At 72.4% G+C, this 56,235-nt stretch carries 54 protein-coding genes and 3 pseudogenes (2 of these 57 running past the window's edge); 36 read left to right on the top strand and 21 right to left on the bottom strand.

Annotated features, from left to right (window positions below; genetic code table 11):
• Positions 1-653, bottom strand: the 5' end (the start) of a protein-coding gene (locus Drose_RS09995) for a serine hydrolase domain-containing protein (protein WP_260727890.1). It extends 679 nt beyond the left edge of the window; the window shows 653 of its 1,332 coding nt (coding positions 1-653); its start codon is at positions 651-653; the stop codon falls past the left edge of the window.
• A 219-nt stretch (positions 654-872) separates the two neighbouring features.
• Between Drose_RS09995 and Drose_RS10000 the strand changes: the two genes are divergently transcribed.
• From Drose_RS10000 to Drose_RS10015, 4 genes are read left to right on the top strand one after another with little or no spacing between them, the layout of a single operon-like run.
• Positions 873-1,307: an NfeD family protein gene (locus Drose_RS10000; protein ID WP_260727891.1), complete on the top strand. Its 435-nt coding sequence runs from the start codon at positions 873-875 to the stop codon at positions 1,305-1,307.
• Between the two features lie 6 nt (positions 1,308-1,313).
• Complete coding sequence (locus tag Drose_RS10005; protein WP_313900010.1) at positions 1,314-2,378, top strand: SPFH domain-containing protein; 1,065 nt, start codon at positions 1,314-1,316, stop codon at positions 2,376-2,378.
• A 54-nt stretch (positions 2,379-2,432) separates the two neighbouring features.
• A complete protein-coding gene (locus Drose_RS10010; RefSeq protein ID WP_260727892.1) occupies positions 2,433-3,242 on the top strand; it encodes a TrmH family RNA methyltransferase in 810 nt (269 codons plus the stop codon).
• Between the two features lie 11 nt (positions 3,243-3,253).
• Positions 3,254-4,795, top strand: a complete 1,542-nt coding sequence (locus Drose_RS10015; RefSeq protein ID WP_260727893.1) for a PucR family transcriptional regulator — start codon at positions 3,254-3,256, stop codon at positions 4,793-4,795.
• A gap of 251 nt (positions 4,796-5,046) precedes the next feature.
• On the opposite strand, the gene Drose_RS10020 is transcribed toward Drose_RS10015, so the two are convergent.
• Positions 5,047-6,051, bottom strand: coding sequence for a coiled-coil domain-containing protein (locus Drose_RS10020; protein WP_260727894.1), 1,005 nt, complete (start codon positions 6,049-6,051; stop codon positions 5,047-5,049).
• A 351-nt stretch (positions 6,052-6,402) separates the two neighbouring features.
• Here Drose_RS10020 and Drose_RS10025 point away from each other — a divergent pair.
• From Drose_RS10025 to Drose_RS10060, 8 genes and pseudogenes are all read left to right on the top strand, one after another.
• Positions 6,403-6,567: pseudogene (locus Drose_RS10025) on the top strand (aspartate aminotransferase family protein); the annotation flags it as partial.
• Positions 6,564-6,764 (top strand): annotated as a pseudogene (locus tag Drose_RS10030) (aspartate aminotransferase family protein); the annotation flags it as partial. The pseudogenes Drose_RS10025 and Drose_RS10030, both read left to right, overlap by 4 nt.
• A gap of 195 nt (positions 6,765-6,959) precedes the next feature.
• Positions 6,960-7,970 (top strand): MurR/RpiR family transcriptional regulator, encoded by a 1,011-nt coding sequence (locus Drose_RS10035; protein WP_260727896.1) that lies wholly within the window; start codon positions 6,960-6,962, stop codon positions 7,968-7,970.
• A 20-nt stretch (positions 7,971-7,990) separates the two neighbouring features.
• Positions 7,991-8,722, top strand: coding sequence for an SIS domain-containing protein (locus Drose_RS10040; protein WP_260727897.1), 732 nt, complete (start codon positions 7,991-7,993; stop codon positions 8,720-8,722).
• A gap of 21 nt (positions 8,723-8,743) precedes the next feature.
• Positions 8,744-10,186 carry an N-acetylglucosamine/diacetylchitobiose ABC transporter substrate-binding protein gene (gene ngcE, locus Drose_RS10045; RefSeq protein ID WP_260727898.1) on the top strand — a complete coding sequence of 481 codons (1,443 nt, stop codon included), beginning with the start codon at positions 8,744-8,746 and terminating at the stop codon, positions 10,184-10,186.
• Between the two features lie 40 nt (positions 10,187-10,226).
• Complete coding sequence (locus Drose_RS10050) at positions 10,227-11,108, top strand: carbohydrate ABC transporter permease (protein WP_313900011.1); 882 nt, start codon at positions 10,227-10,229, stop codon at positions 11,106-11,108.
• 11 nt (positions 11,109-11,119) lie between these two features.
• Positions 11,120-12,067 carry a carbohydrate ABC transporter permease gene (locus Drose_RS10055; protein ID WP_390891362.1) on the top strand — a complete coding sequence of 316 codons (948 nt, stop codon included), beginning with the start codon at positions 11,120-11,122 and terminating at the stop codon, positions 12,065-12,067.
• 172 nt (positions 12,068-12,239) lie between these two features.
• The gene (locus Drose_RS10060; protein WP_260727900.1) at positions 12,240-13,946 is read left to right on the top strand and encodes a bifunctional 3'-5' exonuclease/DNA polymerase; all 1,707 of its coding nucleotides are present in this window, start codon (positions 12,240-12,242) and stop codon (positions 13,944-13,946) included.
• Here the strand turns inward: Drose_RS10060 and Drose_RS10065 are convergent.
• Positions 13,928-14,425, bottom strand: a complete 498-nt coding sequence (locus Drose_RS10065; protein WP_260727901.1) for an NUDIX domain-containing protein — start codon at positions 14,423-14,425, stop codon at positions 13,928-13,930. The genes Drose_RS10060 and Drose_RS10065 overlap by 19 nt on opposite strands.
• 140 nt (positions 14,426-14,565) lie before the next feature.
• Between Drose_RS10065 and Drose_RS10070 the strand changes: the two genes are divergently transcribed.
• The 8 genes from Drose_RS10070 (at position 14,566) to Drose_RS10105 (ending at position 23,018) form a co-directional block, all read left to right on the top strand.
• Complete coding sequence (locus Drose_RS10070; protein WP_260727902.1) at positions 14,566-15,075, top strand: nucleotidyltransferase family protein; 510 nt, start codon at positions 14,566-14,568, stop codon at positions 15,073-15,075.
• Between the two features lie 58 nt (positions 15,076-15,133).
• Entirely contained in the window at positions 15,134-15,988 is an 855-nt protein-coding gene (locus tag Drose_RS10075; RefSeq protein ID WP_260727903.1) for an AAA family ATPase, read from the top strand.
• Positions 15,978-17,015 (top strand): vWA domain-containing protein, encoded by a 1,038-nt coding sequence (locus Drose_RS10080; RefSeq protein ID WP_260727904.1) that lies wholly within the window; start codon positions 15,978-15,980, stop codon positions 17,013-17,015. Before Drose_RS10075 ends, Drose_RS10080 begins: the two co-directional genes overlap by 11 nt.
• Positions 17,008-18,120: an XdhC family protein gene (locus Drose_RS10085; protein WP_260727905.1), complete on the top strand. Its 1,113-nt coding sequence runs from the start codon at positions 17,008-17,010 to the stop codon at positions 18,118-18,120. Before Drose_RS10080 ends, Drose_RS10085 begins: the two co-directional genes overlap by 8 nt.
• Before the next feature lie 212 nt (positions 18,121-18,332).
• A complete protein-coding gene (locus Drose_RS10090) occupies positions 18,333-18,863 on the top strand; it encodes a (2Fe-2S)-binding protein (protein ID WP_260727906.1) in 531 nt (176 codons plus the stop codon).
• Positions 18,860-21,232: a xanthine dehydrogenase family protein molybdopterin-binding subunit gene (locus tag Drose_RS10095; protein ID WP_260727907.1), complete on the top strand. Its 2,373-nt coding sequence runs from the start codon at positions 18,860-18,862 to the stop codon at positions 21,230-21,232. Before Drose_RS10090 ends, Drose_RS10095 begins: the two co-directional genes overlap by 4 nt.
• Entirely contained in the window at positions 21,229-22,083 is an 855-nt protein-coding gene (locus tag Drose_RS10100) for an FAD binding domain-containing protein (RefSeq protein ID WP_260727908.1), read from the top strand. The genes Drose_RS10095 and Drose_RS10100 overlap by 4 nt, the downstream gene beginning before the upstream one ends.
• Before the next feature lie 5 nt (positions 22,084-22,088).
• Positions 22,089-23,018, top strand: coding sequence for an SRPBCC family protein (locus tag Drose_RS10105; protein ID WP_260727909.1), 930 nt, complete (start codon positions 22,089-22,091; stop codon positions 23,016-23,018).
• A 193-nt stretch (positions 23,019-23,211) separates the two neighbouring features.
• Here the strand turns inward: Drose_RS10105 and Drose_RS10110 are convergent, their stop codons facing one another.
• Genes Drose_RS10110 through Drose_RS10125 form a run of 4 tightly spaced genes read right to left on the bottom strand, consistent with a single transcriptional unit; the run spans position 23,212 to position 25,125 of the window.
• Positions 23,212-23,604: a hypothetical protein gene (locus tag Drose_RS10110; RefSeq protein WP_260727910.1), complete on the bottom strand. Its 393-nt coding sequence runs from the start codon at positions 23,602-23,604 to the stop codon at positions 23,212-23,214.
• On the bottom strand, positions 23,601-23,852 hold the full coding sequence (locus tag Drose_RS10115; RefSeq protein ID WP_260727911.1) for a hypothetical protein: 252 nt from the start codon (positions 23,850-23,852) through the stop codon (positions 23,601-23,603). Before Drose_RS10115 ends, Drose_RS10110 begins: the two co-directional genes overlap by 4 nt.
• Positions 23,849-24,469, bottom strand: a complete 621-nt coding sequence (locus Drose_RS10120) for a TIGR04282 family arsenosugar biosynthesis glycosyltransferase (protein ID WP_260727912.1) — start codon at positions 24,467-24,469, stop codon at positions 23,849-23,851. Before Drose_RS10120 ends, Drose_RS10115 begins: the two co-directional genes overlap by 4 nt.
• Positions 24,466-25,125 carry a glycosyltransferase family 2 protein gene (locus Drose_RS10125; protein ID WP_260727913.1) on the bottom strand — a complete coding sequence of 220 codons (660 nt, stop codon included), beginning with the start codon at positions 25,123-25,125 and terminating at the stop codon, positions 24,466-24,468. Before Drose_RS10125 ends, Drose_RS10120 begins: the two co-directional genes overlap by 4 nt.
• Positions 25,126-25,239: 114 nt before the next feature.
• Here Drose_RS10125 and Drose_RS10130 point away from each other — a divergent pair, with 114 nt between their 5' ends.
• The gene (locus tag Drose_RS10130) at positions 25,240-26,268 is read left to right on the top strand and encodes an NAD-dependent epimerase/dehydratase family protein (RefSeq protein ID WP_260727914.1); all 1,029 of its coding nucleotides are present in this window, start codon (positions 25,240-25,242) and stop codon (positions 26,266-26,268) included.
• Positions 26,269-26,368: 100 nt separating this feature from the next.
• Here the strand turns inward: Drose_RS10130 and Drose_RS10135 are convergent, their stop codons facing one another.
• The 5 genes and pseudogenes from Drose_RS10135 to Drose_RS10155 all read right to left on the bottom strand — a co-directional run bounded on the left by Drose_RS10135 (position 26,369) and on the right by Drose_RS10155 (position 28,760).
• A complete protein-coding gene (locus Drose_RS10135) occupies positions 26,369-26,974 on the bottom strand; it encodes a hypothetical protein (RefSeq protein WP_260727915.1) in 606 nt (201 codons plus the stop codon).
• Positions 26,975-26,982: 8 nt separating this feature from the next.
• On the bottom strand, positions 26,983-27,111 hold the full coding sequence (locus tag Drose_RS10140) for a hypothetical protein (protein ID WP_260727916.1): 129 nt from the start codon (positions 27,109-27,111) through the stop codon (positions 26,983-26,985).
• A pseudogene (locus Drose_RS10145) lies at positions 27,108-27,746 on the bottom strand (metal-dependent hydrolase); the annotation flags it as partial. The pseudogene Drose_RS10145 and the gene Drose_RS10140, both read right to left, overlap by 4 nt.
• A complete protein-coding gene (locus tag Drose_RS10150; RefSeq protein ID WP_313900042.1) occupies positions 27,647-28,189 on the bottom strand; it encodes an SDR family NAD(P)-dependent oxidoreductase in 543 nt (180 codons plus the stop codon). The gene Drose_RS10150 and the pseudogene Drose_RS10145, both read right to left, overlap by 100 nt.
• Positions 28,190-28,268: 79 nt before the next feature.
• On the bottom strand, positions 28,269-28,760 hold the full coding sequence (locus Drose_RS10155; protein WP_260727917.1) for a DUF1707 SHOCT-like domain-containing protein: 492 nt from the start codon (positions 28,758-28,760) through the stop codon (positions 28,269-28,271).
• Between the two features lie 184 nt (positions 28,761-28,944).
• On the opposite strand from Drose_RS10155, the gene Drose_RS10160 reads away from it, so the two are divergent.
• Positions 28,945-30,252 (top strand): sensor histidine kinase, encoded by a 1,308-nt coding sequence (locus Drose_RS10160; RefSeq protein ID WP_260727918.1) that lies wholly within the window; start codon positions 28,945-28,947, stop codon positions 30,250-30,252.
• Positions 30,249-30,914, top strand: a complete 666-nt coding sequence (locus Drose_RS10165; protein WP_260727919.1) for a response regulator — start codon at positions 30,249-30,251, stop codon at positions 30,912-30,914. Before Drose_RS10160 ends, Drose_RS10165 begins: the two co-directional genes overlap by 4 nt.
• Positions 30,915-31,067: 153 nt before the next feature.
• Here the strand turns inward: Drose_RS10165 and Drose_RS10170 are convergent, their stop codons facing one another.
• Together Drose_RS10170 and Drose_RS10175 are read right to left on the bottom strand one after the other, a co-directional pair.
• The gene (locus tag Drose_RS10170; RefSeq protein WP_260727920.1) at positions 31,068-32,501 is read right to left on the bottom strand and encodes a GH1 family beta-glucosidase; all 1,434 of its coding nucleotides are present in this window, start codon (positions 32,499-32,501) and stop codon (positions 31,068-31,070) included.
• 114 nt (positions 32,502-32,615) lie between these two features.
• On the bottom strand, positions 32,616-32,822 hold the full coding sequence (locus tag Drose_RS10175; protein WP_259862442.1) for a hypothetical protein: 207 nt from the start codon (positions 32,820-32,822) through the stop codon (positions 32,616-32,618).
• Positions 32,823-33,082: 260 nt separating this feature from the next.
• Here Drose_RS10175 and Drose_RS10180 point away from each other — a divergent pair, with 260 nt between their 5' ends.
• Positions 33,083-33,904, top strand: a complete 822-nt coding sequence (locus Drose_RS10180; RefSeq protein WP_260727921.1) for an SDR family oxidoreductase — start codon at positions 33,083-33,085, stop codon at positions 33,902-33,904.
• Entirely contained in the window at positions 33,901-34,539 is a 639-nt protein-coding gene (locus Drose_RS10185; protein ID WP_260727922.1) for a nucleoside/nucleotide kinase family protein, read from the top strand. Before Drose_RS10180 ends, Drose_RS10185 begins: the two co-directional genes overlap by 4 nt.
• 67 nt (positions 34,540-34,606) lie before the next feature.
• On the opposite strand, the gene Drose_RS10190 is transcribed toward Drose_RS10185, so the two are convergent.
• The 5 genes from Drose_RS10190 to Drose_RS10210 form a co-directional block, all read right to left on the bottom strand.
• Complete coding sequence (locus Drose_RS10190) at positions 34,607-36,886, bottom strand: DUF3488 and transglutaminase-like domain-containing protein (RefSeq protein WP_260727923.1); 2,280 nt, start codon at positions 36,884-36,886, stop codon at positions 34,607-34,609.
• Positions 36,880-38,028: a DUF58 domain-containing protein gene (locus Drose_RS10195; protein WP_260727924.1), complete on the bottom strand. Its 1,149-nt coding sequence runs from the start codon at positions 38,026-38,028 to the stop codon at positions 36,880-36,882. The genes Drose_RS10190 and Drose_RS10195 overlap by 7 nt, the downstream gene beginning before the upstream one ends.
• 13 nt (positions 38,029-38,041) lie before the next feature.
• Positions 38,042-39,049: an AAA family ATPase gene (locus tag Drose_RS10200; RefSeq protein WP_260727925.1), complete on the bottom strand. Its 1,008-nt coding sequence runs from the start codon at positions 39,047-39,049 to the stop codon at positions 38,042-38,044.
• A gap of 9 nt (positions 39,050-39,058) precedes the next feature.
• Positions 39,059-41,662: a fibronectin type III domain-containing protein gene (locus tag Drose_RS10205; protein ID WP_425545099.1), complete on the bottom strand. Its 2,604-nt coding sequence runs from the start codon at positions 41,660-41,662 to the stop codon at positions 39,059-39,061.
• Positions 41,663-41,729: 67 nt separating this feature from the next.
• Positions 41,730-43,037, bottom strand: coding sequence for a fibronectin type III domain-containing protein (locus tag Drose_RS10210; RefSeq protein WP_260727927.1), 1,308 nt, complete (start codon positions 43,035-43,037; stop codon positions 41,730-41,732).
• Between the two features lie 85 nt (positions 43,038-43,122).
• On the opposite strand from Drose_RS10210, the gene Drose_RS10215 reads away from it, so the two are divergent.
• Positions 43,123-43,857, top strand: a complete 735-nt coding sequence (locus tag Drose_RS10215; RefSeq protein WP_260727928.1) for a TetR/AcrR family transcriptional regulator — start codon at positions 43,123-43,125, stop codon at positions 43,855-43,857.
• Positions 43,858-43,917: 60 nt separating this feature from the next.
• Here the strand turns inward: Drose_RS10215 and Drose_RS10220 are convergent, their stop codons facing one another.
• Both Drose_RS10220 and Drose_RS10225 read right to left on the bottom strand, forming a co-directional pair.
• Positions 43,918-44,841: an AraC family transcriptional regulator gene (locus Drose_RS10220; protein ID WP_260727929.1), complete on the bottom strand. Its 924-nt coding sequence runs from the start codon at positions 44,839-44,841 to the stop codon at positions 43,918-43,920.
• 55 nt (positions 44,842-44,896) lie between these two features.
• The gene (locus tag Drose_RS10225; protein ID WP_260727930.1) at positions 44,897-45,313 is read right to left on the bottom strand and encodes a hemerythrin domain-containing protein; all 417 of its coding nucleotides are present in this window, start codon (positions 45,311-45,313) and stop codon (positions 44,897-44,899) included.
• Between the two features lie 122 nt (positions 45,314-45,435).
• On the opposite strand from Drose_RS10225, the gene Drose_RS10230 reads away from it, so the two are divergent.
• The 10 genes from Drose_RS10230 to Drose_RS10275 all read left to right on the top strand — a co-directional run.
• Complete coding sequence (locus tag Drose_RS10230; protein ID WP_260727931.1) at positions 45,436-46,836, top strand: IS701 family transposase; 1,401 nt, start codon at positions 45,436-45,438, stop codon at positions 46,834-46,836.
• 191 nt (positions 46,837-47,027) lie between these two features.
• Positions 47,028-47,666, top strand: a complete 639-nt coding sequence (locus Drose_RS10235; protein ID WP_260727932.1) for an aldolase/citrate lyase family protein — start codon at positions 47,028-47,030, stop codon at positions 47,664-47,666.
• Positions 47,667-48,035: 369 nt separating this feature from the next.
• Positions 48,036-50,762, top strand: coding sequence for a sensor histidine kinase (locus Drose_RS10240; RefSeq protein WP_260727933.1), 2,727 nt, complete (start codon positions 48,036-48,038; stop codon positions 50,760-50,762).
• A 30-nt stretch (positions 50,763-50,792) separates the two neighbouring features.
• Positions 50,793-51,185 carry a roadblock/LC7 domain-containing protein gene (locus tag Drose_RS10245; protein WP_260727934.1) on the top strand — a complete coding sequence of 131 codons (393 nt, stop codon included), beginning with the start codon at positions 50,793-50,795 and terminating at the stop codon, positions 51,183-51,185.
• Positions 51,186-51,297: 112 nt separating this feature from the next.
• Entirely contained in the window at positions 51,298-51,876 is a 579-nt protein-coding gene (locus Drose_RS10250) for a GTP-binding protein (protein WP_260727935.1), read from the top strand.
• 28 nt (positions 51,877-51,904) lie between these two features.
• Entirely contained in the window at positions 51,905-53,110 is a 1,206-nt protein-coding gene (locus Drose_RS10255; protein ID WP_260727936.1) for an ABC transporter substrate-binding protein, read from the top strand.
• A gap of 5 nt (positions 53,111-53,115) precedes the next feature.
• Complete coding sequence (locus tag Drose_RS10260) at positions 53,116-53,982, top strand: branched-chain amino acid ABC transporter permease (RefSeq protein ID WP_260727937.1); 867 nt, start codon at positions 53,116-53,118, stop codon at positions 53,980-53,982.
• Entirely contained in the window at positions 53,979-54,905 is a 927-nt protein-coding gene (locus tag Drose_RS10265; RefSeq protein WP_260727938.1) for a branched-chain amino acid ABC transporter permease, read from the top strand. The genes Drose_RS10260 and Drose_RS10265 overlap by 4 nt, the downstream gene beginning before the upstream one ends.
• Entirely contained in the window at positions 54,902-55,621 is a 720-nt protein-coding gene (locus tag Drose_RS10270; RefSeq protein WP_260727939.1) for an ABC transporter ATP-binding protein, read from the top strand. Before Drose_RS10265 ends, Drose_RS10270 begins: the two co-directional genes overlap by 4 nt.
• Positions 55,618-56,235, top strand: the 5' portion of a protein-coding gene (locus Drose_RS10275) for an ABC transporter ATP-binding protein (RefSeq protein WP_260727940.1). The gene runs 84 nt beyond the window's last position; the window shows 618 of its 702 coding nt (coding positions 1-618); it begins with the start codon at positions 55,618-55,620; the stop codon falls past the right edge of the window. The genes Drose_RS10270 and Drose_RS10275 overlap by 4 nt, the downstream gene beginning before the upstream one ends.

Consider the following 56,235-nt stretch of genomic DNA (forward strand, 5'->3'; position numbering starts at 1 on the left):
GGTGCCATCGCGCCCGCGTCCAGGCGCGGCTCCTCACGCATGGTGTCCAGCCAGGGGTGCACGACGTAGCCACGGGCGAACGGCTCGGTGGCGTCGTAGGTCGTGCGGAGCAACTGGAGCGGGCCGAGGATGCGCTTGGTGAGCATCGACCGCCAGTCCTCGCCGCCGAGCCGGCTCACCACCGCGCCGAGCAGGCCGTAGGCCAGGTTGGAGTAGTGGAAGCCGTGCAGCGGCGGGTAGGCGACCTTGTCCGCGGTCAGCGTGGCCAGGAACGTGTCGACGTCCACGCCCGAGCTGCGCTCCCACCACTCGCCGTCCGGCTCGCGCTGCACCCCGCCGGCGTGGCCGAGCAACTGGCGCAGCGTCACCGCGCCGACCGGGGTGCCCGGCAGGTGGCGGTACAGCAGGTCGTCCAGCGCCAGCTTGCCCTCGTCGCGCAGCGCGAGGACCAGCGCGGCGGTCATCGTCTTGGTGATCGAGCCGATGCGGAACTGCTGGTCGGGCACGTAGTCGCCGGCGGCGGCGACGTGCGCGAGCTCGCCGTCGCGGACCACACCCGCGACGAGGAGCGGCACCCGGCCGCCGGCGTGGGCGCGGCAGACGAGTTCGTCGACGCGGGAGACGGTTTCGGGCAGGAGGGGTACGGAGGGCACGGGGTCGCCTTCTCTCGGGGGTCTCACCCGTTCAACGGCGCGCCGGCGGGTGAGAGGTGGGCAGGTCCGATGATTCCGCAGGGTGGGTGACCGTTCGCAGGATGATCTGTCATGGCGTGTGTCGAAGCGGGGCCGGGGCGAGACGGAGTCCGGGTGCCGGTTCCTACTTCGACACATGCCCTGCGAGCGCTACGTGCATCGGCGTGACACGATCGAAGGGTGGATGTCTGGCTGATCGTCTGGTTGATCGTCGGCGCCGCCCTCGTCGCGGCGGAGGTCTTCACGACCACGTTCATCTTGCTGATGTTCGCGATCGGAGCGTTCGCCGCCGCGGGTGCCGCCGCCGTCGGTGCCAACGAGCCGGTCCAAGCGCTCGTGTTCGCGGTGGTGAGCGCCCTGTCCTTCGTCGCGGTGCGCCCGACGCTACGCCGCTACATGCGCCGGGACGAGCGGGACACGCAGATGGGTGTCGAGGCCATCGAGGGTTCGATGGCGCTGGTACTGGAAGACGTCGACAATGACAGTGGCATGATCAAGATCGACGGGGAGCTGTGGCGGGCCCGTCCGTACGACGCGACGCAGTCGTTCGCCAAGGGGGAGCGGGTCCGGGTGATCGAGATCAAAGGTGCTACCGCAATGGTGTGGAAGGACTGAGGCCAAGTGGATCCAAGTGTGCTCGTGGCCGTGCTGGTGATCATCGCCGCGCTGATCGGCATCATCACCGTGGTCAAGTCGGTGAAGGTCGTGCCCCAGCAGGTCGAATACGTGGTGGAGCGGCTCGGGAAGTACAGTCGCACCCTCACGCCCGGCCTGAACATCCTGGTGCCGTTCATCGACTCGGTCCGCAACAAGGTCGACAAGCGTGAAGCCGTCGTGAACTTCCCGCCGCAGCCGGTGATCACGTCCGACAACCTGGTCGTCTCCATCGACACGGTGCTGTACTTCAAGGTCGTCGACTCGGTCCGCGCGACGTACGAGATCTTCTCCTATCTGCAGGCCATCGAACAGTTGACGGTCACCACGCTGCGGAACGTCATCGGCTCGCTCGACCTGGAGAAGGCGCTGACCAGCCGCGACGAGATCAACCGGCATCTCTCCGGGGTGCTGGACGAGACGACCGGCCGCTGGGGCATCAAGGTGACCCGGGTCGAGATCAAGGCGATCGAGCCGCCGCCCAGCATCCGTGACTCCATGGAGAAGCAGATGCGCGCCGAGCGGGACCGCCGTGCCGCCATCCTGCACGCCGAGGGCCTCAAGCAGTCGCAGATCCTGACCGCTGAAGGCGAGAAGCAGGCGGCGGTGCTGCGGGCCGAGGGCGAGCGGCAGTCGCGGATCCTGACGGCGGAGGGCCAGGCGAAGGCGATCCGCACGGTCGTCGACTCGATCCACCTGTCGAACCCCGACTCGAAGGTCATGGCGTACCAGTACCTCCAGGCGCTGCCGCAGATCGCCGCCGGCCAGTCCAACAAGATGTGGATCCTGCCGGTCGAGCTGACCAAGGCGCTCGAGGGCATCGGCGGCGCGCTGGGCGGCATGGCGGCGATGTCCGACGCCGAGCGCAGCCGGCACGTCGACCGCAACCGGGTCGAGGAGGAGGAGTCGGCGGAGGTGCAGGAGGCCCGGCAGGCCGCGGAGGAGGCGGCCGCCGTCGCGACCGCGGAGGCGCAGGCCGCCGCGGCCCAGGTCTCCGGCACGACGCAGAACCGTGAGCTCACCAACGGCTAGACCCGGCGGGCCCGGCCGTGAGCCGCGGCCGGGCTCACCGGCAGAATGCCCGTCGTGCCAGTTGTACCGATCACCGACCCGGAAGACGACCGCATCGCCGACTACCGGGCGCTGACCGACGTCGAGTTGCGCACGCGCTGGGAGCCGCCCAACGGGCTGTTCATCGCTGAGGGAGAGCTGGTCGTGCGGCGGGCACTGCGGGCCGGGTACCGGTTGCGGTCGCTCCTCATGGACAGCAAGCGCGTCGACCAGGTCGCCGACCTGGTCGACGCCACCACGCCGCTCTACGCCGGCGACCAGGCCGTGCTGGAGGCGGTCACCGGCTTCCACGTGCACCGCGGCGTGCTCGCCTCGTTCCACCGCCGGCCGCAGCCGAGTGCCGGGGAGGTGCTCGCCGGCGCCCGGCGCATCGCGGTGCTGGAGGGCATGAACAGCCACACGAACCTCGGCGCGGTCTTCCGGAGCGTCGCCGGGCTCGGCGTCGACGGCGTGCTGCTCTCGCCGACGTGCGCGGATCCGCTGTACCGCCGGAGCGTCCGCGTCAGCATGGGCGAGGTGTTCGCCGTCCCGTACGCGCGGCTGGAGCCGTGGCCGTCGGCGCTGGAGGCCGTGCGGGCGGCCGGGTTCACGCTGCTGGCGATGACACCCGCCGCCGACGCGGTTCCGTTGCAACGGCTCACGGCGGCGCAGCGCGCACGCCCCGCGCTCATGCTCGGCGCCGAGGGGCCGGGGCTCACGAGGCAGGCGTTCGAGGCGAGCGACCTGCGGGTCGTGATCCCGATGCGCCGCGGCGTCGACTCGCTCAACGTCGCGACCGCAGCCGCGGTCGCCTTCTGGGAGCTGTCGCGGGAGGACGGGTTGTAGCATCCGCGCTGATGTTCCCGACGGTCCGCGAGGTGCTCGCCCTCGACCCCGTGCGCAACGGCGCGCCGAAGGTCGTGGCGGGCGAACGCGGCCTCGACCAGGTGGTCCGCTGGGTGCACAGCTCCGAGGTGCCCGACATCGCGACCCTGCTGCGCGGCGGCGAACTGGTGCTCACGACCGGGATCGGCCTGCCGCCGGACGACGTGGGACTGCGCCGGTTCATCACGGACCTGGCCGAGGTCGGGGCGTGTGGCCTCGCCGTGGAGATGGGGCGGCGGTACTCGACGCGTCTGCCCGCCGCGATGGTCCGCGCCGCCGACGACCTCGGCCTGCCGCTCGTGGAGCTGCACCGGGGCACGCCGTTCGTCCTCATCACCGAGGCCGTCCACTCCATGATCATCGATGCCCAGCTCGCGGAGCTGCGCGCCGCCGAGGAGATCCACCAGCGGTTCACCGACCTCTCCGTCGAGGGCGCCGGCCCGGCGGAGGTGGTGGCCCAGGCCGCGGCCCTGGCCGGCGCGCCCGTCGTGCTGGAGAACCTGTCCCGGCAGGTCCTCGCGTACGACACGGCGGGCGGCTCGGCGGAGCTGCTGCTGGCCACCTGGGAAGCGCACTCGCGGCGGATCCGGCCGGCCGGGCGCACCGGGCACGACGCCGAGTCCGGATGGCTCGTCACCACCGTCGGCGCGCGGGGCCGGGACTGGGGGCGCCTGCTCATGCGGGTGTCGACGGCCGACCCGCGATACGTCATCCTCATCGAGCGGGCCGCCTCGACCCTCGCGCTCGGCCGGCTGATCCGCGGCGACGAGGAGGGGCAGGCCCATCGCACGCTGCTGGCGGCGCTGCTCGGCCACACCACACCCGTCGACGAGGTCGTGCTGCGGGCGAAGGCGCTGGGCGTACACCTCGATCGGCGGCATCTCGTGGGAGTGGTGATCCGGCCGGCGCTGGCCACGGAGGCGGCGCAGGCGTTGCGCGAGACGTCGCTGAAGGGACTGGTCGGCGCGCTGGACGAGGCGAGCGCCGGGGTCCTGCTGGCGCTGCGGTCGGCGGACGACGAACAGGACGCGCTCAACCGCTTCGCCGCGCGGCTGCGCGGCACCGTGCAGATCGACATGGTGATCGCGGCCGGCGAGGGCGTCGGGACCCCGCGCGAGGCGCGCCGCTCGCTGTTGGAGGCGGGCCAGGTCGCCCAGGCGGCGCGGCACGATCAGAGCTCCGGCGTGGTCCGGTCGACCGACGTGGGGCTGGCCGGCCTGCTGTACCTGCTGCGCGACGAGCCCCGGCTCCAGACGTTCGTGGAGCGTGAGCTGGGGAAGCTGCTGGCCTACGACGCGCGGCATCCCCGGGAGCAGTTGCTGGGCGTGCTGCGGATCTACCTGGAGCGCGGCCGGAACAAGTCCGCCGCGGCCGAGCACAGCCACCTGTCCCGCCCGGCCTTCTACGAGCGGCTGGCCAAGATCGGCAAAATCGTGGGCGCTGACCTGGACGACGTGTCAGCCTGCTTGTCGCTCCACGTGGCCCTGCTGGCTCTGGACGCTTTACGCCGCTAGCTGACCGCGCGCTGCGGGCTGTGCTCCGCGCGCCATGATGGTGGAGCATTTTGGCACCCAGGACTGCAAAAACGCTCCATGATCGCCGCTGGAGTCGCCCGGCACGGCGGCGGGGTTGCGCGGGAACGCGTGCCGGCCGGCGCCCTCGGCGGCGACGCCTCCGAGGTCAGCGCCCGAATTGTCGGCCTGGTCCGGGTTGGTAAGAGGCCGTTGGGCTTAACTTCGCGGCCTTGCACGATCAATGGTGGGAGCTACTGCATCGACAGGTGGACGTGGTTGTAGTGGTCGCCGGCGGGGGTGCCGTCGCCGCCGTAGGACTTCCAGCCGCTGCTGGGCTGCCAGATCCGCTTGTACCAGATCACGTACTTCACGCCGAGGTTCTTCGCGTTGGCCACGCACCAGGCCGCCAGGTTGTCGCCGTACGTCTTGTCGGCGCCGGTCGCTCTGGCGTTGACGAACGTCGTCGCGTTGGCCGAGAAGTCGCATGCCTTGCCCAGCGGATGGTCGCCACCGCCGCCGCCGCGGTAGCAGGACGTATAGTGCGTGTAGCCGGCCATTCGCGCCTCGTTGTAGGCGTTGCGCATCCGCGGCGACATGCAGCCGCTCGTCGTCGGGTCGTCGAGCGAGCAGCTCTCCGTCGGATACGAGCCGTCGGAGTTGCGCGCGACCGGCTTCGTGGTGACCTTGCCGCCGCCCGGCGCGCCGCTGGTGTCGCCGCCGCCGCCGGCCTTGCGCAGCGCGTCCTCGGCGGCCTTCTTGTTGGCCTCCATGATCTTCAACTGCGCCTGCTGGTTGGCCACCGCCGCGGCGATATCCTTCTGCTGCTGGTCGAGCTTGCGCCGGGTCTCGACCAGTTCGTGCAGTTGCGCGTCGTCGCGGGACAGCATGTACTCTACGGTGACCATGTTGTGCAGCATGGTGTCGGGATTGTCGGCGCCGATGATGACGTTGGCCATGCTGACGCGGCGCCCGCGATACGCGGCGTTGGCCACCACACCCGCCGTCGCCTCCAACTCGGTCAGATGCTGCTGCGTCTTGGCCATCTCGGCGTTGATCGCGGCCTGGTCGGCGATCGACTTATCGAGCCGGCCCTTCGCGTCGTTGTACTCCGCCAGCGCCTTGTCGAGAGCTTGACGCACAGTAAGGTTCTGGCCACCATCCTCGCCGGGCTCGGCGGCGACGGGGTCGACGATCCCGACCACCAGCAGCAGTGCGGCGGCCAGCAACGTCAGGACCCGAGTCGGTGCCGTCAACATCGCCGGACAGCATATCGAAGCGCCCCGAAAACACCAGCCGTCCTGGCTCCCCGCACACCCCGCTCTGCGCGGCCGGCTCCCCGCACACCCCGCTCCCCGTGCGGTCCGCTCCCCGTGCGGTCCGCTCCCGTGCGGTCCGCTCCCGTGCGGTCCGCTCCCGTGCACCCGCGATCTTGCACTTGTGGTTCCCGACTTTCTCTGACATTTCCGCATAAGTTGGGCACCACAGGTGCAAGATCGCGCCAAAGGGGCCGGGTGCGCCAGAGGGGCCGGGTGCGGGAGAGAGGCCGGGTGCGGGAGAGAGGCCGGGTGCGGGAGAGTCGGGTGCGCGGAGGGCGGGGAGGGGCGGGCATGGGCGAGTTACTCAACCGGCATCGCGGCGTCATGCCCTCATGGATGCCGATCTACTACGACCAACCGATCGAGATCGTCACCGGCAAGGGCTCACGCGTCACCGACGGTAACGGCAAGAGCTACCTTGACTTCTTCGCTGGGGTGCTCATCAACTCGTTGGGCTGATGATCGGCATCGAGCTCAGGTCGGTGGGGAAGACCGGCGTCGTGTTCGAGAGCTGCAAGCGCGACGGTCTGCTCGTCGGCAAGGGCGGCCTGTACGGCACGACGATCCGGATGGGCCCGCCGCTGAACCTCACTGCGGAAGAGGCCCGGGAAGGGCTGGAAATTCTCACCAACGCACTGCGCGAGCACGCCTGAGAACGGACCCGGGCCGAACCGATCCTCATGGGTCGGTTCGGCCTTTCTTGTGCAAAACGGCAGAAACTTCTTGATGTTCCGCTGGTAGCAAGTGACAACAGTTTGAAAACTTCACCCAACTCCTTGACAACAAGGGCCGCTTAGTAAGAACTTTTACCACTAACAGTTAAGTAACCTTGCTGAAAGGCGAACACGATGACCCCACGCGAGGAGCTCACGACGGCGGTCCAGGCCGCTGTCAGCACCTCGCCGGTTTCGTCGATTCCCGCGGACGGCCGGTACGCCGCGGACGCGGCGACCGGACCGGTGCCGGTGGCCGTCGCCGGGGAGAGTGTCCTGGCGCGGGTGCGCGCCGGGCTGCCCGAGTTCACCGGCGCCCTGCAGCGCGTGGCGGAGCTGATCCTGGCCGACCCGGCCGCGGCGGCCCGCTCGACGATCGTCGAGCTCGCCGAGCGCAGCGGCACCTCGCCGGCCACCGTGACCCGATTCTGCCGGGCGCTCGGCTTCGTCGGCTACGCCGACCTGCGGCTCGCCATCGCCGGTGAGACCGGCCGCGCCGCCCGTACCGGCGGCTGGACCATGGACATCGGCCGCGAGATCCAGCCGACCGACCCCTTGGAGCGTGTGCTCGGCCAGATCATGGCCGCCGACACCCAGGCGATGCACGACACCGCCTCGCTGCTGGACCTCGGCGAGGTCGAGCGTGCCGCGGAGGCCATCGCCCGCGCCGACCGGGTCGACATCTACGGCGCGAGCGGCAGCGCGCTGGTCGGCGGGGAGATGCAGTTCTGCCTGCACCGCATCGGCATCGCCGCCTGGGCCTGGACCGACGTGCACAACGGGCTGGCCGCCGCGGCCCTGCTGCAGGCCGGCGACGTAGCCCTCGGCATCTCACACAGCGGCCAGACCCGCGAGACGATCGAGATGATCGCCGAGGCGAGCAGCCGGGGAGCGACGACGATCGCGCTCACCAGTTTCCCGCGGTCGCCACTGGCCGAGGTCGCCGACATCGTCCTGCTCACCGCGACGCAGGCCACGACCTTCCGGCCCGACGCGCTCTCGGCCCGGCACCCGCAGCTCGTGGTGCTGGACCTGCTGTACATCGCGGTTGCCCAGCGCACCCACGAGCGTGCGCACGCGGCGTTCTCCGTTACGGCGCAAGCGGTCGCCGGTCACCGGTCGTCCGCGGGAAAGGACGCGTCGTGAACCTCGTCCAAGGAGCGCGCATGGCCGTCACGGCACTCGGGTACGTCTCCGCGATCCGGTCGGTCATCGACCGGATCGATGCCACCCAGGTCGGCAACGTCAACCGGGCGGCCGAGCACATCGTCACCGCGCTCCAGGCCGGTGGCATCCTCCAGGCGTTCGGTACCGGGCACTCCGAGGCGGTGCCGGTGGACTTCGCCGGCCGTGCCGGCGGCCTCGTGCCGACGAACAAGATCCTCCTGCGGGACCTCGTCGTCTGCGGCGGTCAGGAACCGCGGATCCTCGAGAACGAGAAGCTGGAGCGCGATCCCCGGATCGCCGCGCCACCTCCCGAGGACGCGTTCGTGATGGCCGCACAGTCGGGGATCAACGGGGGGATCGTCGAGATGGCGCTGCTGATCGAGCAGCGCGGGCACAAACTGATCGCGATCACATCGGTCGAGCACACCGAGCGGGTGGCCCCCAGGCACCCCTCGGGCAGGCGGCTCGCCGATGTCGCCGACGTCGTGCTGGACAACGGCGCGCCGTACGGCGACGCACTGCTGTCGCTGGATAGCGGCGGCGCGGTCTGCCCGGTCTCGTCGGTCACCGGCGCGCTGATCGCGCAACGGGTAATCGCCGAGGTCGTGCGACGCATCGAGGCTGCGGGCGAGGTGGCTCCCGTCTACCTGTCCGCAAACGTCCCCGGCGGGGACGAGTACAACAACACGCTCGAGTCGCGGTACGCCGGGCGTGTCCGGCGGACCGCCTGACCCGAACCGAGGAGACAGATCATGTCCGTTACCCCCGAGTCCCCGTCGCAGCCGATCGGCCTCTCGCGGCGGACCATGCTCCAGCGCGCGGCCGTCGCCGGCCTGGTCGCCACGCCGGCCGCGGGCCTGCTCGCCGCGTGCGCCGACAGCGGCAGCGGCGACGAGGGCACCAGCAACTCCGGCACGGTCTCCGCGACCAACCCGCTCGGCATCCCCGAGGACAAGCCGATCAACGTCGTCATCTTCAACGGTGGCTACGGCGACAAGTACGCCACGGACGTCCACGAGCCGATGTACCAGAAGGCGTTCCCGAAGTCCGAGGTCAAGCACCAGTCCAGCCAGGCCATCTCGACGCTGGTCCAGCCGCTGATCGCGGGCGGCAACCCGCCGGAGTTCGTCAACAACTCCGGCGAGAAGATGATGGACTTCGGCGCCCTGGTCGCCGACGGTCAACTGCACGATCTGACGCCGCTGTTGGACGCGCCGTCGGTCGACGACCCGAACAAGAAGGTCCGCGACACCCTGATGCCCGGCACGATCGAGGCCGGTTCGTTCAACGGCAAGCCGTACGTGCTGTACTACGTCTCGACCGTCTACGGCATCTGGTACTCGGGCAAGCTGTTCACCGACAAGGGCTGGAAGCCCGCCACCACGTGGAGCGAGTTCACCGCGCTCTGCGAGGAGATCAAGAAGGCCGGCGTCGCGCCCTACGCGTACGCCGGCGCCAACGCCGCGTATTACCAGTGGAACATCATCCTCACCAGCGCGGCGAAGATCGGCGGCGCCGACATCCTCAAGAACATCGACAATCTTGAGGACGGTGCCTGGAAGGTCGACGCGGTGAAGCAGGCGGCGGAGGCGTGGGCCGAGATCGGCGCGAAGTACAACCTGCAGGGCGCCGAGGGCCTCAAGCACACCGATGTCCAGCTCAAGCAGAACCAGTACCAACTGGCGATGTACCCGTCGGGCGACTGGCTGGAGAACGAGCAGAAGAAGGACACGCCGGCCGACTTCAAGTACCAGCTCATGACCACGCCGAGCGTCACCACGTCGGACAAGCTCAAGTCGACGGCGCTGCGCGCGGCGGCCGGTGAGGGCTACGTCGTCCTGGCGAAGAGCAGGAACCCCAAGGGCGGCCTGGAGTACATGCGGCAGATGCTGTCGAAGGCCGGCGGCAAGGGCTTCACCGAGACGGTGAAGGCGCCTACCGTCGTCCAGGGCAGCACCCAGGGCCTGACCTTCACACCCGGCATCCAGTCCTCGCAGGACGCCCTCAAGGCGGCCGGCCAGGAAGTGTTCAACCTGTACTTCGACGGCTGGTACAAGGACCTCGACAAGGAGGCCCGGACCGCCACCAACGAGCTGATGTTCGGTCGCATCAAGGCTGACGCCTTCGTCGAGCGGATCCAGAAGAAGGCCGACGAGATCAAGAAGGACTCGTCCGTCACCAAGTTCAAGCGCTGATCGGAGCCTGATCATGCGGCATGGGAGATACCCCTTCATCATGGGGTTCCTGGCTACGCCGGTGCTGCTCTACGCGTACTTCGTTCTCTGGCCGTACGTGCAGACGATCAATCTGTCGTTCTACCAGTGGCGCGGATTCACCGCGAAACGGTGGGTCGGTCTGGAGAACTACGATCGGATGCTGCACGCCGAGCGGTTCTGGAAGGCGCTTGAGCATCACGCGGTCATCCTGGTCTTCCTGCCGCTGCTCACGATCGCGATCGCGTTGGTCTTCGCCTTCCTGCTCAACGTGGGCGGGAAAGGGTCCGGCGGCAAGACGGTGGGGGTCTGGGGATCGAGTTTCTACCGGGTGGTGTTCTTCCTCCCCCAGGTCCTCGCCGTGCCGGTCATCGCGGTGCTCTTCGCGACCGTGTACCGGCCCAACGAGTCCGGCCTGATCAACGGCGTCATGCTCAAGCTGGGCCTCGCCGAGCCGGTCGGCTTCCTCATCGAGAAGCACCTCGCACTGCCCTCGCTCATCGCCGTGCTGGTCTGGCAGATGGTCGGCTTCTACGTGGTGCTGTTCTCCGCCGGCATGGCGAACATCCCGGCGGAGATCTACGAGGCCGCCGAGCTCGACGGCGCCGACAAGCTGACGCTGTTCTTCCGGGTCACGCTCCCGCTGTTGTGGGACACGGTCCAGACGGCCTGGGTCTACCTCGGCATCCTCGCGTTCGACGCGTTCGCGATCGTGTCGGTCCTCGCCCAGGACAACGGCGGCCCCGACGGCGCCACCACCGTGCTCGGCCTCGAGATCTACAACAACATCCAGATGAACCGCTACGGCGACGCCGCCACCTACGGCGTCGCGCTGTGCCTGCTGTCGCTGCTGTTCGCGGGGGTCACGCTGCGGCTCACCCGTCGCGAGTCCTACGAGTACTGAGAGGCCGGGAAATGACCGCGATCATCGGCCACGACACGCCGGACCAGCGCAGCGACCGGCCGGGCCCCCGCGCGGTGCCGCCGGCGCCGCGCCCGCGGCGCAGGCTCAACATCGCCGGCGGGATCGGCCACGTCTTCCTGGCCGTCTGGGCTCTGATGATCATCGTGCCGCTCATCTGGGTGTTCCTCGCCTCGTTCAAGAACACCACCGAGATCTTCAGCGCGCCGTGGACCGTGCCGGACCACCTGCGCTGGGAGAACTGGGGCCGGGCCTGGAACAAGGCCAACGTCGGCCGCTACGTCCTCAACAGCGCGTTCGTCGTCACGGTCGCCACGGCCGGCACCATGCTGCTGAGCTCGATGGCCGCCTACGTCCTGGCCCGCTACAAGTTCGCCGGCAACCGGCTCATCTACTTCCTGTTCGTGGCCGGCATCGCCTTCCCCCCGTTCCTCGCCGTCGTCCCGCTGTTCTTCCAGGTGAAGCAGATCGGTGACCACGTGCCGGCCATCGGCCCGTACTTCGGCCTCAACAGCTACGGCGGCCTGATCGTCGTCTACATCGCCTACTCGCTGCCGTTCACGATCTTCTTCCTCACCGCGTTCTTCCGGTCCCTGCCGAACTCGGTGGCCGAGGCGGCGACGATCGACGGCGCCTCGCACACGCGGCTGTTCTTCTCGATCATGCTGCCGATGGCCAAGCCCGGCCTGATCAGCCTCACGATCTTCAACCTGATCGGGCAGTGGGGCCAGTACCTGCTGCCGCTGCTGCTGATGGCGGGCGCGAAGGACAAGTGGGTGCTCACCCAGGGCATCCAGGACATCTCGACCGCGGCCGGCTACGAGGCCGACTGGTCGGGCCTGTTCGCCGCCCTGTCCATCTCGATCCTGCCGATGATCGTGATGTACGTCATCTTCCAGCGCCAGATCCAGGCCGGTCTGACCGCAGGAGCGCTCAAGTAGCACCCGGACCCGCGCATCCCCGCACCCTTCAATGCGCCGATCTTGCAGTTGTGGTGCCGAGACGCTCCCGGCTTGTCCGGTTTGTCAGGCACCACAACTGCAAGATCAACACTGTCGTTGGGGTTGACGCGCGAGGATTCCCCCGACGGTTTCTGCAAAAACTGTCGGGGGTGTGCTGTGTAATGCGGTCGTGCTCGTCGCGGTGCTCCCCGAAGGCGCCGGTGGTCTGCTGAGACCACTGGCCGACGACGGCACCCCGGCCGACCCCGAGCGGCGGGTCGCCGACCTCGTCGAGGCCGTCCGCCGGATCGAGGCCACGGACCGGCCGCGCTGGCTCTGGGCGTCGACCGCGGACGTCTACCCGAGACTGGTCCGGGCCGGTGTGCGCATCGAGCGGTGCTATGACCTCGAGCTGGCCGAGGCCCTGGTGCTGGGCGCCGAAGGGCGGTGGGGCCAGCCGCGCTCGCTGGCCTCGGCGAGCGCACGGCTCGCCGGCCTGCCGGTGCCGCCCGACCCGCCGTCCCGGGCCGCGCTGCCGCCCGGCGAGTTCCAGGAGTCGCTGTTCGAGCTCGAGACGGCGTCCGGGTCGCCGGCCGAGCTGGTGGACGTCCACGCCGCCCAGCGCACCCGCGTCGCGGGCCTCGCCGAGCTGCCCTCGGCGCACAGTTTCCCGGCGCGGGCCGGCAGCATGCGCACGCTCATCGCCGCCGAGTCGGCCGGCGCGCTCGTCGCGGCCGAGATGGGCCTCGCCGGGCTGCCGTGGCGGGCCGACGTCCACGACGCCCTGCTGCGCGAGCTGCTCGGCGCACCGTCCCCGGTCGGCGGCCCGCCGGCCCGGCTGGTCGAGCTCAACACCCGCCTCAACGTGGCCCTCGGCCGGCGCGTGCACCCGGACTCACCGGCCGAACTGCTGCGTGCCTTCGCCCGTGTCGGCATCGTGCTGCGCAGCACCCGGCGCTGGGAGCTCCAGCACGTCGACCATCCGGCCGTCCCGATCCTGCTGGAGTACAAGGAGTTGTACCGGCTGTGGGTCGCCCACGGCTGGTCGTGGCTGGAGCAGTGGGTGACCGGCGGGCGCTTCCGCGCCGAGTACATCCCCGGTGGTGTCGTGTCGGGCCGCTGGGCCACGCGGGGCGGCGGCGCCCTGCAGATCCCGAAGGTCGTGCGCAAGGCCGTCGTCGCCGACCCCGGCTGGACGCTGGTCGTCGCCGACGCGGGCCAACTGGAGCCGCGCGTGCTCGCCGCGGTCTCCGCCGACCGGCGGCTCGCGCGGGCGGCCGCCGAGGGCGACCTCTACGCGGCCCTGGCGGCCGAGGCCTTCGAAGGCGACCGCGCCAAGGCCAAGCTCGCCCTGCTCGGCGCGATGTACGGGCAGACCGGCGGCGACGCCGCACCCGCCCTCGCCGCGTTGCGCCGCTTCTACCCGACCGCCTGGGACCTCGTCGAGGAGGCGGCCCGCACCGGCGAGACCGGGGGACTGGTGCGCACCTGGCTCGGCCGCACCTGCCCGCCGCCGTCGGTGACCTGGCGCGATGGCTTCGACCAGCCGGGGGAGGGCGTCGAGGCCGACACCCGCGGCGGCGCGAGAGGCCGGGCCCGCGGCCGGTTCACGCGCAACTTCGTCATCCAGGGCACCGCCGCCGAGTGGGCGCTGGTGCTGCTCGCGCGGCTGCGGGCGGCGCTGTCCGGGATGCGGGCCGAGCTGGTGTTCTTCCAGCACGACGAGGTGGTCGTGCACTGCCCGCTGGACGAGGCCGCCGAGGTCGCCCGGGCCGTGCGAGCCGCCGGGGACGAGGCCCGGCGGCTGCTGTTCGGCGACACCGAGGTCCGGTTCCCGCTCGACGTCTCGGTCGTGGAGCGCTACTCCGACGCGAAGTAGCGGGCCATCGACTCGGTGTGGGTCGGGAAGCACAGCTCCTGCGGGCCGAGGGCGATCTCGAAGCCCAGCGCCTCCTCGGTGCGCACCGGCGGCGGCAGCTCGGCGAAGGGCCGCGGCGGCAGGAGCCCGAAGACCAGCAGCGTGCCGCTCGCCGCGCTGTGCACGTCGAAGAGCCGGACGTCGGCCGGGTCCGCGAGGATCGTCGTCTCCTCCCGCAGCTCCCGCACGGCGGCCTCCCGCCAGGCCTCACCGACCTCGATGAAACCGCCCGGCAGGGCCAGCTCACCGCGGCCCGGCTCGATGTCCCGGCGCACCACCACCAGGCCGCGCCCCTGGTCGGTGTCGACCGGCAGCAGCGCGACGGCGACGGGCAGCGGATTGCGCCAGGTCGTCTCGCCGCAGGCTGCGCAGATACGCGGCCACGGCGCCCCCTGCGGATAGGCGGCGCCACAGTGCGAACAGTGATCGTGGAGGGCCATGAGGACGCAGCCTACCGACCGCGTATTAGTCTGATCGCTGCTGCATCGTTGGACGCTGGTAGGAGTGCCCGCTGAGCACGATAGTCGGACTGGTTCTCGCCGCAGGTGGCGGCCGCCGGTATGGCGGGCCGAAGGCCCTCGTGCGCCACGACGACGGGCGGCTGCTGGTCGAGCGCGCGGTGGCGACCCTGCGCGACGGGGGTTGCCCAAGAATTCTCGTGGTCCTCGGCGCCGAGGCCGCCCGGGTGCGCGGCGAGGCGCGGCTCGGTGACGCCGACGTGGTCGACAACCCCGCCTGGAAGAGCGGCATGGGCTCGTCGCTGCGGGTCGGTCTCGCCGCTCTCGCCGAGACCGACGCCGATGCCGCGGCGGTGCTGCTCGTCGACACGCCGGGCATCGGCCCGGACGCGGTCGCCCGGCTGCTCGCCGCCGCCGACGGCGGGCCCGGCGCGCTGCTGACCGCCACGTACAAGGGCAAACGCGGCCACCCGGTGATCCTCGGCCGGGACCACTGGGCCGGTGTCGCCACCCTCGCCACCGCCGACGTCGGCGCCCGTGCCTACCTGGTCGCCCACGCCGGGCAGGTGCGGGGGGTGCCGTGCGAGGACATCGCCGACGACACCGACCTCGACGTGCCGCCGGAGTCCTGACTCGCGGGGTGCGACGGGGCCATTCGCGTCAGGATCAAATGTGGCGCATAGTTGACGCGTGCCGGACTTCGCGTCACCGGCCGCTGTGGCGGCGGCCCTGGCCGGCGCGGGCTACCTCGCCGACGAGGGGCTCGCGATGGCGGGCTTCCTCGCGCTGCGCCTGCACCGGCCGATCTTCCTTGAGGGGGACGCGGGCGTCGGCAAGACCGCCTTCGCGGCCGCCCTCGCGCAGGCCGCCGGCGTCGAGCTGATCCGCATGCAGTGTTACGAGGGGCTCGACGCGTCCCAGGCGCTCTACGACTGGGACTTCCCCCGGCAGGTGCTGCACCTGCGGGCGGTGGAGACGGCGGCGCACGGCGCGCTGTCCGCCGAGCAGCTCGAGGCCGGCCTCTACGACCGGCGGTTCCTCATCGCCCGGCCGCTGCTGCGGGCCGTCGAGCGGGCGCCGTGTGTCCTGCTGGTCGACGAGATCGACCGCGCCGACGACGAGTTCGAGGCGTTCCTGCTGGAGATGCTCGCCGAGTCCGCGGTGACCGTGCCGGAGCTCGGGCGGATCACCGCGCCCGAGCCGCCGGTCGTGGTCGTGACCAGCAACCGCACGCGTGAGGTCCATGACGCGTTGAAGCGGCGCTGCCTGTACCACTGGGTCGGCCACCCCACCCCGGAGCGGGAGGCGGAGATCGTCCGGGTGCGGCTGCCCGGCGTCAGCGAGCGGCTGGCCCGCGAGGTGGCGGCAGCGACCGCCCGGCTGCGCACGCTCGACCTGGTCAAACCGCCGGGGGTCGCGGAGGCGATCGACTGGGCCGCGGCGCTCGGCGCGCTCGGCGCCGACGCGCCCGGCACCGAGACGCTCGGTGTCGTGCTGAAGGTCCGCGAGGACATCGACCTGGTGCGAGCGTCCGATGTCCTTTGAGGCCCCTCTCGATCGCCGCATCGCCTTCCTCTCGGCCCTCGACGAGGTGGGCGTCGAGCACGCCTACTGGGTCGGGCGGCTGATGCTGTGCGGCTCACCCGAGGACGTCGCCCGCTACGACGCCGCCGTCCTCGGCCGGATCCGCGACCCCGAGCCGCGGGGGAGCGCCTGGCAGGTCCGCCGGCTGCCCGAGCGGTCGCTGTTCCGGGCCACGATGCCGCCGTCGGTGCCGTCGGGCGACGGGGATCCGGCCCTGTCCGTGCGGGCGAGCGACGCCGAGGTGCTGCGCCACCGCGACTTCGCCACGCTGTCCACCGTGGAGCGTGCGGAGGCGGCACGGCTGCTGGCCCGGCTCGCGGGCGCGCACCCGCAGCGGCCCGGCCGCAGGTACCGTCCGGCCTCCACCGGTGCCGTCGACCACCGCCGCAGCGTTCGCGCGATGCTGCGGGCCGGCGGCGAGCCACGGCCCCTGCTGCGCCGGTCGCGCCGGCCCCGGCCCCGGCGGCTGGTGCTGCTGCTGGACGTGTCCGGCTCCATGTCGCCGTACGCCGACGCGCTGCTGCGCCTCGCGCACGCCTTCGTCCAGCACCGTCCACAGTGGACGTCCGTCTACGCGCTCGGCACCCGGCTGACAGCGCTCACCACCGCCCTGCGCACCCGCGACGCCGAGGCGGCGCTGCGCGAGGCGGGCCGGGTGATCCCCGACTGGCGCGGCGGCACCCGGCTCGCCGACACCGTGACCGCGTTCGTGCGCCGCGACGGGCACCGCGGCGTGGCCCGGCGCGCCGTGGTCGTGGTGTGCAGCGACGGCTGGGAGTGCGGGGATCCGGCACGGCTCGGCGCCGCTGTCGCTCACGTGCGCCGGCTCGCCGCCAAGACGATCTGGGTCAGCCCGCACGCCGGGCGGCCCGGCTTCACCCCGTCGGCGGCCGGGCTGGCCGCCGTGCTGCCGCACGTCGACGCCCTCGTGGCCGGGCATACAGTGGCGGCGATCGAAGCTCTGGTGGAGGAGATCCGCGATGCGTGAGGTGTTGACCGAGCTCGTCGACTGGTGGCGCGGCGGCCGGCCGGTCGGCATGGCCACCGTCGTGCGGACCTGGCGCAGCTCGCCCCGCCCGGCCGGGGCCACCATGCTCGTCGGCCCGGACGGCACGGCCGTCGGCAGCGTCTCCGGCGGCTGCGTCGAGGGCGCGGTCTACGAGCTGTCGCGGGAGGTCGTCGAGACCGGGCAGCCGGTGGTCCAGCGGTACGGCGTGAGCGACGACGACGCGTTCGCCGTCGGCCTGACGTGCGGCGGCATCATCGAACTGCTTGTCGAGAAGGTGACCGCCGAGAGCTTCCCCGAGCTGGAGGCCGTGGCCCGCTCGATCGAGTCGCGCGACCCCGTCGCCGTGGTGTCGGTCGTGGAGGGCCCGGCCGACCGGATCGGCCGACGGCTCGTGGTCTGGCCGTCGTCGGTGAGCGGCTCGCTCGGCTCGCTCCGGCTCGACGCGGCGGCCACCGACGACGCGCGTGGCCTGCTCGCCGCCGGGCGCACCGGCACCCTGCACTACGGTCCCGACGGCGAGCGGCGCGGCGAGGGCCTGACGCTCTTCGTCGCCTCCTACGCCCCGCCGGCGCGGATGCTCGTGTTCGGGGCGATCGACTTCGCCGCCGCGGTGGCCCGCATCGGCACTTTCCTCGGGTACCACGTCACGGTCTGCGACGCCCGCCCGGTCTTCGCCACCGCGAAGCGCTTCCCAGGAGCCGACGAGGTGGTGGTGGAATGGCCGCACCGGTATCTCCGCGCCGAGCTGGACGCGGGCCGGGTCGACGAGCGCACGGTGGTCTGCGTGCTCACCCATGACCCGAAGTTCGACGTCCCCGTGCTGCGGGTGGCCCTGTCCGAGCGGTTCGCCTACGTGGGGGCGATGGGCTCCCGCCGCACCCACGACGACCGCCTGGCCCGCCTGCGCGAGGCCGGCGTGACGGAGAAGGAGCTGGCGCGCCTGTCCTCGCCGATCGGTCTGGACCTCGGCGCCCGGACCCCGGAGGAGACGGCGGTGAGCATCGCGGCCGAGATCATCGCCGGCCGCTGGGGCGGCGGGGGTGCCCGCCTGACCCAGACCGCGGGCCGCATCCACCACGACTAGGACCGCGCCTCCCCGATGCGTCGATCTTGCAGTTGTGGTGCCGTGAAACTCCCAGCTCGTCCGGGTTTGTCAGGCACCACAACTGCAAGATCGGCGCTGTCTGGCCAGCAGAGGGTTGCGCGGATCACTCCTCCTGCGTTCTGCTGATCAGGCAGTGGCCCGTGTGCGTCCGCCGCGTGACGGGCCAGTCGGCACGCCCCGCGGGAGGCACCATGTCCTCTTCCAACCGGTCTCGGGTCACGATCGACGTCGACGGCACGCGATACGTCGACGACGTCGAGCCCCGCACGCTTCTGGTCCACCATCTCCGTGAGCATCTCGGCAAGGTCGGCACGGTCGTCGGCTGCGACACCAGCAACTGCGGCGCCTGCACGGTGCTCATGGGCGGTCCGGACCAGCCGCAGCGGTCCGTCAAGAGCTGCTCCGTCCTGGCCGTGCAGGCCGACGGCACCGGCGTCACCACCGTCGAAGGGCTCGCCGGGCCGAACGGCGAGCTGCACGCCGTACAGCAGGCGTTCCATGAACTGCACGCGTTGCAGTGCGGGTTCTGCACGCCCGGCATGATCATGTCCGCGGTCGACCTGCTGCGCGACAACCCCGACCCCACCGAGGAGGAGGTCCGGGAGGGTCTGTCGGGCAACCTCTGCCGGTGCACGGGCTACCAGAACATCGTCCGCGCCGTGCGGTCCGCCGCCGCGTCCCTGCGGGCCCAGGCCGAGACGACCATGGAGGTTGCCGCATGACCGCCGGGACCGAGCCCGAGGTCGGCAACGCGCGCAAACGCAAGGAGGACGCCCGGCTGATCACCGGACGGACCCGCTGGACCGACAACATCACGCTGCCCGGCATGCTGCACCTGGCCATCCTGCGCAGCCCGCACGCACACGCCCGGATCGTCGGCGTCGACGTCTCCGCCGCCCTGCGCGAGCCCAACGTCGTCGCCGCGTTCTCCGGCGCCGACGTGGCCGACGTCCAGGGCAGCCTGCCCTGCGCCTGGCCGGTCACCGAGGACATCGTCCACCCGGTGCGCCCGCCGCTCGCCGTCGACGCGGTGCGGCACCACGGCGAGGCGGTGGCCGTCATCGTGGCCCGCGACCGCAACAGCGCCGTCGACGCGCTCGACGCGATCGAGGTCACCTACGAGCCGCTGCCCGCGGTCCTCGACCTCGCCGCGGCGGCCGAGGACGGCGCCGACCTGGTCCACCCCGACAAGGGCACCAACCGGTCGTACACCTGGATCTTCGACTCCGCCGACGCCGGCACGGGCGGCAGCGTCGCGGACGCGGAGGCCGAGGTGACCGTCCACCGGCGCTACGTCCAGCAGCGGCTCATCCCCGCCTTCATGGAGCCGCGCAGCGTGGTCGTCGACCCGGGCGCGGGGGAATACACGATCTGGTCGGCCACCCAGATCCCGCACATCCTGCGGGTGTTCTACGCGCTGCTCACCGGCGTGCCGGAGCACAAGATCCGGGTCATCGCGCCCGACGTGGGCGGCGGGTTCGGCGGCAAGCTCCAGGTCACGCCCGAGGAGATGATCGCCTTCCTCGCCGCGCGGCGGGTCGGCAAGCCGGTGAAGTACACGGAGACCCGCGGCGACTCGATGCTGTCGGCGCACCACGGCCGCGACCAGATCCAGGACATCACCCTCACCGCGAAGCGCGACGGCACGCTGACCGGCATCCACGTGAAGCTGCTCGCCAACATGGGCGCCTACCTCGGCCTCGTCGGCCCTGGCGTGCCGATCCTGGGCGCGTTCATGTTCAACTCCATCTACAAGGTGCGGGCGTACCGCTTCGAGTGCGTCGGGGTGTTCACGAACACGACGATCACCGACGCGTACCGCGGTGCCGGCCGGCCCGAGGCGACCTACGCGATCGAGCGGGCGATGGACGAGCTCGCCGTCGAGCTCGGGATGGACCCGATCGAGCTGCGCCGCCACAACTGGATCAAGGCCGAGGAGTTCCCGTACACCACCGTCGCCGGACTGGTCTACGACTCCGGCGACTACGACAAGGCCACCGACAAGGCCCTGGAGCTCTTCGACTACGCCGGGCTGCGCGCCGAGCAGCGGCGCCGTCGCGACTCCCGCGACCCCGTCCAGCTCGGCATCGGCGTGTCGACCTACACGGAGATGTGCGGCCTCGCTCCCTCGCGGATCCTGGGCGCGCTGCGGTACGCCGCGGGCGGCTGGGAGAGCGCGTCGGTGCGGGTCCTGCCGACGGGCAAGGTCGAGGTCGTCACCGGCACCAGCCCGCACGGCCAGGGCCACGTCACGGCATGGAGCCAGATCGTCGCCGACGAGCTGGGCGTCGCCTTCGAGGACGTCGAGGTTCTCCACGGCGACACGCGCACGTCGCACAAGGGCCTGGACACGTACGGGTCGCGCTCGCTCGCGGTCGGCGGCGTCGCCCTCGTCGAGGCCTGCCGGAAGGTCCGCGACAAGGCCCGCGTCGTCGCCGCGCACATGCTCGAGTGCAGCCCCGACGACCTGGAGTTCACCGGCGGCGCGTTCCGCGTCAGAGGTACACCTGATGCCACGAAGACGGTCGCGGACGCCGCGTTCGCCGTGTTCGCCGCCCACGACCTGCCCGACGGGGTCGAGGCGACGCTCGACGCCGACGCGACCTTCGACCCGCAGACGTTCTCCTTCCCGCACGGCACCCACCTGTGCGCCACGCTCGTGGACACCCGGACCGGGCAGGTCACCATCGACCGCTACGTCGCTGTGGACGACGTCGGCAAGGTCGTCAACCCGCTGATCGTCGAGGGCCAGGTGCACGGCGGCGTCGCGCAGGGCATCGCGCAGGCGCTGTACGAGGAGGCCGTCTACGACACCTCCGGCACCCTGCTGACGGGGTCGTTCGTGGAGTACACCATCCCGAGCGCCGCCGACCTGCCGACGATCGTCACCGCCCGTACCGAGACGCCGGCGACCTCCAACCCGCTCGGGGTGAAGGGCGTCGGCGAGGCCGGCGCGATCGCGGCGACGCCGGCCGTGGTCAACGCGATCGTCGACGCGCTGCGCCCGTTCGGCGTCGACGACGTGCCCATGCCGTGCACACCCGAGCGGGTGTGGCGGGCCGTCCGCTCGCAGTCCGGAGGTGCGGCATGATCCCGGTCGCGTTCGACTACGTCCGTCCCTCCACCCTGGAGGACGCCGTCGCCGCACTCTCGTCGGCCGCCGACGAGGCGAAGATCCTGGCCGGCGGCCAGAGCCTGCTGCCGGTGCTGCGGCTGCGGCTCGCCGCACCGGCCCTGCTGGTCGACCTGGCCGGCCTGCCCGGCCTGACGGGCACCCGGCTCGACGGCGACGCCCTCGTCATCGGCGCCATGACCACCCACGCGGCGGTGGCCTCGTCGCCGCTGGTCCGGCAGCACGCCCCGCTGCTCGCCGCCGCGGCCGGCACGGTCGGGGACCGCCAGGTGCGCCACCGCGGCACCCTCGGCGGATCCCTCGCCCACGCCGACCCGGCAGCCGACCTGCCGGCGGTCGCCGCGGCCCTCGAAGCGGTCTACGTGGTGCAGGGCCCCGGCGGCCGGCGGGAGATCGCCGCGGGCGACTTCTCGGTCGACCTGTTCACGACGGCGCTGTCGCCCGACGAGGTACTGGTCGAGGTACGTCTCCCGTCGACCGCCGGCTGGGCCACCCACTACGAGAAGTTCCACCGGACGGCGCAGGCCTGGGCTATCGTCGGGGTGGCCGTCGCCGTGTCGCGGTCCGGCGAGACGATCGGCGAGGCGCGGGTGGCCTTGACCAACATGGGTCCGGTGCCGCACCGCGCCCGGGCCGTGGAGTCCGCCCTGGCCGGTGCCCCGGCCGTCGCGGAGGCCGTCGCGGAGGCGTGCGCTGGCGTCGCGGCGGACACCGCTGCGGTGGACGACCTGTCGGCGTCGGCGGATTATCGTCGGGAGTTGGCCCGGGTGCTCACCACGCGGGCCGTGTGCCGAGCGCTGGGGGTCTGACGATCGTGTTACTGGAACACAGCTTCACCGTCCCCGTTCCCGTCGAGCAGGCGTGGAACGTGCTGCTCGACATCGAACGGGTGGCGCCGTGCCTGCCCGGAGCCACCCTGACGTCGGTGGAGGGGGAGCGCTTCACCGGAACGGTGAAGGTCAAACTGGGCCCGGTCAGCCTGACGTTCAAGGGTTCGGGCCGCTTCGTCGAGCGGGACGAGGCGGCCCGCCGTGTCCAGTTGACCGCCTCGGGCGTCGACGCCCGCGGCGGCGGGACGGCAGCGGCCAAGGTGACGGCGTCGCTGCACGAGACCGGCGACGAGACCCGAGTCGAGGTCACCACGGACCTCGACATCACCGGCAAGGCAGCCCAGTTCGGCCGCGGCCTGATCGGCGACGTCAGCGGCAAGCTGATCGGCCAGTTCGCCGCCTGCCTGGCGGAGAAGCTCGCGGCCGCCGAGCCCGCACCCCCAGCGGCACCTCCTGCCGCAGCGACACCTGCCGCGTCCCAGGCCGCGCCTGTTACGGCTGGGTCCCAGGCCGTGCCTGCTACGGCTGCGTCGCCGGCCGCTGCCGCGCCTGCCACTGCCCTGCCTGTTGCGGCGGACCCGGCCGCTGCCGCGCCTGCTGCGGCTGCCGTGGCTGGTCCGGCTGCCGTGCGGGCTGAGGCGGGTGCCGCTCCGGCAGCCGAGGTGGGTGCGGCAGCCGCCGCCGGGGCGGGAGCGTCGGCCAGTGGGGCGGGCGGCCCGACCGTCGGACCGGGTGCGCCGTCCGTGTCGACACAGGCCCCGGTCGCACCGGTCCATCCGGAGGCGGAGCCGATCGACCTGCTGGCCGTGACCGGCGTCGGCAACGCCGTCCGCCGCGCCGTCCCCTATGTGTTGACGGCCGCGGCGAGCTTCGCCGTGGTGCTGGGCATCATCTGGTGGATCAAGCGCCGCTGACCTCCATGATCACGGATACTGGCCGTGGTCGGGCGGGTCGGCCACCATCGTCATGAGCGTGGAGCGTTTTTGCATCTCTGGGTGCAAAAACGCTCCACGCTCATAAGATGGTCGCTCCGGTGCCGTGCGCTTCGGCCGGTGCTTGAGCATGATCGCGGCAAGTTCACGATCGCGTGCGCTGAACCCCGCCGGGTCACCAGCGTGCCAGGCGCACGAACCACCGGTCCGCCTCCGTCCACGTCTCGACCAGCCGCAGCGCGGCGGTGTCGGCGAGTCGCGCGACGTCGTCGACCGCTACGAACGCCCAGCCGAACCGCTCACTGATTCGGTCGCCGTCGTCGAGGACCACCTCACCCTGCCAGGTGCGGGATCCGGGCGGGTCGACCTCGACGAGCAGCGTGCCGTCCCCGGCGACCAGGTGCCGGCAGCGGTCCAGGAGCCGGACCGGGTCGCCGCCGATGCCGATGTTGCCGTCAGCGAGCACCGCGGTCGTCCAGCGCCCCTCGCCGGGTAACTGCTCGAACAGCGAGCCGTGGACGGCGGGAGCGCCGCGCAGCCGTGCGTACCGTATCGCCTGCGCACTCACGTCGACGCCGAGCGCCCGCCGGCCGGCCGCGACGAGCGCGCCGGTGATCCGGCCGGGCCGCAGCCCAGGTCGATGGTGTCGGCGCCGCACCGGTCGAGGAGCCCGTTGTCGCCGGGGCGCAGCTCGCCGTACCACGCGGCGTCGATCCGCCGCAGCGGCCGCCCGGCCCGGTCCAGCAGCCGCAGCCCGGCCCGTTCGCCGCGGGCCGCCCGGCGCAGCGCCGCCCCGAACACGCCGGCGGCGCTCACCGGATTCCCGCCAGTGCGGCCGCGAACCGGCTGCCCGGTGCCCGTTCGGCGGCGGCCTCCGCGTCGGCCCACGTGTCGACGTCGCGCAGGACCGGCAGCCGGGCGATGGTGAGCCCGAGGTCCCGCAGTGCCTGTTCGGTTCGCGTCCCGGTCTCCGCGGTCGACATCGGCACGTCCCGCAGCACGCGGGCGGCGTCCGGGTCGCGCAGCCCGAGGCCCCACCAGCCGCCGTCCTCGGCGTGGCCGAGCACCGCGTCGGCGCTGTCCAGCCCGTCGGCAGCCGCGGCGACGAGGTCCGCGGTCAACTGCGGGGTGTCCATCCCGACCAGGACGCTGGCCGTGCCCGGCAGCGCGGTGTCGGCGAAGGCGTTGGCGAGGCGGGCGGCGAACCCGTCGCCGCGCTGCTCGACGTGGTGCCAGCCGACCGGTACCGTCGACTGTCCACTGAGGACCAGTGCCCGCCGCGCGGCCGGCGCGGCGTCGAGTGTCTCGACGGTGTCGGCGAGCGCGGCGGCGGCGAGGCCGGCGGCCTGCTCCGGCGTGCACGGCGGGCACAGCCGCGTCTTGACCCGCCCCGGCACGGGCGCCTTGGCGATCAGGAGCAGTTGCGCGTTCATCGGGCCGCACCCAGCAGCCGGCTCATGTCCCGCACCGCGCGCAGCGTCCCGCGGACCGTGCCGGTCACCTTCGACCTGGTCCCCGCCGCGCGCGGCGCGTAGTCGACGTCGACCTCCCGGACCCGCCAGCCCTCGTCGGCGGCCCGCAGCACCATCTCCAGCGGGTAGCCGAACCGGCGGTCCCGCAGGTCCAGTGCGAGCAGGTCGGCCCGCCGGGCGGCGCGCATCGGCCCGAGGTCGGACAACCGCACCCCGCTGGCCCGGCGCAGCCGCCACGCGAGCACGGCGTTGCCGGCCCGGGCGTGCAGCGGCCAGGCGGAGCGGCCCGTCGGACGGCGCCGGCCCAGCACCAGGTCGGCGTCGCCGGCGCGGACCGGTGCGGCCACCCGGTCGAGCTGTCCGGGGTCGAACGAGCCGTCGGCGTCCATGAAGCACACGACGTCGTCGGTCGCCGCGGCCAGCCCGGCGTGCGCGGCGGCGCCGAACCCGCGCGGGGTGGCGTGGACGACCGTCGCGCCGTGCGCGGCGGCGATCTCGGGTGAGCCGTCGGTGGAGCCGTTGTCGGCGACGATCGCGCGGTAGCCGGACGGGATACGGGACAGCACCCACGGCAGGGCGGCGGCCTCGTTGAGGCAGGGCAGCACCACGTCACTCATGAGCCGGAACGTACCCACCAACCGGGCGAAAGGTTTCTTACGGCGGGATGACCAACCATTACGAACCACGAACGTCCGCCTGCGGCGGGCGGCGCGGGCGCATACGGTCGGCACATGCGCATCCTGGTCACCGGTGGGGCGGGCTTCATCGGCTCGCACATCAGCGCCATCCTGCGGGAGGCCGGCCACGCCGTGATCGTCTTCGACGCCCTTCACCCGGCCGCTCACTCCGCCCCGCCGCCGGAGTCGCCCGACGTTCGCGGCGACCTGCGGGACGCGCCGCTCGTCGCGCAAGCCCTCGAAGGGGTGGACGCCGTGGTGCACCAGGCGGCGCTGGTCGGCATGGGGGTCGATCTAGCCGACCTGCCGGAGTACGTGGGCTGCAACGATCTCGGGACCGCGGTCCTGCTGGCCGGCATGGCCCGGGCCGGCGTGCGCCGGCTCGTCCTGGCCAGTTCCATGGTCGTCTACGGTGAGGGTGCGTACCGCTGCCCGGCCGACGGCCCCGTCCGCCCCGCGCCACGGTCCACAGTGGACCTGGACGCCGGCCGGTTCGACCCGCCGTGCCCGGAGTGCGGCCGGTGCCTGGATCCGTCCACAGTGGACGAAGATGCGATACTGGAACCGCGGAGTGTCTACGCGGCGACGAAGCTGGCGCAGGAGCATCTCGCCGGCGCCTGGGCGCGGGAGGCGGGCGGCTCGGTGGCGGCGTTGCGGTACCACAACGTCTACGGCCCCGGCATGCCCCGCGACACGCCCTACAGCGGGGTGGCGGCCGTCTTCCGCTCGGCCCTGGAGGCGGGCCGGGCGCCGCGGGTCTTCGAGGACGGCGCCCAGCGCCGGGACTTCGTCCACGTCACGGACGTGGCGCGGGCGAACCTGCTGGCGCTGTCGGCGGCGAGGCCGGGCTTCCGGGCGTACAACGTCAGCTCGGGCGAAACGACGACGGTGGGCGCGATGGCGCGGATGCTGTCGGAGGTGATGGGCGGCCCGGCCTCGGAGGTGACGGGCCGCTACCGCGCGGGTGACGTCCGCCACGTGGTCGCGTCCCCGGCCCGCGCGGCGGCCGAGCTGGGCTTCCGCGCGGAGGTGCCCATGTCGTCGGGCTTGCGGACCTTCGCCACGGCTGCGCTGCGCTCCTGACCCACTCGGAACAGAAACTCCAGTGGAGCACCGCGAAAGTGGAGCACCGCGAAACCGGAGCACCGCGAGAGCGAGCCGTTGCCCCGGAGCCACGGCGGTCCTACTCGGTGGCGCGGGCGCGGCCCTCCTCGAAGAAGGCGAACACGCCGTTCACGTCGCCCAGGTCACGGATCGGCACGGCCGCGCCGAAGGGGACGTTCCAGAAGGAGCCCTGGCGGGGCCGCCACGGGCCGACGTACACATACGGCTCGTCGATCGCCGTGTCGCCCGCCGACACCCCGTAGTTGACCTCGTCCACCGAGATGCCGACGTCGAAGTGCTCCGGCCACAGGACCGGGACGGCGTCGGCCGACAGGCGGCGCAGCGCGGCGTCGCCTGTCGCCAGCGCCGCCAGGATCGCCGCCGCGTCCCGCGTGACCACCGTGTCGCCGGGGTCGGCGCCGGAGTGGTCGTGGTAGACGCCCTCAGGGGCGCCGGCGTCGACGCCCGCGCCGGTGGCGAGCTGGGCGAACGTGCGGCCCGCCAGGGGGAGCCGCTGATCGCCGGCCACCAGCGCGTCGGCCTCCACCGCGAGGTCCGGCGCGGCGACCGTGGCGAAGCCCGCCGGGGTCACCCGCAGCCGGATCGTGCCGCTGCGACGGTACTGCGGACCGGCGAGCACCAGCTCCGCGAGGCCGTGGAGGGACTTTCGCGTCTCGTTGGTCACGACACCAATCATGCCCTGAGGAAGAGAGCCGCCGCGTTGTTCCAGCATACGGCCCGCAGCCAGTCGTCGCCGAGATTCTGCCGGGCCAGCACGCCGAGCGCCTGCCAGAAATCGGGGATCTCGTCGTCGTCCATCATCCGACTATGTTGAATCGCTCCAGGAGGGTCGGCATGACGAGGATCGCACCGGCGAAGATGGCGATGGTCGCGAACACGGTGCGCAGGAAGATCGTTTCGGTCTTGTTGCCGGCGACCAGCGCGATCGAGTCCGGCAGGCCGATGTTGCGCCACATCCGGCGGCCGGTCGGGACGGGCCAGAAGATCGGGCAGCCGTGCCGGGTCAGCATGTCACCCGCCAGGTGGACGAGCCCGCCGACGCCGACGGCGACCCCGAGCAGCGGATAGCCGCGGTCGCCGGGCAGCCGCTCGTAGACCAGGTACGCCGCGCCGGCCGCGGCCAGGGTGACGATGAGCCAGCCGGCCCGCTCGGCCCACTTCTCGAACAGGCCGCGCAGCGCGAGCGCGAACGAGAAGAACAGCACGCCCATGACGGCCCACTTGCCGTAGGCGTTGCACAGGGCCAGGGTGCCGTAGCCGACGCCGACGTTGAAGACGATCGTGTGGGTCAGGGTCCGGTGCCCGTTGCGCCGCTGCGGATCGCGCTTCATGCGGGTCAGCTTGTAGACGCCCAGCGAGAACTTCTCGATGCACTCGGCCAGGAACAGCGACAGCACGCCGAACGTCTGCGCGACCGTCGCACCGCCCCGACCGCGGTCGTCGCCGGGTCCGCGCCGACCGGTGCGAGCGTCACGACGGCGCCCGCCCGCGCCTCGGCCATCGCCGGTACGAACGCCTGCAACGCCTGGAGGGTGGCGGTCAGGCCGCTGTTGACGACCCGCTGCCAGTCCGCGCCGGCATGCGTCGTGCAGGTGAGCACGAACAGCAGGTCGGGCGCGCCGAGTTCGGTCAGCACGCTGGCGCGCACGGCGTCCATCGCCGGCGCGTCCACGCCGCCGGCCAGGATGCCGATCGCCTCGGCGCCGAGCCAGTGCAACTCGTCCACCAGGTCCTCGAGACCGGCCTCGTCGTCACCGATGACGGCGATCCGCGCGCCGCGGTTGGCGAGCATCCGGCAGACCGCGCCGGCCACTCCGTCCGCCGGTCCGAGCACCACCGCGACCCGGCCCTTGAGCTCCGGGAAGGTCGATCCGAACATCACGCCCCGCTCTCCTGACGGCCTTTCCTGACGACGGGGAGCCGCCGCGCCGGGCGGCTCCCCGCAAGGGATTCCCGGCTCAGCGACTCCAGCCCTGCCGGTCCGACGCCGCGCCCCACGGCCCCCGCCCCCAGCGCTGGTGGTGCCGGTGGTGCCAGTGCGCGCCCCCGTTCTCCGCCCACTGGCGCCAGCGTGCGTGCTTCGCCACGCTCAGGACCAGGAAGAACAGCGGGATCGCCGGCCAGAAGAAGTGGGCGCCGGAGAACACCCACAGCCCGGTCAGCAGCACCGCGAGCACCACCACGAACGCCAGGTGGTCGCGGAAATGCCGCTTGCCGTGCCGCGTGAACTCCGCCTTCGCCTCCGGCGTCTCGAACAGCCCTCGCCGCCCGCCGTCGGGCAGGTCGGCGGTGACCGGCGGCAGCTCGTCCCGGTACTTCGCCGCGTACACCTGGCTGAGCCGCTCCTCCCCCTCTTCGAGCGTCAGCCGTCCCTCGGTCATCCCGGCACGCACCATCCGGGCGTACTGTTCGCGCTCCCCGTCCGAGGCGCGCACCCGCTCGCCGGCCATGTCGGCCCCCTTCCTCGTGATGCACTCCAGCGTGCCGATCGGCGGCGCGGAGCGCGTCGCACCGGTGTCGGCTCGTGCGGTACCGCATCCGGAGCAGCGCGGCCGGGCGCGTACTCCAGCGGGAGTAGACGCCGCTCGCCGGGAAGGCGATGTTCCGCGGCAGGGCCTCGACTACGGTCGACGTGTGAGGAGACGAGCGCCGTGGAGCCATGAGCTGCGCGCCATGCGCGACGCTCACCGCGACGCCGTCCGGGCCGCCCGCCACGCGCACCGGATGGAGCAGTTGGAGCGCCGCCGCGAGCATCGGCGCTGGCGCGGGCCGAGCCCGGCCGGCATCGCCGTCTTCCTCGCGCTCGTGCAGGTCTTCGGCACCCGCGCGGCCGCTTACGGCTCGACCGGCCCGCATGCCCTCGACCAGACCGCCTATCTGTTGCTCGTCGCCGGCCCGGCGGCGCTGGTGCTCCGCGACAAGCTGCCGTTGTTCTCGCTGTTCGGCGCCCTTGTGCCCACGGTCGCCTACTTCAGCCTCGACTACCCCGACGGGCCGGGTTTCATCGCCGCGATCGTCGCCATGTTCACCGCCCTGGCGGCCGGCTTCCGCTGGCTGACGTGGCTGGCGGTGGCCACCGCGTACACGGTCTTCGTGATTCTGGCGCCGCCCGGATACTCGCTCGCCCGGCTCATCATCATCGGGGTGTGGTGCGTGCTGATCGCCGGGTTCGGCGAGGCCGCCCGGGTGCGCGGCGTGCGGTACAGCCAGATGGCCCGCGACCGCGCGCACCAGGAGGCCCTCGCCCGGGCCGAGGAGGAGCGGGCCCGCAAGGAGCAGCAGCGCCGGCAGGCCAGCGACGAGCGGCTGCTCATCGCCCGTGAGCTGCACGACGTCATCGGGCACCACCTGTCCCTGATCAACGTGCAGGCCGGCGTCGGGCTGCACCTCATGGACGAGCAGCCCGAGCAGGCACGCACCGCGCTCGCCGCGATCAAGCACGCCAGCGCCGAGGCGCTGAAGGAGACCCGGGCGGTGCTCGCGGGGCTCAACCCGGGGGAGGCGGCGCCCCGCACGCCGGCCCCCGGCCTCGGCGACGTGGACCGGCTCGTCGCCGAGGCCCGCGGCGCCGGCCTGCCCGTGACGGTGGAGACGGTCGGCACCCCGGCGTCGTTGCCGCCGCAGGTCGACCGCGCGGCGTACCGCATCGTCCAGGAGGCGCTCACCAACGTGCGCCGGCACGCCGGACCGGACGCCATGGCGACGGTGGTCATCGCCTACGGCCCTGCGGAGGTGAGCATCCTGGTGTCCGACAACGGCACCGGCCCGGCGCGGGCCGACGAGGGCAAGGCCGACGGCGTCAGGGCCGGGGCGGGCAACGGCATCGCCGGCATGCGCCACCGCGCGGCGGCCTTCGGCGGCACCGTCGAGGCGCGGCCGCGCGACGACGGCGGTTTCGAGGTCCATGCCCGCATCCCCCTGCGTGAGGAACAGACGACGTGATCAGAGTGCTGCTGGCGGACGATCAGGCGTTGGTACGGGCCGGCTTCCGCGCCCTGCTCGACGCGCAGACCGACATCGAGGTGGTCGGCGAGGCGGCCGACGGCGCGCAGGCCGTGCGGCTGTCGGTGCAGACCCGCCCGGACGTCGTGCTCATGGACATCCGCATGCCCGTCCTCGACGGCCTCGAGGCCACCCGGCAGATCGCCGCCGACAGTCGCCTAGCCGACGTGCGGATCGTCATTCTCACCACGTTCGACCTGGACGAGTACGTCTTCGAGGCGCTGCGGGTCGGCGCCGGCGGCTTCCTGGTCAAGGACACCGAGCCGGTCGATCTGCTGCGCGGCGTCCGCGCGGTGGCGGCCGGCGACGCGCTGCTCTCGCCGGGCGTGACACGCCGGCTCATCGAGGAGTTCGCCAGCCGCTCCCGTGCCCCGCTGGCCCCGATGTCCCTCGACGCGCTCACCGACCGCGAACGCGAGGTGATGGCCCTCGTCGGCGCCGGACTGTCCAATGAGGACATCGCGAGTCGGCTGTTCGTCAGCCCGGCGACGGCGAAGACCCACGTGAGCCGGGCGATGATCAAGCTCGGCGCCCGTGACCGGGCCCAGTTGGTCGTCTTCGCCTACGAGGCCGGCCTGGTACGCCCCGGCTGGCTCGGCTAACGCCCCGCCCCCGACCCCCACCCCACCCCACCCGCCCCGTCCGTTGCGTTGATCTTGCAGTTGTGGTGCCTGACAAACCGGGACATTCTGGGAGTGTCGCGGCACCACAAGTGCAAGATCAACGCAACGGACGGGGCGGGGCGGGGCGGGGGTTTAGATGCCGTTGCGGGCGATCACGGTCTTGTACCAGTCGGCGCTGGCCTTGCGGGCGCGCTGCCGGGTCTTGTAGTCGACGTGGATGATGCCCCAGCGCTGGGAGTAGCCCTCGGCCCACTCGAAGTTGTCCAGCAGTGACCACAGGTGGTAGGTCTCCAGCTTCACGCCGGCCTGGATGGCGCGGTGGGCGGCGGCGAGGTGGTCGCGCAGGAAGGCGATGCGATCCTGGTCCTGGATCGCGTTCCGCGTCGGCATCCCGTTTTCGGTGATGATCAGCGGGATGTCGCCGTAGTCGCGCTTGATCCGGGTCAGCAGGTCGAAGAGCCCCTCGGGATAGATCTGCTGCCAGGGTGCCTGCGAGGTCGGGTGCTTGTCGACCCGCCCGCCCTTGGCGGTCACATGAGCCGGGTTGTAGTACTGCACCGCGAGCAGGTCGTTCTTCGCGCCGATGACGGCCAGGTCGCCGTCCTTGATCGCCGTGCGCACCGGCGCGTCGGCTGGCTGGGCGGCCAGCCAGTCCTCCGGATAGCGCCCCAGCAGCACAGGGTCGAGCCAGCGGCGGTTCTCCTCGGCGTCGGCGACCGCTGCCTGCCGGCGCGCCGCCGCCGAGTCGTCGGCCGGGTAGGTGGGGGAGAGGTTCAGCGCCGCGCCGATCCGGGCCTTGGCGTTGATCTCGCGCAGTGCCCGAACCGCCAGGCCGTGCCCGAGCAGCAGGTGGTGGCCGACCACGTTGGCCAGTTGCCGGTCCCGCTTGCCCGGGGCGTGCACGCCGGCGGTGTAGCCGGCCTCGACGACGGTCTTGGGTTCGTTGAGCGTGAGCCACGTCGGCACCTTGTCGCCGAACGAGGCGAACATCGTGGCGGCGTAGTCGGCGAACCACTTCGCGCAGTCGCGGTGCTCCCAGCCGCCGAGCTTCTGCACGGCCTGCGGGGTGTCCCAGTGGAACAGCGTGGCGACCGGTGCGATGTCGCGGGCGAGGAGCCCGTCGACGAGTTTGTGGTAGAAGTCGAGGCCCTTGGCGTTGAGGGTGCCGCGGCCGGTAGGCAGGACCCGGGACCAGGAGATCGAGAACCGGTAGGAGGTCAGGCCGAGGTCCTTCATGATGTCGAGGTCCTCGTAGAAGCGGTGGTAGTGGTCGGCGGCCACGTCGCCGGTGTCCCCGTCGCGGGTGCGGCCCGGCTGGTGACTGAACACGTCCCACACCGACGGCCCGCGACCGTCCTCGGCGGCGGCGCCCTCGATCTGGTACGCCGACGTGGACGCACCCCACCCGAAACCCGCCGGGAAGAGCAGCTCGGGCCGGCCCGGGCCGGCGGGCGTCGCCGTGCCGCTCGCCGGAGGTGCCGGGCTCTTGGAAGGGGCCGGGTCGCCCGTCCCGCAGCCGGCGATCGTCCCGGCGGCGGCCAGGGTGAGCAGGTCGCGCCGTCGCATGCGCTGAACCGTAGCGCGACGGCGCCAGTACCTCCGGACACCACCCGGGAAGGTGGTGCGGAAATGCGAAACGGCCGCCCCCGCACGGGGAGCGACCGTCCGAACAGCCGGTCGTCAGTCGGCCAGTGCGACGATGCCCTGCGCCCAGCGGAAGTACTTGTTGGTGCCGAGGTCACGCACGGTCTTGATGCCGAACGCGGCGGCCAGCTTCTCGGCGTCGCCCTCGCTGACGCCGGCGATCGCGGTGACGGGGGCGTCGGCGAGCTCCTGCGCGCTCTTGCCTTCCCACTCCTTCATGAGCTTCTTCTCGAGACCCAGCATGTGGCACTCCTTCTCGTCGGGGAAACCCGCGACAGGCTACGTCGCCGCGTCACCGCCCGCAAAGTGCCTGGCGGACAGCCGACTCCACGGTTGTGCTTGCCACGTCGCCGCGTTCCTGGGGATGATCGGTGCATGACCGGTCCGAAGCGGAGGGGGCGGTCATCATGGGCGGCCGGAGGGAGCGGAGGGCACATGGCCGGTCGATGGGGGCTGACGGTTCCGCTCACCGTCGACACGCTGCGGAAACTGGGGGCCGCGTCGTGAACCTCGAGGGACGGGTCGTCGTCATCACCGGCGCCGCGGGCGGGATCGGCGCCGCGCTCGCCCGGCGGTTCGTCGCCGAGAAGGTCGCCGCGCTGGTGCTCGCGGACCTCGACGGGGACGCGGCGGCCGCGGTCGCCGCCGAGTTCGCCGAGCTCCCGGTCGAGACGATCGGGGTCGCCGCCGACGTCACCGGCGAGGGGCAGGTCGCCGAGCTCGTCGAGGAGACCCTGGAGCGGTATGACCGGATCGACCTCTTCTGCGCCAACGCCGGCATCACCACCGGCGCGGGCCTCGAGGCCGCCGACGAGGCATGGTCCCGCGCGTGGGCGGTCAACGTGATGTCGCACGTCTACTCCGCGCGGGCGGTGCTGCCGTCGATGCTGGAGCGCGGCGAGGGCTACCTGCTGCACACCTGCTCGGCCGCCGGGCTGCTCACCGCGGTCGGCGACGCGCCCTACGCGGTCACGAAGCACGCGGCGGTGTCGTTCGCGGAGTGGCTGTCCGTGACCTACGGCGCCCGCGGGATCCGGGTCAGCGCCCTGTGCCCGCAGGGCGTCGACACGCCGATGCTCCAGGAGGGCCTGACCGCCGGTCACGTCGGCGCCCGGGTGACGGCCGCCAGCGGCCAGGTCCTGCCGCCCTCGGCCGTCGCCGAGGCGGCCGTCGCCGGGCTCGCCGAGGAGCGGTTCCTCATCCTGCCGCATCCCGAGGTGGCCAAGTACTACCTGCACCGCGCGACCGACACCGACCGGTGGCTCGCGGGCATGCGCGGGCTGGCGGCGTCGATGGGGGCGCCGGACCCCGCGCGCGACTCATGAGGCACCCGGACGTCCTCGACCCCGCACTCGATGTGGTGGTGCCCTTCGTCCGCGGACGGGAGGGCCGGTCGCTCATCGGCATCTGCGGGCCGCCCGCGGCCGGCAAGTCCACGCTGTCCACCGCGCTCTCCGACGCCCTGAACCTCCACGACGGACTGTCCAGCGCGGCCGTACCGATGGACGGGTTTCACCTGTCCAACGTGGAGCTGGACCGGCTCGGCCTGGCCGGCCGCAAGGGCGCGCCCGAGACGTTCGACGCCGCCGGGTTTGTGCACCTGCTGCGCCGGCTGCGGGACGGGGAGGATCTCGTCTACGCGCCCAGCTACAGCCGCACGCTGCACGAGTCCATCGGCGGCGTGATCCCGGTGCCGTCCGCGGTGCGGGTGGTCGTGGTGGAGGGCAACTACCTGCTGCTCGACCACGGCCCGTGGGCGTCCGTGCGCGACCTGCTCGACCTCGTGCTGTACCTCGACGCGCCCGCCTCCGTGCGCCAGGGCTCGCTGGTGCGCCGGCAGTTGGCCAAGGGTCTCGACCCGCACGACGCACGGGACTGGGTCGAGCGCAGCGACGAGCGTAACGCGGTGGCGATCGCGCGGACCCGCGACCGGGCGGACCTCATCCTGACCCGGTCGTAGCGCCGCCCGCTGCCCGCTCGTAGCGGGCGGCCAGTTCGCGCAGCAGGTCACGTTGGTTGGGGCATGATCACGGGCGGCGGAGCCAGCGCAGCGGACGGGGGTCGAACGTCCACAGCAGGCGGCGCCACCACGGGCGGCGGTCGCGCAGCTCGTCGACGTAGGCGACCGCCTGCGCCGCCGCCCGTCGCGCCTGCTCGTCGGCCGGGCCGGCGGGCCGGCCGCCCACCGTCTGCGGACCGGCGAACGCGACCGCGTTGACCAGCTCGGCGAGCTCGTCCACCGGAGGGACCGGCGGGCGCACGGCGGGGCGGCGGTCCTTGGCGTGCGCCTGCGCCACCGCGGCGGTGCCCGCGTAGTGCGCGATCTCCCGCGCCGTCAGGTGCGGCGGTGCCGGCCGGCCGGCCATCCGCAGGCCCACCAGCACCTCCGACCAGGCTGCGTCGATCCGCGCGGCCGGAGGACCCTCCTCCAGCCGCCGGCGGCGACGGGTGCGCAGCACCAGCGGTACCGACGCGAAGAACGCCAGCACGAGCACCGTCACGGCGGCGGAGGACACCACCGCGACGACCGTCGTGGTGCCGGACGACTCCGGCGCGGAGGGTGGCGCGGCGGAAGCCGAGCGGGACGGCTGCGGGCTCGCGGAGACCGAGGCGGGCGGCACCGACTGGGGCGGCGGCTGCGACGGCGGGGCCTTGGGCTTGAAGTCGTCCTCGACGGGCCGCCGCACGGAGTCGGACTTCGGCCGCGGGTCGAACGCCACCCAGCCGTAGTCCCGGAACAGCACCTCCGGCCACGCGACCGCGTCGCCGCCGCGGATCGCCCGGTCGCCCTTGCGGGGCTGGAAGCCGACCACCACGCGGGTCGGCAGGCCGGCCAGCCGCGCGAGCACCGCGAACGCGGCCGTGAACTGCTCGGACGTGCCCTTCTGGCCGCCCGCCTGCTTGGGGCCGAACAGGAAGTACTCGACGTTGGGATAGGCGTGGCCGCTCGGTGCGTCGTCGACGAGCTTGTAGTGGTCCTCGAGCCACTGCTGGATGGCGAACGCGCGCTGGTACGGGTTGGAGACGCCCTCGCCGAGGTGGGACGAGAGCTGGCCGATCGCATCGGGCACCCTGCCCGGCAGGGCGAGGAAGCGGCCGGCCTCCTCGGCGGCCGGCACCTCGGCGACGAACAGCGCCTGGTCGTCGGGGCGCGGCTCCTGCCGGGAGGTGACCGTGTACGCGAGGCCCTTGTGCAGGCTCTCGGAGTACGCGATCGTGCCGGTCTCGGCGTCGAACGCGACCCGCACCCCGTCGACCCGCCGCGGGGTCGCGACGCCGGGCATGAGCCGGCCGCCGAGCTCGTCGATGGTGATCTCCTGCGTCACCTCGGGACCGCTGCCCTCGGGCCGGCCCAGGACGCGGCCGGCGTTGCGGTAGACCGAGCCGATCCGCCAGGTGACGCCGTCGTAGTCGGTGAGCACCGCGAGCCGGATCACCGGGTCCGGCGAGGCGCCCGGCCCGGGCGTGACGACCGCGTCGAACAGGTGCTGGTCCTTGTCGAGGTTCCAGCCGGAGAGGCGCACGAGCGGGTTCTCGTCGAGCGAGTCGAGCTGCGGCGGGGTGACGAGACCGCGCGGGTCGACCGGTGTGGAGTTCCCCTGCCCGGCCACGGTCGGCCCGACGAGCAGGGACAGCGCGACGATGATCGCCAGGCCGGCGGCGGCGCCCACGCCGATCCGCAGCCGCAGCGTCCGGCGGTCGGCGGCGGTGAGCACCTCGGTCGTCTCCGCCACGGGCCGCGGGTCGCGGGCGGTGACGATCAGGCCGAGCGCCGCGAACGCGGCGTAGGCGAGCGGCACCCACGTCGTCGCCGCGGCGGCCGTGGTGTCCGGGCCGACGAGGTACAGCGCGCCACCGAACAGCAGCGTCGGCGCGGTGTACGAGAGCAGCACCCGCCCGTGCCGAACGCCGACCTCGGCGGCGGCGAGCCCGGCCAGCCACGTGGCGATCACCGGCAGGACCACGGTGTCGGGCTGCGGCTCGATCGGGATCAGCGCGGTGAGCAGCCGCGGGATGCTGTTGCGCAGCGCCTCCCGGGCGACGTCGGGGAAGCCGCCCGGGATCTGGCCGGCCTGCGCGGAGACCCGCACCGCGACGAACGTCAGCGCTGCTAGGCCGAGCATCGAGGCGGGCGCGGCGGTCCAGGCCGGCAGCCGTCGCACCGCGACGCTGATGAGCACTGACCCGGCCGCGGCGGCGGCCACGAGCAGCGGGAGCAGCGTGCCGTTGTAGATCGGCGCGAGCGCGAGCCCGGCGAGGACCAGCATGCCGATCAGCGCCACCGGGACGAACAGCCGTCTCACCACGACCGCACCCCGTCCCAGGCGCTCGCGAAGTCCACGCCGTCGCGGGCGGTGAGCACCACCAGGCGGTCGAGCGCGGCCGGGGCCTCGTCGACGCCGAACGCGCCGACGACCACCGTCGCGTAGGCCCCGCGCAGCGTTCCGACCCGGCCCAGGTCGGCGGCCCCGCCCGGCCCGGTGAGGTAGATCAGGGTGTCGCCGGCGCGCCGGGTGCGCAGCTCGGCGACGGTGGTGTCGAGCCGGTCGTCGTCGTGCGGCTCCGCCTCCGCGAGCAGGTCCAGGAAGCCCCGGCTGCCGCGGCCGCCGGCGTGCGCGCCGGAGACCAGGCGCAGCACCACCGGCAGCTCCTCCCGGAACGCGGCCATGACGATCGACGCCGCGCCCTCGCACGCCGACTCGAAGTGCGCCGACTGCCGGTCCCGATCGCGGTCCGGGTAGGCCGCGAGCCGGTCGTCGAGCAGCACCACCAGCCGCGGCAGGCTGGTGTCGAGGTGCTCGCGGACCATCAGCTCGCCGATCCGGGCGGTGGTGCGCCAGTGGACATGCCGCAGCTCGTCGCCGACGACGTACTCCCGCAGCGTGTCGAACGTGATGCTGCCGTGCGGCACCCGGTCGAACCGCCCGTCGAGGGACCGCGCGACACCGGACGGCACCGCGCTCAGGTGGTGCACCTTCGGGTACACCCACACGGTGCTCACCCCGCCGTAGCCGCGCGACAGCGCCAGCAGCCCCAGCGGGTCGCGCCGCACCACGCGCAGCGGCCCGATCGTGACCACCCCGCGCCGGGCCGTCGGCACCGGATAACCGGCGGTGGTCGTCCCACCCGCGGTCAGCCGCAGCAGTGGTACCGGCACCGCCGCCGCCCCGCACCGGTCGTGCGCGATCAGCGTCGCGCCGCGCAGCCGGCTGCTGTTGCCGACGTGCAGCGTGACGGTGCTCGACTCGCCGCGCATGACCCGGTCCGGCTCGACCTCCCGGGTGACCGTGAGCCGGGGCCGCCACCAGACGTAGCCGCCCGCGAACGCGAGCGCCACCAGGCAGGCCGTGCCGACGACGGCGAGGTGCGGGTAGCCGAGCGGCAGCCCGGTGGCGAGGAGCGCCACAGCGGCGGCGCAGAGTCCGGCACCCCGGGCGGTGACACGCATCGGTCCCGGCCGGTCAGACCGCGACCGGTGCGGGCACGGGCACGGTGTCGAGCACCTCGCGCACGACGTCGCCCGGGGCGACGCCGCGGACCTGCGCGTCGGGGGAGAGCAGCAGCCGGTGCGAGAACACCGGCTCGGCCAGCGCCTTGAGGTCCTCGGGCACGACGTAGCCGCGGCCGTCGATCAACGCGTAGGCGCACGCCGCCCGGGTCAGGGCGATCACGCCGCGCGGGCTGACCCCGACCCGGGCCTGCCGGTGGGCGCGGGTGGCGTTGGCGAGCCGCACCGCGTAGCCGTAGAGCGGGTCGGCGATGTGGATCCGCCGGGCCAACCGGACCAGGTGCGCCACGGCCTGCGTGTCGGTGACCGCGTCGAGCGCCTCGGGTGAGCGGGTCACCGCACCGCGCAGGACCTCGATCTCGACGGCCTCACTGGGGTAGCCGACGGCGAGCTTCATGAGGAACCGGTCGAGCTGCGCCTCGGGCAACCGGTAGGTCCCGTCCATCTCGATCGGGTTCTGCGTGGCGACCACGAGGAACGGCCGGGGCACGGCGTGCCGCACCCCGTCGACGGTGACGTATCGCTCCTCCATAACCTCCAGCAGCGCCGACTGCGTCTTCGGCGACGCCCGGTTGATCTCGTCGGCGATGACGATGTTGGCGAACACCGGCCCCGGGTGGAACTCGAAGCCCCGCGTCGCCTGGTTGAAGATCGTGACGCCGGTGACGTCGGACGGCAGCAGGTCGGGCGTGAACTGGATGCGCCGCCATTGTCCCTGCACGCTCGCGGCTGTCGCCCGGGCGAGTGTGGTCTTGCCGACGCCGGGCACGTCCTCGAGCAGGACGTGCCCCTCGGCCAGCAGCGCGGTCATCGTCAGCCGCACGACCAGCGGCTTGCCGAGCACGACGGACTCGACGTTGCGGGCGAGCCGGCCGACCAGGTCGGCCGCCGCGGCGATCTCCTCGATGCCGGGTGGGCCGGCGTCGGCGGGCAGGTCGGACGGTGTCGCGGGGGTGGTCATGGTGCTCCATCAGCATTGCTTCAACGGCCCGGTGCCGTTGGGGAGATTGAACCAGGCATACGGGATGTAGTTCTCACCCTGGAACTGGATCTTGATCCAGACGGTGCTGCGCTTCCCGCCGTAGGGCTCGGCGTTGATCGACGTGCCGGTGTTGGTCTGGCAGATCGCCACGTAACTGTCCGGCGCGTAGACGTCGCCGACCGCGGTGCCGTTCTGCGACGGGGTCCGGTAGACCCAGATGCCGCCGTTCGGCGCGCCGCGCCCGCAGTAGCTCGTGACGGTGCACACGACCGTGCCCCGATATGTCGGCGTGGTCAGCGACCCGGTGCCGTTTGCGGTCATGCCGGCCGCGTTCGTCACGGTCACCGTGTAGGTGTACGCCGTCGCGGGCCACAACCCGTTCATTGTCAGGGAGCCGGAGCAGGCGCCCTCGGTCGCGCCGGCCCCGGCGACGTCGAGCCGGCACCGCGCGGGAGCGCCGCCGCCGTCGGTGGCGGTGAAGCGCACGGTGATCGAGTTGAGCGCGGCGGTGCTGTTGGCCGTGTCGACCGTCATCTTCGGCTGGGCGAGCGTGTCGGCCGCGCCGTTCGCCGGTGCGCCCGGACCCGCCTTGTTGATCGCCCGCACCTGGACCGTGACGTGCTCGGCGTCCTTGAACCCGCCGAACTCGTGCGTCGGCGCCGTGCCCAGCGTCTGCTTCTGCCCGTTGACGGTCGCCTCGTAGCCGGTGATCGGCGCGCCGTTGTCCTGCGGCGCCCGCCAGGTGGCCACGACCGAGCCGCGCTTGGTCGCCACCGCCTTGACGGTCAGCCCGCCCGGCGCCGCCGGCCTGTTGAACGGCACGACCGACGGGCTCAGCGGCGACTGCGTCGAGCTGGCGCCGATGTCGTTGATCGCCGCCACCCGGAACGCGACCTGCGTGCCGTACGTCAACTCGCCCGCCGGCACCGTCAGCGTCGGCTGCCCGGTCTCGAACGTCTTCGACTCGCCGGTCGACACCGACGTCACCACGTATCTGGCGATCTTGTGGCCCTGCCCGTTCGCGGCCGGCCAGGTCACCGTCACGGTGCCGTCGGGGTTGGCGGTCGCCGCCACGCTGATCGGCGGGTCGGGGACCTCCGACGTCGGCACCACAGGGTTGGCGGCGCGCTTCGGCCCGTTGCCCTTCGCGTTGACGGCGTAGACGGTGAACTTGTACGTCTGGCCGTTGGTCAGGCCGGCGATGTCGAGCGAACGCTGGCTGGCACCGACCTCGTGGACCGTGCCGTCACCCTCCACGACGTATTTCGTCACGGCGCTGCCGTTGGCGGGCGCGGCCGCCCACGTCACCCGGGCCTGCGCGTTGCCCGCCGTCGCGGTGACCCGCGGAGGTGCGCCGGGCGGGCCGACCGGCGGCTTGGCCGGCGGTGGCGGCGGCGGGACCGGCGGCGCGTCGCCGCCGACGACGTCGTTGGCGTATTTGTCCACGGTGCGCACCCGGTGCTGCTCGTCGACGACCCGCGCCGTCGAGCCGCCCGGTGCGTTGATGAACATCCGATCCTCGCGGACGTCCAGCTCGAGCGCCTTGCCACCGGCCTGGATCTTGATCGGGTCGAGCGCCTTGCCCCGCGCGTCGAGCACGTAGACCGTGCCGGACGAGTCGTCGGCGCAGTAGAACCGGCCCGACCACGCCACGCACGGCTGTAGCTGAGGGCTGTCGCCGGGCACCGTGAAGTCGGTGACCTCGGCGCCGTTGACCACGTAGACGTGCCGGTCGTCGACCACGGTCACCGGCACGTCGCCGCCGACCGTGCGCTGCGGCATCGCGCCGTTGCCCGCCAGGCGCAGCGGCACCTTCCGCACCGCGTCGCCGCGCAGCGTCGTCAGCGTGGTCGACGTCTTGTCGAGCACGGCGACGCCGGTGTCCAGGATGGACAGCGCCAGGTCGTGACTCGGGTCGGCGACGCCGACGGTCTTGACGACGCTCGGATCGGCCGAGCCGCCCTGCCCGCCCGCGCTCGCGCTCGGCCGGCGCGCCGACGGCTTGACCGCGACCACGGTGCCCTCGGACGGGACCAGCAGCCACAGCCGGCCGCTGTCGTCGAACGCGCCGCCGGTGATCCCCGGCGGGAAGGTCAGTGTCTCGCCGACCGGCAGCAGCGTCGCCGGGTCGAGCTGGCGGACCAGGCCCTGCACCGCGTCGACGATGAACGCGACGTCGTCGTGCACCGCGACGGTCACGCCCAGGCCCGGCGTCGACTGGGTCGTCGCGCCGAGCGTCAGGCTGGACAGATCGAGGACGCTGATCTTGCCGGTGTTGAGGTCTCGCAGGATCACGAACCGGTCGCTCTGGGACACCTGCATCGTGTGGCCCTGCGCATCGGTGATCTTCGTGCGGGTGTCGACCTTGCCGGTGACCCCGTTGACCCGGGCGACCTCGCCCTTGTCGTTGCTCCACAGCCAGGAGCTCACGTCGAAGCTGGCCACCGCGTTGTTGGCGGCACCGGTGCCGAAGAGGGTCAGGCCCAGGACCGCGACCAGGCCAACGATGGTGCTGACCGTCACGAGCCCGCCGCTCTTCCGCGGACGCTGGCGCATCGTCACCATCCGGCCACCTCCCGAAACCGGGCCCATCATATTCCCGTCGATGCGCCGGCACACCCGCCGGGTGCGTTGCGTGCATTTGCCGATACGGTGCGTGTCAGGCTCTCTTCGTGCACGTCAGGTCCGACAGTTCGACGCTGTTCGTGTCGTAGACCGCGGCGACGGTGAAGCAGTAGTCGAGCTTCGGGTTCAGGCCGTTGATCGTGTACGTGGTGGAGCCCGCCGCGAGCACCTGGAGCTGCCGCAGCGACCCCTGCTGGCCGCCCGCGACGATGAACGGGACGCTGCCCTTCGACGGGTCGACCCAGGTCAGGGTGATGGAGGTGCGGTCGTCCCGCAGCTTCAATGATCCCGGCGCCTTCGGGTTGCCCGGCGCACCGGCACTCGAGGCGGGCGCCGACGACGGCGCCGATGCCTGGGACGTGACCGGCCGGCGCGGCTGTGCCGCATCGTCGCGCCTGGCGACCAGGAACGAGACCGTCGCCGCCGTCACGCCGCCGAGGACGGCGACGACGAGGATCACCAGCAGGGCGACCAGCGGTGATCGCCGCCGTGGCCCGGTGCCGGTCGCGGCGGGCGGCACCGGCTGGGCGATCGGCTCGTTCGCCCGGCCGCTCGGCCAAGGCGGCCCGGACGCCTGCGCACCGGCCCAGGCCGGCGTCTCCTGCCAAGCCGGCATCTCCTGCGGTGCTTCCTGCCGGGCCGGTGCGGACGCCTCGGTCTCGGACCGCGGCGGCGCCGGCACCGGCCCGGGCGCTCGGCCGGATGCCTGGTCGACCCGCTCGAACACGCCGGGCTCGTCCTGCCGCCACGCCTCCCGGTCGAATCGACCGGCGTCGCCCACCGCCCCCGCCCGCTCCCCGCCGCCCCGCGCCGGTGCCGGACCGGACGCCGCCGCCGGTGGCGGGGACACCGGATCGAACGTCGCCGGCGGCGGGACGTGCGGGATCCGGACGGTCGCCCCGGTGCCGGCATCGTCGTCCAGCCCGAGATACCGCCGTGCCGCCCGCACGCCCGGGTGGTCCTCGCCGAGCGCCTGCGGCCCGAACCTGGCCAACTGCCCGTATCGCCGCTTGGCCTCGTAGACGTTGCCGAGCTCGTCGGCGACGCGGGCCAGCTCGTACGCCAGGTCGAGCATGACCGGGTGCCCGTCGCCGAGCCGGTGGTGTCCCGCCGCGAGCCCCTCCTCGAGCAAGCGCCGCGCGTCGGCGAGCTCGCCGAGGTCGGCGTGGAACCTGGCGAGCAGGCCGGTCGCCGACAGCACGTCGGGATCGTCGTGGCCGAGGGTCGTGGTCGCCGCGTCGAGCGCCCGGCCGAGCAGCGCGAAGGCACCACGGACGTCACCCTGCGTCGCGACCGCCCGGGCACCCTGGACGGCGTTGGCGAGCTGGGCGTACGACGACACGCCGATACTCTGCCCTGTCCGGCGCCCCGGGCGCCACCCCGACGCCGGCCGGGCGGCGGTTGCCGCCACGATCGATACTTGTCCGATGGCAGACGAACCCCTGGCCCCGCTGCCGGGTGCGCGTGAGGGGCGCGATCCCGCGCGGGCGATCAAACGCGGCCCCAGCCGGGTGCCGCCGGAGGAGATCGCCGCGAACCAGCGCGACCGGCTGTTCGACGCGCTGGTGCACACGGTCGCCCAGAAGGGGTACGCGAACGCCACGGTCAGCGACATCTGCCGCGCGGCCGGCGTGACCCGGCCCGCCTTCTACGCGTTGTTCGCCGGCAAGGAAGACGCGTTGATCGCCACCTATCGGCACGGCACCGACCTGCTGCTGACCCTGATGGAGCGCGCCTACCTGGCCGAGCCGGCGTGGCGGGACGGCGCCCGCGCCGCACTGCGGGTGATGCTCCAGGTGCTCGCCGAGCTGCCGGCGTTCGCCGTGGTGGCGGTGGTCGAGATCGACGCCGCCGGGCCGCCGGCCCGCGCCGAGCGGGCCCGGCTCCTGCGCCGGTTCGACCGGTTCTTCGCCGAGGCGCCACAGGCGGCCGCCCTGCCGATGCCGGAGGAGCTGGTGGAGACGATCGTGGGCGGGATCTATGCGACGGTGTACCGCTACGTCGCCGCCGGCAGGGTCGAGCAGTTGCCCGCGCTGTTGCCGACGCTTTCGTACTTCACGCTGGTCCCCTTCGTCGGCCGCGAGGAGGCCGCGCTGGAGCTCGACGGCGCGCCGACCGGCATGGTCGGTGCCATGGCCGCCGGCTGCCGCAGCACGCCGTAGCGCCTGTCGCGTGTCCGCGCGCCGGTCAGGACCGGCGCGCACCCAGCCGTGGAACAGGTGTCAAGCCGACCGCGGCGTGAGGCGGCCCGGCAGCGCCGAGCGCTGGTGCGGCACCCGCGGCGCGGGGGAGCGGCGCAGCATCGCCCGGAACGCGCCCGGCGACTGGCCGGTCTCGCGGGCGAAGAACCGCCCGAAGTTCGTCGGCTCGTCGAAGCCCAGCCGCCGCCCGACGTCGGCGACCGGCTCGTCGCCCGTCGCGAGCAGCCGTTTGGCCTCCAGCGCCACCCGCTCGTCGACGAGCTGCTTGGCGCTGCGGCCGGTGACCGCCAGGCCGGCGCGGGTGAGTGTGCGCACCGAGCAGCGCAGGGTCTCCGCGTAGTCCTCGACCCGGCGGTGCCGGACGTCGCGCTCCAGCTCGGCCCGCAGCAGCCCGACCAGCAGGGCCGCCGGCCCGAGCGGCGGGGGCGGCGCGAGCGCCGCGATCCGCATGAGCAGCACGGCCATCGAGTGCGCCAGCAGCGCCGCGCCGAGCCGTGTCGCGCCGTATCGCACCTGGTCGACGCCGATCTGCGCGATCTCCGCGACGATCGCCTCCTCGTCCTCCCCGGCCGGCTGCCAGCAGGTCGGGGCGAACGGGTCGGCCACCAGCTCGCGCAGCCCTTCGATCTCGCCGAGCGAGGGCAGGATGCCGGGTGAGAACGCGAGCACCGTGGCGTCGAAGCCGGCCTGGCCGCCGAACTGGTGCACCTGGCCGGGACGGCCCCACAGCAGCGTGCCCGGGCGGCAGGCATACGTCACGAAGTCGAGCGTGTGCGTGCCCTGCCCGGCGCTGACGAGCATGACGACGTGGTCCTCGGTCCGCTGCGGCGTCCGGTCGAGCGGCAGGTCGCTGAGCCGCGCGGCGGCGACCGGGCCGCCGGTGCGGAACCGCGACGCGGCGACCGGCGTGCCCGGGGGCCGGAAGGACGGGCCGGAACTGACCATGACCAGCCCGACTGTACCGAAGCCGGGCGAGTCGGCAAGCCCGCCGACGACGTGGTCAGCGCCGCAGGCCGAGTCCCGCGACCTCGAGTTCCTGGAGCCGGATCTTCTCGAAGGCGGCACCGAGCTCCTCGAGCCGCGCGGCGGGGACGGCGTCCCGCAGCGCCGGCAGCAGTTCGGTCTCCTCCTTCTCGACGTGGCGCCGCACCGCGGCGATGAACTCGTCGAGCAGGTCCTCGAACTCCGGCGCGCCGGCTGACATCCGCTGCAGGTCGTGCAGCATCCGCTCGGCCTGGTGGTGCTCGTCGGCGCCGTGATGGATCTCGTCGCGGACGTTCGGGTCGAGTTCGGCGAGCGCGGGGTACACCTTCTGCTCCTCGGCGTGGCTGTGCGCGGTGAGTCGTGCGGCGCACTCGTCGAGCAACTGCCGGCGGTCACCGGTGCCGGAGCGAAGTTTCTCGAACAACTGCTCCATGATCCGGCTCGACTTTCGGAGTTTTGGTTGATCAATTCGGGTGAGTGCGGCGTGGTGGCGTGATCGACGGCCGAACATGGTGAAGCATCGACGGTCTTCTTCCTGGCAGAAGGGGACTGTCGATGCTTCAGACGCAGATTCTACCGACGTCGTTGACCTCGTTGCTGGCCCTGCTGCGGCCGTGTTTCACCGGGCCGTCGTTCCGCACGTTCACCGCCCTGGTCGCGGGCATGATCGCGCAGCCCGGCCGGCGCACCATCACGGGGATGCTGACCGGGGCCGGGCTGGCCGGGGTATGGCACCACTCCCGGGCGTACTGGTTCTTCGGTCACGCCCGCTGGTGTGTCACGCAGGTCAGCACCGCACTGACCAGGCTGGTCGTGTCCCACCTGCTGCCCGGTGACGCCCCGGTACTCATCGCCGTGGACGACACCCTGTTCCACCGCTCGGGCCGCAAGGTCCACGCCACCGCCTGGCACCACGACGGCGCCGCCACCGGGCCGCGGCGCAACAAGGTCGCCTGGGGCAACAACTGGGTGATCGCCGCCATCGTCGTCACCCTGCCCTTCCACGACCGGCCGGTCAGCCTGCCGGTGGCCCTCGCCCTGTGGACCAAGGGCGGCCCCACCAAACAGGTCCTGGCCTGCCGGCTGGTCAGCATCATCGCCGCAGCCACCAACCACCCCGACCACCCCGACCACCCCGACCACCCCGACCGGCCTCGCCGGCCCGTCCACGTGGTCGCCGACGCCTGGTACGCCGGCGCTGACGGCGCACCAGGCGCCACGGTCGGCGCCAACCGCGAACGCGGCCTGCCCACCCTGGTCAGCCTGACCTCCCGACTCCGCGCCAACGCCAAACTCCACGCCATCGCCGTGCCCACCCCCGGCAAAGGCGGCCGCCCCAAACGCATCGGCGCCGTACTCGGCACCCCCAAACAGATCGCCGCCACCACCACCGCGTGGACCACCACCCAGGTCACCCGCTACGCACGCACCACCACCGTCCACATCGCCGACCTGCACTGCCTGTGGTACGGCGTCTACCGCTCCCGCACCGTCCGGGTCCTGCTCGTCCGCGACCCGAACAGCACCGCCAAAGCCGGCTACGACCTCGCCCTCATCACCACCGACCTGACCAGCACCGCCGCCGACCTGGTCGCCCGCTACGCCGCCCGCTGGTCGATCGAGGTCGCCATCGAGGACGCCAAACAAACCACCGGCATCGGCCAGGCCCGCAACCGTACCGCCACCGCCGTAGCCCGCACCGTCCCGTTCGGCTTCACCGCGCAAACCCTCGTCGTGTGCTGGTACACCCTGCACGGCCACCACCCCGACACCGTGACCCAACGCCGCGCCCAGGCCCCCTGGTACCGCAGCAAAACCCAACCCTCCTACCACGACATGATCATCAAGCTTCGGCGCGTCATCATCACGGCCAGGTTTCGTGCAGGAAAGGCCGCAAACCCCACCCCCCACGAAACCCGGGCCGTACTCCTGGCCTGGGCAGAAGCCGCGGCCTAGGAGCACAGAACTCCGAAAGTCGAGATCCGGTGGTCGTTCATGATCAGCGTGACGGCGTCGGATGCCATGATCCCTCCCGTTGGCCGGATGCCTCACCTAACGGTCCCGCGTACCCGGCGGTCAGAGGGGCCAAACGGGCGAAACGGCCGCACCGGCGTGCGACTGGGTGGCTCCCACCCGATGATCGACGCATGAGGTCGTACCTCTTCGTGCCGGGTGAGAGCCCGCGGGACACGGCGGCTGACGCCCTCGTCCTCGACCTCACCGCGACGCCCGGCAGCCGTGAGGCGGCCGGGCGGTGGCTCGACGACCACCGGGCGTGGGTCTGCGTGCACGCCGGTGGGGAAGCCGCCGCCGACCTCCGTGCGGTGGCGAGGCCGGGCCTCGAGGGCGTCTGCGTGCCGCGCGCCCGGTCCGCCTCCGACATCGCCGCCCTGGGCACGATCCTGGCCGAGGCGGAGGACGCGGCCGGGCTGCCGCTGGGGACCGTCCCGGTGCTGCCGCGCATCGAGACGGCCGCCGGGGTGCTGGCGGCCGCGGAGATCGCCCGCGCGCCGCGGGTCTCGCGGCTGTACCTCGATGACGAGCTGCTCCGTGCGGAGCTCGGGGTGGTGGCCGGACCGGACGAGGCCGAGGTCCTGTGGGCGCGATCGGCGGTCGTGCTCGCCGGCGCCGCCGCCGGGATCGCGCAGCCGGTCGGGGGTGTCTGCGCCTATCCGGACCTGCTGCGGGCCTCGACCCGCAACCTGCGCCGCCTGGGCTTCGGTGGCCGGGTATGCACGGACGAACAACAGGTGGCGCTGGTGAACGAGGCATTTGCCAGCGCATAGAAATTGTCGTACGAATATTTCCGCACGACAATCAACTACCGTTTGTATCGCCGGCGATGCGATGTGTGATTGTTTCACATGGGTAACTTCTATGTCACGCCAGGGTGTCGGCGGGTGCCGGGGTCACAGCGTATTTCCAGCGAACGTAGCCGTTTGGGTCCGTACGGTTGCCGGAATTTCCACGGAACGTATGAGCGACAAAGAGACGATCGTCGTTGAATGGCAGACGTCGGTATTGACACCGATGGGCCGACCTGTGATTGTGCACATCGTTGATGCGCGGGTCGGAAGATCGAGGCGCTGGGCGCCGGTCCTGCCTGCCTGCATCTGAAGTGCATTGTCAATCTCGGATGCCTGCGGGGACTTTTCGTGACCCAAAGCCAGAGTTCGCTGCCCGTGCCCGCCCAACGGCAGGGTCGCGACCCTCGGCAGACGCAGCAGGGGCACGAGCGCCGGCCCACCCGGCACACCGCCGCCCCTGCTCGCCGTGAGCAGCACAACCCCACCAAGCGGGGCCGGGAGAATCGTGCCGGCCGCCGCATCGTCAACCAGTTGCAGCTCATCGTGGCGGTGCCGCTCGTCGCCGTCGTCGTGTTCGCCGGCATCGCCCTGGCCACCACCGTTCAGCAGGTGAACCGCAGCCGGAACCTGCAAGACCTGGCCGCCCTCGCCGCCGAGGTGGGCGGGCTCGCCCACGCGCTGCAGCGCGAGCGGGCCGCCGCGGTCAACGTGGTGCTCACGCCGCAGCAGGCCGGGCTGGTGGACGCCTTCAACCAGCAGGTGATGCTGACGGATGACACGGTCCGCACGTACCAGGAGCAGCGCAAGTCGCTCTCGTCCGGTTCGGACCTGCTCGACCGGATCGACGACAGCCTCGAGGGTCTGAACGGCCTCCGCGAGCAGGTGCGCAAGGACGCCCGCGCGTCGGTGTCCGCGATCGCGTTCAGCTACCGGATCCTCGTCGCCGACCTGCTGAGCTACCGCGAGTCCGTGGCCCGGTCCGGCGCGCCGACCGACCTCGCCGACGAGATCCGCGCCGCCGCGGCACTGTCCCGGGCGGCGGAGGCGCTGGGCCAGCAGCAGGTCGCCGTGCTCCGCGCGGTCGCCGCCAACGAGCTCACCCCGGCGCTCCAGCAGGAGATCACCGCCTCCCGCGCCGGCTTCGTCGAGGCGACGGTCGGCTTCAACCAGCTCGCGCCCGTCGAGTGGCGCACCTGGTACGAGAAGGCCAACACGGGCGAGCAGGTCGTCGCGGCACAGCGGCTCCAGGACCAGGTCGGCCGGACGCCGATCGGCCAGCCGGTCGGCGTCGACACCGGTGCCTGGATCAACGCCATCTCCGGCTGGTCGGGCCTGCTCTTCCAGGTCGAGCAGCAGGTCGACGACGCCGTCGTCACCCGGGTCGCCGACCTGCGCGACCAGCAGATGACCCAGGCGGTGATCCAGATCGCCGGCGTGGCCGCCGTGCTGCTCATCGCGATCATCCTCACCGGTATCGTGGCCCGGCGTATCACGCGCCGCCTGCGGTACCTGCACGACGCCGCCCGTACCGTCGCATACGAGCAACTGCCGGCGGTCGTCGCCGAGCTGCGGGCCGCCGCGCCGGGCACGGTCGACCCGGACGAGGTCGCCGACCGTGCCTCCGCGACGCTGTCCGTCTCCGGCGCGGACGAGGTCGCCGACGTGGCGCAGGCGTTCCGCGCGGTCCACCGCGAAGCGGTCCGGATCGCGGGTGAGCAGGCCGTCATGCGCTCCAACGTCGCGGAGATCTTCGTCCACCTGTCCCGTCGTGAGCAACGACTGGTCGACGCGGTGCTGGCCCAGGTCGACCGGGTCGAGCGCGACGAGACCGACCCGGACCGGCTGCAACAGTTGTACCAGTTGGACCACCTGGCCACCCGGATGGCCCGGATCAACCTGAGCCTCCTGGTGCTCGGCGGTTCCGGCGCCGCCCGCGTCCGGCGCGAGGACGCGCCGCTCGGCAAGGTGCTGCAGGCCGCGATCTCGCAGATCGAGCACTACGTCCGGGTCCGGTTCGGCAGCGTCGACGACGACGTCGCGGTCGTCGCCGAGGCCGTCGACGAGGTCGTGCACCTGCTGGCCGAGTTGCTGGACAACGCGACCGGATACTCACCGCCGGAGTCGGAGGTGTGGGTCACCGGCCGGGCGCTCGGCGACCGGGTCATCATCCAGATCGTGGACACCGGTGTCGGCCTCGGACCGGCCCGACTCGGCCAGCTCAACCAGTTGCTGGCCCAGCCTCCCGCGATCGACATCGCCGCCGTGCGTGCCATGGGACTCACCGTGGTCGGGCACATCGCCGCGCGGTACCAGATCGGCGTCCAGCTCCGCCCGGGGCAGCACACCGGGACCCTCGCCGAGGTCACCATCCCCAGCACCGTGTTCCGCCCGATCCTGGCGTCGGAGCGGCAACCGCAGTTCGCCCCGGCCGGGGCGCCCAGCGTGGTCGAGAGCGCGCCCCGGCCGCCGAACGACCTGTTCACCCCGCAGGCGCAGCAGCCGATGCCGCCACCGTCAGCACCGCCCGAGACAAGCCTCTTCTCGGTTCCCACGCAGGAACTGCGCGTGGTGCCCGCCGGGCCGTCCGCGTACATCGCGCCGCCCCTGCCGCCCGTGCCGTCCCTGCCGCCCGTTCAGCGGAGCGGGCCGAGTGGTCCCGGCGCCCCGCCCGGGCCGGGCGCGTGGCCGCCGTTGCCGCCGCCCGAGGCGCCCGCCGCTCTCGCCGCAACCACCGACGACTCGATCGAGCTGCCGATCTTCCAGTCGGTCAACGGCTGGTTCCGCACCGCGGCCCCGCCCGACCTGGACGTCGCGACCGAGCCGATCAACTGGGAGTCGGAAGCCGACGTCGGCTGGCGCGCCGCGCAGCAGGCCGCCACGCCGGAGGTCACCACGACCACGGCCGCGGGTCTGCCCGTGCGCGCCCCGCAGCGGCACCTCGTGCCCGGCGGCGCCGCCGCGCCGGCTCCGGACCGTTCCGGCGGTGGGGCACAGCGCCGCGACCCGACGCGCGTGGCCGCCGCGATGTCGGCCTATGCCCGTGGTGTGGCGAACCGGCGTACTTCGGCGAACTGAACCACGCGAGAAGACGAGAGGACCACTTCTGTGACCGACCCGAGTGATCTCGGTTGGCTGCTGGACAGTTTTGCGAGCCGTACCCCTGACGTCGCCCATGCGCTGGCGATCTCGACCGACGGGCTCGTGCTGGCCCACACCCGCGCGCTACCCCGGGACCGAGCCGACCAGCTCGCCGCCACCGGCAGTGGTCTCGTCGCCCTGCTCGCGGGCGCCGCGCGGTTCTTCGAGGCGGGCAGCGTCATCTCCAACGTTACGCAGCTCGACGGCGGCTTCATGTTCTGCATGGCGTTCAGCGACGGTGCCTCGCTGCTCGTGCTCGCATCGCCGTCCGCGGACGTCGGCAAGGTCTCCTACGAGATGACCGACCTCGCCAACCGCATCGGTGACGCGCTGACCCCCGCGGTCCGGGGACCGTCATGACCGGACCGGAGCGGAGCGGAGGGCGCATGACCGGACCGGAGCGGAGCGGAGGCGCCGGTCGTCATGGGCTCGGCGCGGAGACAGGGCGGTCCGGAGCGCAGCGGAGGGACGAATGACCGAGCCGTCCCGCCGCGGTCGCCCCACCGCGGTAAAGATCATCATTGCGGGTGGCTTCGGCGCGGGTAAGACCACGCTGGTCGGATCGATCTCCGAGATCCCGCCGGTGACCACTGAGGCCCTGATGACGACGGCGAGTATCGAGCACGACGACGCCACGCTCGTGCCCGACAAGGGCAGCACCACGGTCGCCATGGACTTCGGCCGTATCACGCTGTACCAGGACCTGGTCCTGTACCTGTTCGGAACTCCTGGCCAGCGCCGTTTCTGGTTCATGTGGGACGAACTGTGCAGGGGCGCGATCGGGGCGGTGGTCATCGCCGACACGCGTCGGCTCGCCGACTGCTTCGGCGCCATCGACTTCTTCGAGAACCGCCGGCTCCCGTACGTCATCGCGGTCAACAACTTCGAGGGCGCGGCGCGCTACCACCTCGATGACATCCGCGATGCTCTCGCCATCCATCGCAGTGTGCCGATGCTCAACGCCGACGTGCGCTCACGCGCATCGGCGAAGGAAATCCTCGTCGCCGTCACCGAGCACGCCCTCGCGCGGCGCGCCAGCGCTCGCAGATAACTCCAGTTCAGCCTCACAGAGGAGATCCATGTCTCTGCAACGACGCCTGACCCGGCGCTGGACGTCGGCAGTCAGCGCTTTCCTGGCGGTCGGATTGCTGTTCGGCACGGCCGCATGCGCCAAGGACTCCAAGGCGGACGGCGCCGGCTCGGCGTCAACGCTCAAGATCGGCTTCCTCGGCTCGCTGAGCGGTACGTACCAAGCGGTCGGCACCGACCTGAGGAAGGGCTTCGAGCTTTACCTGAAGATGCACGACAACAAGCTGGGCGGCCACCCGATCGACCTGAAGGTCGCCGACGAGGGTGACGGCGCGGAGACCGCCGTGCCCGCCGCGACGAAGCTCATCAAGGACGAGAAGGTCATCGCGCTGACCGGCATCGTCGGCGGCGGCTCCGTCGCCGGTGTGGCCAAGCTGCTCGACGAGGCGAAGGTGCCGCTGATCGGCTCCAACGGCCGTCCCGGCCTCAAGGACGTCACGCGGGTGTGGACGACGAGCTTCATGTCGTCGGACCCGGGCCAGTCCATCGCGCAGTACATCAAGGACAAGGTCAACGGCCCGGTCTTCGCGATCGGCCCGGACTACCAGGGTGGCTACGACGAGGTCGGCGGCTTCACCGAAGAGTTCGCGAAGATCGGCGGCAAGCTCGCCAACCCCGACGGCAAGACCCTGTGGACGCCGTTCCCGCAGACGACCAACTTCCTGCCGTACTTCTCGCAGATCAAGTCGAGCGGCGCGAAGGCCGTCTACACGTTCTACGCCGGCAAGGCCGCGATCGACTTCGTGAAGCAGTACAAGCAGTCGGACATCAAGGACATCCCGCTGTACGGTGCCTTCATCACCGAGGGCACGGTCCTCCAGGCCGAGGGCGAGGCGGCCAAGGGCGTCTACACCGTGTGCAACTACTCGCCGGACCTCGACAACGAGGAGAACCGCAAGTTCGTCGCCGCGTGGCGCCAGGCCTACCCGGACATCACCCCGACCACCTACGCCATGGCGTCGTACGACGCGGCGGCGGTGCTCGACCGGGCCATCGCGGCCGCCGGTGCCAACGTGACGCCGGAGACGATCAACGAGCAGGTCGGCAAGCTCGGCCAGATCTCCAGCCCGCGCGGTCAGTGGCAGTTCGGCAAGAACCACGCCCCGATCCAGAAGTGGTACCTGCGCCAGGTTCGTAACGACGGCCGTGTCCTGGCCAACGTGCTGGTCCAGGATCTCGCGACCGTGGGTGCGTAACCCCCTTGGACGCGTATCTGATCCCGGCCGTCGACGGTGTGGCCTACGGCCTGTTGCTGTTCGTCGTCGCCGCCGGGCTCACCCTCGCCTTCGGCGTCGGTGACGTGCTCAACCTCGCACACGGCTCGCTCTTCGCGTTCGGCGCCTACGCCGCGGCGAAGATCAGTGACGGCACGTGGCTCTCGCTCGCGCTCGCGGTGCTCGTCGGCACCGCGGCCGCGAGCGCGGGCGGCGCCGTGTTGTCCGTCATGCTCGTGCCGATCGCCGGCCGCGGGCACCTCGCCCAGGCCCTGCTGACGTTCGGCATCGCCCTCGTCGTCGGCGACCGGCTCGTCGCGCTGTTCGGCAAGGACGACCTGCCGGTGGTCATCCCGGCCTCGCTGGACCGGCCGGTGAACCTCGCCGGGCACAGCTACCCGGGATACCGGCTGGCCTTCCTCGGCGTCGCGACGCTCATCGCGATCGTACTGTCCGTCGTGGTCACGAAGACCCGCGCCGGAAGCCTGGTCCGGGCCACCGTCGACGACCGGGACATGGTGGCGACCCTCGGCGTCAACCCGATGACCGTGCGGACCGGAGTCCTCGCCGTCGCCGGCGGACTCGCCGGGCTCGCGGGCGCCCTCGGCGCCCCGATCATCGGCCCCGGCCCGAAGACCGCGGACCTGGTCCTCATGCTCTCGCTCGTGGTCGTGGTCCTCGGCGGTCTCGGCTCGATCGGCGGCGCGCTCGTCGCCGCCATCGCGGTCGGCGAGATCCAAACCGTCGGCGTCACCGCCGCACCCGCCCTCGCCCCGTTCGCGCTGTTCGGCGCGATGGCGATCGCCCTGGCCGCCCGTGCGCGCGGCCTTCTCCCGTCGGGCAGGAGCGCATGATCAAGCTGCTCCGCGTCGCCGCCTTCCCGGTCGTGCTCCTGCTGATGGTGTCGTTCGCGTGGACCCTCGACGAGTACGCGACCCGGACCGTCACCCGGATCCTCGTGATCGGCCTGCTCGCCGTCTCCGTCGCGCTGCTCACCGGCATAGCGGGCCTGCCGACGCTCGGCCAGACCGCCCCGTACCTCGTCGGGGCCTACACCGCCGCGACCCTGATCCGCCACGACGTCACCGTCGGGGTGGTGCAACTGCTCGCCGCGGCCGCCGCCGGTGCGCTGTTCGCGCTGGTCACCGCGCCGCTCGTGGTCTACGCCGGAGGTGTCGTGGTGCTCATGATCACGCTGGCGCTCGGCGAGCTGACGTTCACCGTCGCCGGTCGCTGGAAGTCGGTCACCAACGGTACGGACGGCATGCTCGCCTTCGCCGACGTCGTGCCGCTGCCCGGCCTGGTGTCGCTCGACACCGACCGCGCCGTCTACCTCTACGTGCTGGCCGTCGTGGCCGTCCTCGTCGGCGCGCTCCTGCTCGTCCTGCGCTCGCCGGCCGGTGCCATGCTGCGGGCGACCCGCGACGACCCGGTGCGGATGCGGGCCAGCGGTCACCCGGTCGCCGGCTATCTCACCGCCGCCTACGTCGGCGCCGGCGCGCTCGCCGGGGTGGCCGGGGCGCTGCTGGTGACCGTCGACAAGTTCGTCTCGCCGGGAGCCGGCGGGTTCGAGGTGTCGGCGTTGGTACTGCTGGCGATCGTCATCGGCGGCGCCACCTCGATGGTCGGCGCGCTCATCGGTGCCGCCCTGGTCGTGGCGACCCGCGACTGGCTGTCCGGCCCCTGGCCCGGCCACGCCCCGCTGCTGCTGGGCACGCTGTTCATCCTGTGTGTGTACTTCCTGCCGCGCGGCCTGCTGGGGAGGAAGTCCGCATGAGCGAGCTTCTCGTGGTCGAAGGACTGGGCCGCCGGTACGGCGACCTGGCCGCCCTCGACGGGGTCGGACTGCGGGTGGAAGCCGGCGCCCGGCACGCGCTCATCGGACCCAACGGCGCCGGCAAGAGCACGCTGCTGAACCTCGTCGCCGGAAGCCTGCGGCCCTCCGCCGGGCGGATCCACTTCGCCGGACGCGACGTCACCGGCATCGCGCCGGCCCGCCGCGCGCGGCTCGGCATCGGCCGCACGCACCAGCACCCGGCCGTCTGGTCCAGCCTGTCCGCGCTGGACAACGTGCTCGTCGCCGGGCGCCGCCCGTGGGGTCGTCCGCGCACCGGCGGCCGGGCCAGGGCGCTCGAACTGCTCGCGTCCGTCGGCCTGGACGCGGCCACCCGAACCCTGGCCGGCTCGCTGTCCCACGGCCAGCGCCGCCAGTTGGAGCTCGCCATGGCCCTGGCCGGCGAGCCGCGCCTGTTGCTGCTCGACGAGCCCGCGGCCGGCCTGGCGCCGCCGGAGGTCGAGCTGCTGGCCGGTCTGCTGGCGGCGCTGCCGGGCACGGTGGCCGTCCTGCTGGTCGAGCACCACCTGGACCTGGTCTACGGCTTCGCCGACCAGGTGACGGTGCTGCACTCCGGCAAGCACGTGCACACCGGTACCGTCACCGAGACCCGATCCTCGCCCGAGGTCGCCGCCGCCTACGCGGGAGTCGCCCCATGACCCTGACGGTCGCCGGCCTCCAGGCCGGTTACGGCGGCGGCACGGTCCTGCACGGCGCCGACCTGACGGTGCCGCAGGGCACCGCCCTCGCCGTGCTCGGCCGCAACGGCGCCGGCAAGACCACGCTGGTCCACGCCATCGCCGGCCTGCTGCGCCCGAAGGCGGGCAGCGTGCGGCTCGACGACGTGGAACTCGCCGGGCGTCCCGCACACCGGGTGGCGCGGGCGGGCGTGGGTCTGGTACCACAGGGCCGGCGGGTCTTCGCCAGCCTGACGGTCGCCGAGCACCTCGACCTGTCCCGCCGTCCGGGCGAGTGGACCGTGCCGCGGGTGCTGGAGCTCCTGCCGCGGCTCGGCGAGCGCCGTCGCCACAAGGGCAACCAGCTCTCCGGCGGCGAGGCCCAGATGCTGGCGATCGCGCGGGCCCTGCTCACCCAGCCGCGCCTGCTGCTGTTGGACGAGCCGTGCGAGGGTCTGGCGGTGGACCTGGCGGCGCGGGTGCGGTCGGTGGTGGCGGAGCTGGCGCGGGGCGGTCTGGCGGTGTTGCTGGTGGAGCAGCAGCCGGAGCACGCCCTGGCGGTGGCCGACCACGTGGCTCTCCTCGGCGACGGCGTC

Origin of the sequence: Dactylosporangium roseum (genome assembly GCF_025264685.1) — a bacterium.
Taxonomy (GTDB): domain Bacteria; phylum Actinomycetota; class Actinomycetes; order Mycobacteriales; family Micromonosporaceae; genus Dactylosporangium; species Dactylosporangium roseum.

Bases quoted from the DNA above. Each gene is read 5' to 3' on its own strand.
- Drose_RS10205 (WP_425545099.1), bottom strand. From the start codon at position 41,662: ATGGGCCCGGTTTCGGGAGGTGGCCGGATGGTGACGATGCGCCAGCGT.
- Drose_RS10035 (WP_260727896.1), top strand. From the start codon at position 6,960: ATGACCCCACGCGAGGAGCTCACGACGGCGGTCCAGGCCGCTGTCAGC.
- Drose_RS10250 (WP_260727935.1), top strand. From the start codon at position 51,298: ATGACCGAGCCGTCCCGCCGCGGTCGCCCCACCGCGGTAAAGATCATC.
- Drose_RS10220 (WP_260727929.1), bottom strand. From the start codon at position 44,841: ATGGTCAGTTCCGGCCCGTCCTTCCGGCCCCCGGGCACGCCGGTCGCC.
- Drose_RS10230 (WP_260727931.1), top strand. From the start codon at position 45,436: ATGCTTCAGACGCAGATTCTACCGACGTCGTTGACCTCGTTGCTGGCC.
- Drose_RS10200 (WP_260727925.1), bottom strand. From the start codon at position 39,049: ATGACCACCCCCGCGACACCGTCCGACCTGCCCGCCGACGCCGGCCCA.
- ngcE (WP_260727898.1), top strand. From the start codon at position 8,744: ATGTCCGTTACCCCCGAGTCCCCGTCGCAGCCGATCGGCCTCTCGCGG.
- Drose_RS10155 (WP_260727917.1), bottom strand. From the start codon at position 28,760: ATGGCCGGCGAGCGGGTGCGCGCCTCGGACGGGGAGCGCGAACAGTAC.
- Drose_RS10020 (WP_260727894.1), bottom strand. From the start codon at position 6,051: ATGTTGACGGCACCGACTCGGGTCCTGACGTTGCTGGCCGCCGCACTG.
- Drose_RS10225 (WP_260727930.1), bottom strand. From the start codon at position 45,313: ATGGAGCAGTTGTTCGAGAAACTTCGCTCCGGCACCGGTGACCGCCGG.
- Drose_RS10215 (WP_260727928.1), top strand. From the start codon at position 43,123: ATGGCAGACGAACCCCTGGCCCCGCTGCCGGGTGCGCGTGAGGGGCGC.
- Drose_RS10015 (WP_260727893.1), top strand. From the start codon at position 3,254: ATGTTCCCGACGGTCCGCGAGGTGCTCGCCCTCGACCCCGTGCGCAAC.
- Drose_RS10185 (WP_260727922.1), top strand. From the start codon at position 33,901: ATGAGGCACCCGGACGTCCTCGACCCCGCACTCGATGTGGTGGTGCCC.
- Drose_RS10175 (WP_259862442.1), bottom strand. From the start codon at position 32,822: ATGCTGGGTCTCGAGAAGAAGCTCATGAAGGAGTGGGAAGGCAAGAGC.
- Drose_RS10085 (WP_260727905.1), top strand. From the start codon at position 17,008: ATGCGTGAGGTGTTGACCGAGCTCGTCGACTGGTGGCGCGGCGGCCGG.
- Drose_RS10040 (WP_260727897.1), top strand. From the start codon at position 7,991: ATGGCCGTCACGGCACTCGGGTACGTCTCCGCGATCCGGTCGGTCATC.
- Drose_RS10095 (WP_260727907.1), top strand. From the start codon at position 18,860: ATGACCGCCGGGACCGAGCCCGAGGTCGGCAACGCGCGCAAACGCAAG.
- Drose_RS10090 (WP_260727906.1), top strand. From the start codon at position 18,333: ATGTCCTCTTCCAACCGGTCTCGGGTCACGATCGACGTCGACGGCACG.
- Drose_RS10140 (WP_260727916.1), bottom strand. From the start codon at position 27,111: ATGATGGACGACGACGAGATCCCCGATTTCTGGCAGGCGCTCGGCGTG.
- Drose_RS10130 (WP_260727914.1), top strand. From the start codon at position 25,240: ATGCGCATCCTGGTCACCGGTGGGGCGGGCTTCATCGGCTCGCACATC.
- Drose_RS10265 (WP_260727938.1), top strand. From the start codon at position 53,979: ATGATCAAGCTGCTCCGCGTCGCCGCCTTCCCGGTCGTGCTCCTGCTG.
- Drose_RS10065 (WP_260727901.1), bottom strand. From the start codon at position 14,425: ATGGCCCTCCACGATCACTGTTCGCACTGTGGCGCCGCCTATCCGCAG.
- Drose_RS10195 (WP_260727924.1), bottom strand. From the start codon at position 38,028: ATGCGTGTCACCGCCCGGGGTGCCGGACTCTGCGCCGCCGCTGTGGCG.
- Drose_RS10050 (WP_313900011.1), top strand. From the start codon at position 10,227: ATGGGGTTCCTGGCTACGCCGGTGCTGCTCTACGCGTACTTCGTTCTC.
- Drose_RS10120 (WP_260727912.1), bottom strand. From the start codon at position 24,469: ATGAACGCGCAACTGCTCCTGATCGCCAAGGCGCCCGTGCCGGGGCGG.
- Drose_RS10150 (WP_313900042.1), bottom strand. From the start codon at position 28,189: ATGTTCGGATCGACCTTCCCGGAGCTCAAGGGCCGGGTCGCGGTGGTG.
- Drose_RS10170 (WP_260727920.1), bottom strand. From the start codon at position 32,501: ATGCGACGGCGCGACCTGCTCACCCTGGCCGCCGCCGGGACGATCGCC.
- Drose_RS10100 (WP_260727908.1), top strand. From the start codon at position 21,229: ATGATCCCGGTCGCGTTCGACTACGTCCGTCCCTCCACCCTGGAGGAC.
- Drose_RS10055 (WP_390891362.1), top strand. From the start codon at position 11,120: ATGACCGCGATCATCGGCCACGACACGCCGGACCAGCGCAGCGACCGG.
- Drose_RS10255 (WP_260727936.1), top strand. From the start codon at position 51,905: ATGTCTCTGCAACGACGCCTGACCCGGCGCTGGACGTCGGCAGTCAGC.
- Drose_RS10235 (WP_260727932.1), top strand. From the start codon at position 47,028: ATGAGGTCGTACCTCTTCGTGCCGGGTGAGAGCCCGCGGGACACGGCG.
- Drose_RS10080 (WP_260727904.1), top strand. From the start codon at position 15,978: ATGTCCTTTGAGGCCCCTCTCGATCGCCGCATCGCCTTCCTCTCGGCC.
- Drose_RS10125 (WP_260727913.1), bottom strand. From the start codon at position 25,125: ATGAGTGACGTGGTGCTGCCCTGCCTCAACGAGGCCGCCGCCCTGCCG.
- Drose_RS10270 (WP_260727939.1), top strand. From the start codon at position 54,902: ATGAGCGAGCTTCTCGTGGTCGAAGGACTGGGCCGCCGGTACGGCGAC.